Source organism: Acinetobacter sp. ABJ_C4_1 (genome assembly GCF_044538495.1).
Taxonomy (GTDB): Bacteria; Pseudomonadota; Gammaproteobacteria; order Pseudomonadales; family Moraxellaceae; genus Acinetobacter; species Acinetobacter nosocomialis_A.
The window spans coordinates 173,015-230,685 of record NZ_JBIUCQ010000001.1 but is presented as its reverse complement, the minus strand read 5'-3'; the positions used below and the strand labels follow the sequence as shown (position 1 = coordinate 230,685).

General features: G+C 39.2%; 54 protein-coding genes, 1 tRNA gene and 1 pseudogene (2 of these 56 running past the window's edge). 31 read left to right on the top strand and 25 right to left on the bottom strand.

Features of this window, described 5'->3' with window-relative positions:
* Both ACIF8R_RS01035 and ACIF8R_RS01030 read right to left on the bottom strand, forming a co-directional pair.
* On the bottom strand, nucleotides 1–419 hold the start of the coding sequence (locus ACIF8R_RS01035; protein ID WP_017386519.1) for an acyl-CoA dehydrogenase family protein. It extends 727 nt beyond the left edge of the window; only the first 419 of its 1,146 coding nucleotides appear in the window; the start codon lies at nucleotides 417–419; its stop codon lies beyond the left edge, outside the window.
* Between the two features lie 159 nt (nucleotides 420–578).
* Complete coding sequence (locus ACIF8R_RS01030; protein WP_002049312.1) at nucleotides 579–1,934, bottom strand: dicarboxylate/amino acid:cation symporter; 1,356 nt, start codon at nucleotides 1,932–1,934, stop codon at nucleotides 579–581.
* Nucleotides 1,935–2,433: 499 nt separating this feature from the next.
* Here ACIF8R_RS01030 and ACIF8R_RS01025 point away from each other — a divergent pair, with 499 nt between their 5' ends.
* Nucleotides 2,434–3,447 (top strand): glycosyl transferase family protein, encoded by a 1,014-nt coding sequence (locus ACIF8R_RS01025; RefSeq protein WP_396478494.1) that lies wholly within the window; start codon nucleotides 2,434–2,436, stop codon nucleotides 3,445–3,447.
* A gap of 201 nt (nucleotides 3,448–3,648) precedes the next feature.
* On the opposite strand, the gene ACIF8R_RS01020 is transcribed toward ACIF8R_RS01025, so the two are convergent.
* Both ACIF8R_RS01020 and ACIF8R_RS01015 read right to left on the bottom strand, forming a co-directional pair.
* Nucleotides 3,649–3,921 (bottom strand): YeaC family protein, encoded by a 273-nt coding sequence (locus ACIF8R_RS01020; protein WP_004643467.1) that lies wholly within the window; start codon nucleotides 3,919–3,921, stop codon nucleotides 3,649–3,651.
* Nucleotides 3,918–4,826 (bottom strand): NAD(+) kinase, encoded by a 909-nt coding sequence (locus tag ACIF8R_RS01015; protein WP_002049094.1) that lies wholly within the window; start codon nucleotides 4,824–4,826, stop codon nucleotides 3,918–3,920. The genes ACIF8R_RS01020 and ACIF8R_RS01015 overlap by 4 nt, the downstream gene beginning before the upstream one ends.
* Before the next feature lie 185 nt (nucleotides 4,827–5,011).
* Between ACIF8R_RS01015 and mrcB the strand changes: the two genes are divergently transcribed.
* Entirely contained in the window at nucleotides 5,012–7,408 is a 2,397-nt protein-coding gene (gene mrcB, locus ACIF8R_RS01010) for a penicillin-binding protein 1B (protein ID WP_396478492.1), read from the top strand.
* 20 nt (nucleotides 7,409–7,428) lie between these two features.
* A complete protein-coding gene (locus ACIF8R_RS01005; protein WP_311086901.1) occupies nucleotides 7,429–7,980 on the top strand; it encodes a tetratricopeptide repeat protein in 552 nt (183 codons plus the stop codon).
* Between the two features lie 22 nt (nucleotides 7,981–8,002).
* On the opposite strand, the gene ACIF8R_RS01000 is transcribed toward ACIF8R_RS01005, so the two are convergent.
* On the bottom strand, nucleotides 8,003–8,905 hold the full coding sequence (locus ACIF8R_RS01000) for an NUDIX domain-containing protein (protein WP_396478490.1): 903 nt from the start codon (nucleotides 8,903–8,905) through the stop codon (nucleotides 8,003–8,005).
* 136 nt (nucleotides 8,906–9,041) lie between these two features.
* Between ACIF8R_RS01000 and hemP the strand changes: the two genes are divergently transcribed.
* Nucleotides 9,042–9,212 carry a hemin uptake protein HemP gene (hemP, locus tag ACIF8R_RS00995; protein WP_000993415.1) on the top strand — a complete coding sequence of 57 codons (171 nt, stop codon included), beginning with the start codon at nucleotides 9,042–9,044 and terminating at the stop codon, nucleotides 9,210–9,212.
* A gap of 65 nt (nucleotides 9,213–9,277) precedes the next feature.
* On the opposite strand, the gene ACIF8R_RS00990 is transcribed toward hemP, so the two are convergent.
* From ACIF8R_RS00990 to ACIF8R_RS00975, 4 genes are all read right to left on the bottom strand, one after another.
* Nucleotides 9,278–10,636 carry a sensor histidine kinase gene (locus ACIF8R_RS00990; RefSeq protein WP_396478488.1) on the bottom strand — a complete coding sequence of 453 codons (1,359 nt, stop codon included), beginning with the start codon at nucleotides 10,634–10,636 and terminating at the stop codon, nucleotides 9,278–9,280.
* Nucleotides 10,633–11,295 carry a response regulator transcription factor gene (locus tag ACIF8R_RS00985; RefSeq protein ID WP_396478487.1) on the bottom strand — a complete coding sequence of 221 codons (663 nt, stop codon included), beginning with the start codon at nucleotides 11,293–11,295 and terminating at the stop codon, nucleotides 10,633–10,635. The genes ACIF8R_RS00990 and ACIF8R_RS00985 overlap by 4 nt, the downstream gene beginning before the upstream one ends.
* 103 nt (nucleotides 11,296–11,398) lie before the next feature.
* The gene (locus ACIF8R_RS00980) at nucleotides 11,399–11,758 is read right to left on the bottom strand and encodes a NirD/YgiW/YdeI family stress tolerance protein (RefSeq protein WP_396478485.1); all 360 of its coding nucleotides are present in this window, start codon (nucleotides 11,756–11,758) and stop codon (nucleotides 11,399–11,401) included.
* A 75-nt stretch (nucleotides 11,759–11,833) separates the two neighbouring features.
* Nucleotides 11,834–13,591 carry a GspE/PulE family protein gene (locus ACIF8R_RS00975; RefSeq protein ID WP_396478483.1) on the bottom strand — a complete coding sequence of 586 codons (1,758 nt, stop codon included), beginning with the start codon at nucleotides 13,589–13,591 and terminating at the stop codon, nucleotides 11,834–11,836.
* 288 nt (nucleotides 13,592–13,879) lie between these two features.
* Between ACIF8R_RS00975 and ACIF8R_RS00970 the strand changes: the two genes are divergently transcribed.
* Nucleotides 13,880–15,148, top strand: a complete 1,269-nt coding sequence (locus ACIF8R_RS00970) for an MgtC/SapB family protein (RefSeq protein WP_396478481.1) — start codon at nucleotides 13,880–13,882, stop codon at nucleotides 15,146–15,148.
* Nucleotides 15,149–15,157: 9 nt separating this feature from the next.
* Here ACIF8R_RS00970 and tsaA read toward each other — a convergent pair whose 3' ends face one another.
* On the bottom strand, nucleotides 15,158–15,886 hold the full coding sequence (gene tsaA, locus ACIF8R_RS00965; RefSeq protein WP_396478957.1) for a tRNA (N6-threonylcarbamoyladenosine(37)-N6)-methyltransferase TrmO: 729 nt from the start codon (nucleotides 15,884–15,886) through the stop codon (nucleotides 15,158–15,160).
* A gap of 104 nt (nucleotides 15,887–15,990) precedes the next feature.
* Here tsaA and ACIF8R_RS00960 point away from each other — a divergent pair, with 104 nt between their 5' ends.
* Nucleotides 15,991–16,770, top strand: coding sequence for a ferredoxin--NADP reductase (locus ACIF8R_RS00960; protein ID WP_002118187.1), 780 nt, complete (start codon nucleotides 15,991–15,993; stop codon nucleotides 16,768–16,770).
* Between the two features lie 53 nt (nucleotides 16,771–16,823).
* Here the strand turns inward: ACIF8R_RS00960 and ACIF8R_RS00955 are convergent, their stop codons facing one another.
* A complete protein-coding gene (locus ACIF8R_RS00955) occupies nucleotides 16,824–17,693 on the bottom strand; it encodes a PhzF family phenazine biosynthesis protein (RefSeq protein ID WP_396478479.1) in 870 nt (289 codons plus the stop codon).
* 230 nt (nucleotides 17,694–17,923) lie between these two features.
* Here ACIF8R_RS00955 and ACIF8R_RS00950 point away from each other — a divergent pair, with 230 nt between their 5' ends.
* From ACIF8R_RS00950 to abeS, 4 genes are all read left to right on the top strand, one after another.
* Nucleotides 17,924–19,390: a PLP-dependent aminotransferase family protein gene (locus ACIF8R_RS00950; RefSeq protein ID WP_396478955.1), complete on the top strand. Its 1,467-nt coding sequence runs from the start codon at nucleotides 17,924–17,926 to the stop codon at nucleotides 19,388–19,390.
* Nucleotides 19,391–19,446: 56 nt separating this feature from the next.
* Nucleotides 19,447–20,817 carry a tRNA 5-hydroxyuridine modification protein YegQ gene (yegQ, locus tag ACIF8R_RS00945; RefSeq protein ID WP_396478477.1) on the top strand — a complete coding sequence of 457 codons (1,371 nt, stop codon included), beginning with the start codon at nucleotides 19,447–19,449 and terminating at the stop codon, nucleotides 20,815–20,817.
* Between the two features lie 2 nt (nucleotides 20,818–20,819).
* The gene (locus ACIF8R_RS00940) at nucleotides 20,820–21,083 is read left to right on the top strand and encodes a YfhL family 4Fe-4S dicluster ferredoxin (protein WP_396478475.1); all 264 of its coding nucleotides are present in this window, start codon (nucleotides 20,820–20,822) and stop codon (nucleotides 21,081–21,083) included.
* Between the two features lie 235 nt (nucleotides 21,084–21,318).
* A complete protein-coding gene (gene abeS, locus ACIF8R_RS00935; RefSeq protein WP_003650669.1) occupies nucleotides 21,319–21,648 on the top strand; it encodes a multidrug efflux SMR transporter AbeS in 330 nt (109 codons plus the stop codon).
* A 74-nt stretch (nucleotides 21,649–21,722) separates the two neighbouring features.
* Here the strand turns inward: abeS and ACIF8R_RS00930 are convergent, their stop codons facing one another.
* The 5 genes from ACIF8R_RS00930 to ACIF8R_RS00910 all read right to left on the bottom strand — a co-directional run bounded on the left by ACIF8R_RS00930 (nucleotide 21,723) and on the right by ACIF8R_RS00910 (nucleotide 25,991).
* Nucleotides 21,723–22,499 carry an ABC transporter ATP-binding protein gene (locus tag ACIF8R_RS00930; RefSeq protein ID WP_005307066.1) on the bottom strand — a complete coding sequence of 259 codons (777 nt, stop codon included), beginning with the start codon at nucleotides 22,497–22,499 and terminating at the stop codon, nucleotides 21,723–21,725.
* Nucleotides 22,500–22,508: 9 nt separating this feature from the next.
* On the bottom strand, nucleotides 22,509–23,222 hold the full coding sequence (locus ACIF8R_RS00925; RefSeq protein WP_396478472.1) for an ABC transporter permease: 714 nt from the start codon (nucleotides 23,220–23,222) through the stop codon (nucleotides 22,509–22,511).
* Entirely contained in the window at nucleotides 23,219–23,908 is a 690-nt protein-coding gene (locus ACIF8R_RS00920; RefSeq protein ID WP_087399935.1) for an ABC transporter permease, read from the bottom strand. Before ACIF8R_RS00920 ends, ACIF8R_RS00925 begins: the two co-directional genes overlap by 4 nt.
* A gap of 91 nt (nucleotides 23,909–23,999) precedes the next feature.
* On the bottom strand, nucleotides 24,000–24,785 hold the full coding sequence (locus ACIF8R_RS00915; RefSeq protein WP_396478470.1) for an ABC transporter substrate-binding protein: 786 nt from the start codon (nucleotides 24,783–24,785) through the stop codon (nucleotides 24,000–24,002).
* Between the two features lie 177 nt (nucleotides 24,786–24,962).
* Complete coding sequence (locus tag ACIF8R_RS00910; protein WP_191001352.1) at nucleotides 24,963–25,991, bottom strand: LysR family transcriptional regulator; 1,029 nt, start codon at nucleotides 25,989–25,991, stop codon at nucleotides 24,963–24,965.
* Nucleotides 25,992–26,188: 197 nt separating this feature from the next.
* On the opposite strand from ACIF8R_RS00910, the gene adeF reads away from it, so the two are divergent.
* Genes adeF through adeH form a run of 3 tightly spaced genes read left to right on the top strand, consistent with a single transcriptional unit; the run spans nucleotide 26,189 to nucleotide 32,056 of the window.
* Nucleotides 26,189–27,409, top strand: a complete 1,221-nt coding sequence (adeF, locus tag ACIF8R_RS00905; protein WP_396478467.1) for a multidrug efflux RND transporter periplasmic adaptor subunit AdeF — start codon at nucleotides 26,189–26,191, stop codon at nucleotides 27,407–27,409.
* Between the two features lie 6 nt (nucleotides 27,410–27,415).
* Nucleotides 27,416–30,595 (top strand): multidrug efflux RND transporter permease subunit AdeG, encoded by a 3,180-nt coding sequence (adeG, locus tag ACIF8R_RS00900; protein WP_396478465.1) that lies wholly within the window; start codon nucleotides 27,416–27,418, stop codon nucleotides 30,593–30,595.
* A 12-nt stretch (nucleotides 30,596–30,607) separates the two neighbouring features.
* Nucleotides 30,608–32,056 (top strand): multidrug efflux RND transporter outer membrane subunit AdeH, encoded by a 1,449-nt coding sequence (adeH, locus tag ACIF8R_RS00895; RefSeq protein ID WP_396478463.1) that lies wholly within the window; start codon nucleotides 30,608–30,610, stop codon nucleotides 32,054–32,056.
* Between the two features lie 41 nt (nucleotides 32,057–32,097).
* On the opposite strand, the gene glyA is transcribed toward adeH, so the two are convergent.
* Complete coding sequence (gene glyA, locus ACIF8R_RS00890) at nucleotides 32,098–33,351, bottom strand: serine hydroxymethyltransferase (protein ID WP_086496113.1); 1,254 nt, start codon at nucleotides 33,349–33,351, stop codon at nucleotides 32,098–32,100.
* Nucleotides 33,352–33,411: 60 nt separating this feature from the next.
* Between glyA and ACIF8R_RS00885 the strand changes: the two are divergent.
* Nucleotides 33,412–33,489, top strand: a pseudogene (locus ACIF8R_RS00885) (hypothetical protein); the annotation flags it as partial.
* Nucleotides 33,490–33,597: 108 nt separating this feature from the next.
* Here the strand turns inward: ACIF8R_RS00885 and ACIF8R_RS00880 are convergent.
* Complete coding sequence (locus ACIF8R_RS00880) at nucleotides 33,598–34,827, bottom strand: alpha/beta fold hydrolase (protein ID WP_396478461.1); 1,230 nt, start codon at nucleotides 34,825–34,827, stop codon at nucleotides 33,598–33,600.
* A gap of 247 nt (nucleotides 34,828–35,074) precedes the next feature.
* Here ACIF8R_RS00880 and ACIF8R_RS00875 point away from each other — a divergent pair, with 247 nt between their 5' ends.
* The 11 genes from ACIF8R_RS00875 (at nucleotide 35,075) to ACIF8R_RS00825 (ending at nucleotide 44,248) form a co-directional block, all read left to right on the top strand.
* Nucleotides 35,075–35,761: a 3'-5' exonuclease gene (locus ACIF8R_RS00875; protein WP_396478459.1), complete on the top strand. Its 687-nt coding sequence runs from the start codon at nucleotides 35,075–35,077 to the stop codon at nucleotides 35,759–35,761.
* Nucleotides 35,762–35,914: 153 nt separating this feature from the next.
* Nucleotides 35,915–36,538, top strand: coding sequence for a hypothetical protein (locus tag ACIF8R_RS00870; RefSeq protein WP_396478457.1), 624 nt, complete (start codon nucleotides 35,915–35,917; stop codon nucleotides 36,536–36,538).
* 101 nt (nucleotides 36,539–36,639) lie between these two features.
* Nucleotides 36,640–36,716, top strand: a tRNA-Arg gene (locus ACIF8R_RS00865).
* Nucleotides 36,717–36,833: 117 nt separating this feature from the next.
* Nucleotides 36,834–37,769, top strand: a complete 936-nt coding sequence (locus ACIF8R_RS00860; protein ID WP_004700452.1) for an ABC transporter ATP-binding protein — start codon at nucleotides 36,834–36,836, stop codon at nucleotides 37,767–37,769.
* The gene (locus ACIF8R_RS00855; protein WP_077165428.1) at nucleotides 37,766–38,539 is read left to right on the top strand and encodes an ABC transporter permease; all 774 of its coding nucleotides are present in this window, start codon (nucleotides 37,766–37,768) and stop codon (nucleotides 38,537–38,539) included. The genes ACIF8R_RS00860 and ACIF8R_RS00855 overlap by 4 nt, the downstream gene beginning before the upstream one ends.
* Nucleotides 38,536–39,348, top strand: coding sequence for an NADPH-dependent 7-cyano-7-deazaguanine reductase QueF (queF, locus tag ACIF8R_RS00850; protein WP_396478454.1), 813 nt, complete (start codon nucleotides 38,536–38,538; stop codon nucleotides 39,346–39,348). The genes ACIF8R_RS00855 and queF overlap by 4 nt, the downstream gene beginning before the upstream one ends.
* A gap of 23 nt (nucleotides 39,349–39,371) precedes the next feature.
* Nucleotides 39,372–40,022, top strand: a complete 651-nt coding sequence (locus tag ACIF8R_RS00845) for a hypothetical protein (RefSeq protein WP_191028963.1) — start codon at nucleotides 39,372–39,374, stop codon at nucleotides 40,020–40,022.
* A 126-nt stretch (nucleotides 40,023–40,148) separates the two neighbouring features.
* Nucleotides 40,149–41,291 (top strand): rod shape-determining protein RodA, encoded by a 1,143-nt coding sequence (gene rodA, locus ACIF8R_RS00840; RefSeq protein WP_019457155.1) that lies wholly within the window; start codon nucleotides 40,149–40,151, stop codon nucleotides 41,289–41,291.
* A 19-nt stretch (nucleotides 41,292–41,310) separates the two neighbouring features.
* Nucleotides 41,311–42,312, top strand: coding sequence for a lytic murein transglycosylase B (gene mltB / locus ACIF8R_RS00835; protein ID WP_343568381.1), 1,002 nt, complete (start codon nucleotides 41,311–41,313; stop codon nucleotides 42,310–42,312).
* A gap of 290 nt (nucleotides 42,313–42,602) precedes the next feature.
* Nucleotides 42,603–43,220, top strand: coding sequence for a septal ring lytic transglycosylase RlpA family protein (locus tag ACIF8R_RS00830; RefSeq protein WP_002052473.1), 618 nt, complete (start codon nucleotides 42,603–42,605; stop codon nucleotides 43,218–43,220).
* A gap of 575 nt (nucleotides 43,221–43,795) precedes the next feature.
* Nucleotides 43,796–44,248, top strand: a complete 453-nt coding sequence (locus ACIF8R_RS00825; protein WP_396478452.1) for a DUF962 domain-containing protein — start codon at nucleotides 43,796–43,798, stop codon at nucleotides 44,246–44,248.
* 39 nt (nucleotides 44,249–44,287) lie between these two features.
* Here ACIF8R_RS00825 and ACIF8R_RS00820 read toward each other — a convergent pair whose 3' ends face one another.
* From ACIF8R_RS00820 to rpsB, 6 genes are all read right to left on the bottom strand, one after another.
* Nucleotides 44,288–44,605, bottom strand: coding sequence for an AzlD domain-containing protein (locus ACIF8R_RS00820; RefSeq protein ID WP_396478450.1), 318 nt, complete (start codon nucleotides 44,603–44,605; stop codon nucleotides 44,288–44,290).
* 1 nt (nucleotide 44,606) lies between these two features.
* The gene (locus ACIF8R_RS00815) at nucleotides 44,607–45,323 is read right to left on the bottom strand and encodes an AzlC family ABC transporter permease (protein ID WP_396478448.1); all 717 of its coding nucleotides are present in this window, start codon (nucleotides 45,321–45,323) and stop codon (nucleotides 44,607–44,609) included.
* 94 nt (nucleotides 45,324–45,417) lie between these two features.
* A complete protein-coding gene (locus tag ACIF8R_RS00810; RefSeq protein ID WP_396478446.1) occupies nucleotides 45,418–46,242 on the bottom strand; it encodes an AraC family transcriptional regulator in 825 nt (274 codons plus the stop codon).
* A gap of 97 nt (nucleotides 46,243–46,339) precedes the next feature.
* Nucleotides 46,340–46,822: a DUF3465 domain-containing protein gene (locus tag ACIF8R_RS00805; RefSeq protein WP_396478444.1), complete on the bottom strand. Its 483-nt coding sequence runs from the start codon at nucleotides 46,820–46,822 to the stop codon at nucleotides 46,340–46,342.
* Nucleotides 46,823–46,888: 66 nt separating this feature from the next.
* A complete protein-coding gene (gene tsf, locus ACIF8R_RS00800; protein WP_396478442.1) occupies nucleotides 46,889–47,764 on the bottom strand; it encodes a translation elongation factor Ts in 876 nt (291 codons plus the stop codon).
* 139 nt (nucleotides 47,765–47,903) lie between these two features.
* The gene (rpsB, locus tag ACIF8R_RS00795) at nucleotides 47,904–48,656 is read right to left on the bottom strand and encodes a 30S ribosomal protein S2 (protein WP_001982118.1); all 753 of its coding nucleotides are present in this window, start codon (nucleotides 48,654–48,656) and stop codon (nucleotides 47,904–47,906) included.
* Between the two features lie 210 nt (nucleotides 48,657–48,866).
* On the opposite strand from rpsB, the gene map reads away from it, so the two are divergent.
* From map to ACIF8R_RS00775, 4 genes are all read left to right on the top strand, one after another.
* A complete protein-coding gene (gene map / locus ACIF8R_RS00790; protein WP_004707758.1) occupies nucleotides 48,867–49,691 on the top strand; it encodes a type I methionyl aminopeptidase in 825 nt (274 codons plus the stop codon).
* A gap of 199 nt (nucleotides 49,692–49,890) precedes the next feature.
* Nucleotides 49,891–51,009, top strand: a complete 1,119-nt coding sequence (locus ACIF8R_RS00785; protein WP_396478440.1) for an OmpW family protein — start codon at nucleotides 49,891–49,893, stop codon at nucleotides 51,007–51,009.
* A gap of 412 nt (nucleotides 51,010–51,421) precedes the next feature.
* Nucleotides 51,422–52,768 (top strand): MFS transporter, encoded by a 1,347-nt coding sequence (locus ACIF8R_RS00780; protein ID WP_396478438.1) that lies wholly within the window; start codon nucleotides 51,422–51,424, stop codon nucleotides 52,766–52,768.
* A 170-nt stretch (nucleotides 52,769–52,938) separates the two neighbouring features.
* Complete coding sequence (locus ACIF8R_RS00775; RefSeq protein ID WP_396478436.1) at nucleotides 52,939–54,153, top strand: MFS transporter; 1,215 nt, start codon at nucleotides 52,939–52,941, stop codon at nucleotides 54,151–54,153.
* A 243-nt stretch (nucleotides 54,154–54,396) separates the two neighbouring features.
* Here the strand turns inward: ACIF8R_RS00775 and sthA are convergent, their stop codons facing one another.
* Nucleotides 54,397–55,809 carry a Si-specific NAD(P)(+) transhydrogenase gene (gene sthA / locus ACIF8R_RS00770; RefSeq protein ID WP_004700414.1) on the bottom strand — a complete coding sequence of 471 codons (1,413 nt, stop codon included), beginning with the start codon at nucleotides 55,807–55,809 and terminating at the stop codon, nucleotides 54,397–54,399.
* Nucleotides 55,810–56,005: 196 nt separating this feature from the next.
* Here sthA and lipA point away from each other — a divergent pair, with 196 nt between their 5' ends.
* A complete protein-coding gene (gene lipA / locus ACIF8R_RS00765; RefSeq protein ID WP_396478434.1) occupies nucleotides 56,006–57,019 on the top strand; it encodes a lipoyl synthase in 1,014 nt (337 codons plus the stop codon).
* Nucleotides 57,020–57,301: 282 nt separating this feature from the next.
* Nucleotides 57,302–57,671 carry the 5' portion of an acyl-CoA dehydrogenase gene (locus ACIF8R_RS00760; protein ID WP_396478432.1) on the top strand. 2,096 nt of this gene lie beyond the right edge of the window, so 370 of the gene's 2,466 nt are visible here — the first part of the coding sequence; it begins with the start codon at nucleotides 57,302–57,304; its stop codon lies off the right edge, out of view.

Below are 57,671 nucleotides of genomic sequence, written 5' to 3'. Positions count from 1 at the left end.
CTGGTACGCATTGATTGTAAGTCTGAACCAGCACCCGGTTCCGTCATACCAATTGCTCCAACTACTTCACCAGTTACCATTTTCGGCAACCAGTATTGTTTTTGCTCTTCTGTCCCAATATGTAAAATATAAGGTGCAGCAATTTCAGAGTGACAAGAAATAGCCGTTGATAATGCACAAAAACCGGCTCGAGCAGACTCTTCAACTAACATTAATGAATAGTAAGTTGGAACCCCATAACCGCCATATTCTTCTGGGACATCCACACACAAAAAGCCATTTTCGCCCAGTTGATTCCAAACTGAACGCGGCATAATTCCTTCACGTTCCCATTGGTCGTAATGTGGAGCAATATGCTCATTCATAAAACGTTTAAAATTATCACGGAATAATTCTAAATCTGCATCATATGCCAACATAATATTTTCCTTCGGCTTTATTGTTTTATCGAATCTCATTGCTGTGCATGCTAATCATTTTTTTAGTTACTGTCATGGCATAGCTGCTCATTTACACTGTACTTTTCAGTCAGCCAATAAAAAAGGAAGCTTAGCCTCCTTTTTTATTACGATAAATGATTAGTGAGATGCCTCAGCAATTACACTTTTTTGCTCAAGCATTTTTCTATCTACTTCATCTGGATTATTCAGTGCATCATTTAGTTTATCTTTATCTAATGCACCGACCCATTTCGCAACCACAATCGTTGCTAGAGAGTTACCAACTAAGTTCGTTAAAGCACGTGCTTCTGACATGAAACGGTCAATACCTAAAATCAATGCCAAACCTGCAACTGGAATATGACCAACAGCAGATAAAGTTGCCGCCATAACAATAAAGCCAGAGCCCGTTACACCTGCCGCACCTTTAGATGAAATTAAAAGTACCAAAAGCAAAGTAATTTGATGTTGGATATCAAGCTGCGTATTTGTTGCCTGAGCAATAAAGATTGCAGCCATCGTCAAATAAATTGAAGTACCATCAAGGTTAAATGAATAACCTGTTGGGATGACTAAACCAACTACAGACTTTTCACAACCTGCGATTTCAAGCTTACGTAGCATACGTGGCAAGACCGACTCAGAAGAAGATGTACCGAGTACAATTAAGAGTTCTTCACGAATCAAACGCACCATCTTAAGAATGCTAAATCCACTTAAACGGCTGATCGTTCCTAATACCAAGAAAATAAATAATAAACAGGTAATGTAGAAACAGAGGATGAGCTGACCTAGCTGTACCAGTGAACCCACACCATATTTACCAATGGTAAACGCCATTGCCCCGAATGCACCTAGTGGAGCAAGCTTCATGATCATATTTACAATGTTAAAGAACACATGTGCAATTTGATCAATTAACTTTAATACTGGACGTCCTGCATCACCTAACTTATGCAGTGCAAAACCAAATAGAATTGCAAAAAGAAGGACCTGTAAGATTTCACCATTTGCAAATGCACCCACCACTGTATCTGGGATGATATGCATTAAGAAATCAACGGTAGATTGTGACTCACCAGAAGTGACGTATTTTTGGATACCTGAAGTGTCCAGAGTCGCAGGATCAATATTCATTCCTACGCCTGGCTTTGCAATGTTAATCACCACAAGGCCAATCAGAAGTGCGATTGTTGAAACGATCTCGAAGTATAACAACGCAACACCGCCAGTTTTACCAACTGACTTCATACTTTCCATACCAGCAATACCACTGACCACTGTACAGAAAATAACAGGTGCGATGATCATTTTAATCAAACGAATAAAAGCATCACCTAATGGCTTGAGTTGCTCACCTAAACCTGGAATATGATGTTCGACACCATTAACAATTTGCGTTGTACTTGGTGAGAAATGCCCTACCAAAACACCCGCAATAATCGCAATAATCACTTGAAAATAAAGTGATTTATAAATCGGTTTTTTAGCCATAACTTTACTTCAATCTATATTTCCAAGTCCGTTGGAAATATCAAAATGAAACGTCTATTCTTTACGAATACACAGCCCTAACCTTTCACATGAACACCGCAAAAGGGAAACGGTTTTTTAATAACAAAAAACCTTCCTACTACCTCAACGAAAACAAAAAAGCTGTTTTCTAAAACAGGAGAATACCTGAAGTTTCCAACCACTTTGAGTAGCCAGAAATAACCTCTTACTTTTTCAATAAAAAGCTGAAGATATAGGAGAATCACAGAAAATTATGATATGAGTGCTCAAAAAAGCACATGAAAGTTTACTCGAATTAAATCACGATTCGGTTAAAATTTTGGCTAATACGCACAAAAAACACTCATGCAGCCTTAAGACTTTAGTATGAGAAACACTTTTGATATTTTTTCAGCAGATTTTTATGTCATATTGATAAGTCCTTGTAGACATTTCATTTTGAGCTGCCTACCCCTTATTTTTACTGTTTTGAATTGACATGAATACTAAACGTAATATCTATAAAGATGCTGAACATCCCTTTGCTCAATATGTCCGTATTTTAGGTAAGGGGAAAACCGGATCTCGATCACTGAGTTATGAAGAAGCCTATCAAGCTTTTACCATGATTTTAAAAGGCGAAGTTCTTGATGTTCAGTTGGGTGCTTTTTTAATGCTACTACGTGTTAAAGAAGAGTCCATTGATGAGCTTGCGGGCTTTGTACAAGCCACCAAAGACCAACTTAATTTTCAACCTTTAGACGTTGACCTAGACTGGTCATCTTATGCAGGCAAGCGTAAACATTATCCTTGGTTTTTATTGGCTGCCCTGACACTTGCTCATCATGGCTACAAAATCATTATGCACGGCGCTTCTGGCCATACAATTAACCGAGTCTATACCGAACAAGTTTTAGAATATTTAGATTATAAAATTTGCCATTCTGAACAAGAAGTCCGTACACAATTGGCCGAACATAATTTTGCTTACTTACCTTTAGAAGTAATTTCACCTGTTTTAAGTGATTTAATTTCTTTAAGAAATGTCATGGGTTTACGCTCTCCTATTCATACTTTAGCCCGTCTCATTAACCCATTTAACGCGAAAGCCACCTTACAAGCGATATTCCATCCGGCTTATAGAACTTCTCATCAGCATAGTGCGCTTCGCTTAGGCTATCAAAATAGTGCAGTCATTAAAGGTGAAGGCGGTGAATTTGAGCGAAACCCAGATGCTAAAACACTCATTTGCGGTATTAAAAATGGTGAACTCTATGAACATGAGTTACCAAAGCTTACGCCTGAACGTAGCCCAATTGAAGAAGAGTTAGATTTAGCGACGTTTAAAGCTGTCTGGCTTGGTCAGCAGCATCATGAATATGGTGAAATGGCCGTAACAGAAACCATGGGTATTGCGTTATATACGATGGGCGTTGTTGCTAGCTTTGAAGAAGCGATGCAAAAAGCAAAAGTGCTATGGGAAACACGAAATTTAAGCAATCTTAATTCGTAGTTAACAGATGCTATCGTGAAAGTCGACATGGATGTCGACCGTATCACTGCGATACAGGAAGTATCGTCAGTGATACAGAGGATTTTTGGTTACTTTTGATCCTTCAAAAGTAATAAAAGCCTATATGCTATAAGTTATGAAAAACATGCTATATAAGGCTGTATGGAATAACCAAAAATAATTTTTCTGTCTTATTAAGTTTTAAACAAAACGAATCGGTTTAAACTCAGGCTCATGCTTGTGATGATCATCATCACACTCTTCACCCTCTTCTTTCGTTCCGCGGTCAATATAACCACTACGCTGTTCTTCCGGTAAGTTCTTTAACTCCCAAGCAATCACAGCTTGCATACATGTTTCGCGCTGTTCTTTCGTTAAAACAACACCATTTGGCCATTTACCAATTTCTACTGCTGTTTTTAAACGCTCTACAATTTCAGGGTTTAAAACAGATAGCATTTGTTCAATATTCATGATTCATCTCTTTGAAAAGATTCAAAATCTTGGTTCCAACCCAGTTTGGTACGACAAGCCATATAGAAATCATAACCTGGTGGGTGTAATAAACTTAATTTAAATGGGTGTTTACGGATGTGCAAACTGTCGCCAACATTGAGCGATACGCTATGTTGTCCGTCTGCACTCACCATCGGTAACACTCGATTTTCGCGAATAACAATTTTAATTTCACTTTGCCCACCAACTACGATTGGGCGTGAAGATAATGTATGGGGGTGCATAGGAACTAATGCAATCGCATCCATACTCGGATGTAAAATTGGACCACCACCCGACAGTGCATAAGCAGTCGAACCAGTTGGCGTCGACACAATTAAACCATCACTATGCTGACGGTAAACATATTGACCATCAATATTGAGTTCAAAGTCGATCATATGTACCGACTTACCTGAGTGTAGTACGACGTCATTTAAAGCAATTGCATCATAAATAACTTCACCATTGGTACGTACTTCCATTTCAAGCAAGAAACGGCGATCAAGTTGGAAATGACCTTGTAGAACCTGATCAAGCTTAAAAATAGCTTCCGCAGGCTTAATATCGGTTAAAAACCCTAAACGCCCACGGTTAATACCAATAACAGGTGTATTGTAGCGAACTAAAGCTCTAGCTGCATGAAGCAAAGAACCATCTCCACCGACTACAATCACCAGATCAGCAACTTCACCTAATAAGTGACGACTAACAACTTGTGCATGATCATAGGGCACTAATTCGGCAGTTTCCTGATCAAAAATGGGGTTTAGGCCTAAACTTAGCAAATGGTCATGAATTAAACATAGTGTTTCTACAACTGATGATTTATCCGGTCGACCAATTAACCCGACGTTTCTGAAGGACTTATGTGAAATTTGCACGAATGAGTAAGCTCCGCTGCGATTCTACGCTATCATAACATTAACCTGATTAATTTAAAAAAACATAACAACAAGATGCTGTAAAATTCAATCTAAGTTTTCCATTTATTCACAGTTTTATCATTGCAAATTGATGACAAGCTATCGCATCATTAACGTATTGTTTAGGGTTTTATCTCATTTATATGAAGTTTGAACGTGGTATCGGTTTCTTCGCACTAATTTTTTCCATATTGGTGATTGGTGCTTTTATTGCTCTTAGTATCTATCTGATTCGTTTAGATAATATTATCCGTGAAAAATTTGAAGGACAGCGCTGGGACATTCCTGCCAAAGTGTTCGCTCGGCCTTTGGAAATTTATAATAATGCACCTATTACTCAAGCAAATTTTACTCAAGAATTAAAATTATTAGGTTACAAAACTTCAAGTAATTATGACAAGTCTGGAACCTTTGTTGCTCAAGGTAGCAACATGTATGTACATACTCGCGGTTTCGACTATGGTGATAGTGTAGAACCTGAACAAGTTTTAGAACTTAGCTTTGCAAACGACCAAGTTGCGGAGGTACGCAGTACCAAACCTTCTTCGACAGGTGTGGCTCGTTTAGAACCTATGCTGATTGGGGGAATTTATCCTCAGCATAATGAAGACCGCGTTCTAATCAAACTCAATAATGTTCCTAAACCACTTATTGAAGCTTTAATTTCTACAGAAGACCGTAATTTCTACCACCATCACGGTATTTCAATTCGTGGTACGGCCCGTGCTTTGGTGAGTAATGTAACTGGAGGACGTCGCCAAGGTGGTTCAACCCTGACACAACAGTTAGTTAAGAACTTCTATCTAACCCCTGAACGCACACTTAAACGTAAAGTGAATGAAGCCCTAATGGCTTTACTCATTGAGTTGCATTACAGCAAAGATGAAATTTTAGAAGCTTATTTAAATGAAGTAAATTTAGGCCAAAACGGTAACTATTCAATCAATGGTTATGGCTTGGCTTCACAGTTTTATTTTGGTTTACCACTTCGTGAACTGAATGTCGCGCAACAAGCTTATTTAGTCGGTTTGGTTCAAGGTCCATCTTTATATAACCCTTGGAAAAATCCTGAAGGAGCAAAAAATCGTCGTGATACAGTTTTAAATAACATGCGTGTAATGGGTTATTTAACTCAAGCAGAATATGAAACTGAAATTGCACGTCCTTTAAATGTGCTAAGCAAACCAAGCTTAGGTCCTGCAAAATTCCCTGACTTCTTAGATATTGTGCGTCGTCAGTTACGTACCGAATATCAAGAAAGCGATTTAACCAATCAAGGATTACGTATTTTTACGACCCTGGACCCTATTGCTCAAACTCAGGTTCAAGATGCATTTAAAGCTTCTGTAGAACGTCTGACTCAAAGTAACCCTGCCCGCTTGAAAAACTTACAAGGTGCAGTACTGATTGCACATCCTGAAAATGGCGAGTTAATTGCAGCCGTTGGCTCAACTCAAGATTTTACTGGCTTTAACCGCGCCTTAGATGCAAAACGTCAAGTCGGTTCTTTATTGAAGCCAGTTATCTATTTAAGTGCAATTGAGTCTGGACGTTATAACTGGGCTAGTAAAATTGAAGACGCACCAATCAGTATTCCTGTAGATGGTGGTAAAAGCTGGACACCGAAAAACTATAGTGGCGGTGGTCATGGCATTGTAAGTTTAAGTGAAGCCTTAGCAAACTCTTATAACCTTTCTGCTGTTCGTATAGGTCAAGAATTTGGGTTATCTACATTTACCAATAACTTAAGAAAATTTGGCGTTGAATCACCAATTCCTGCCTACCCTTCTATTTTCCTTGGTGCAGTTAATATGTCACCAATGGAAGTACTCGGTATCTATGAAAACTTCGCTACAGGTGGTTTCAAATATCCAACTCGTGCGATTCGTTCTGTGGTAGATGCAAATGGCCGTTTACTTGATCGTTATGGCCTAAACGTACAACAAACCATTGACCCGTCGGTTGGCTATATCATGAACTATGGCCTACAACAGGTCATGTCATCAGGTACGGGCCGCGCAGCGTATAACAGCTTACCTCCTACTTTAAAATTGGCTGGTAAATCAGGTACGACTAACGATACACGTGACTCATGGTTTGCCGGCTATTCGGGTAACCATGTCGCTGTAGTATGGTTAGGTCTAGATGACAACAAAGTGACTGGCTTAACAGGTTCATCTGGTGCATTGCCGGTGTGGATTAATGTGATGAAACAATTACGTCAAACACCGGTAAATTTACGTCAGCCAGACACTGTACAGTGGCAATGGATTGACCATGCAACAGGTGATTTATCAGCACAGGCGTGTGCTGGTGCAATGTATATCCCTATGCTGACACATACAGTTCCACATCGTGCTACGCCATGTGGAGCACCGTATTATCAAGTTGATCCAACATACGCACCACAAAGTGATAACACAGCACCAGCTTCTCAACCGGATAATAGCGATAGCTATATTCGTGAGAGTGAAAACCAGATGGAACAAGATCTGTCGAATAACTCACATGTGATTTCTAGTGGTAGTTATAACAACTAAGCGTTGACAGGAAACAGGATATGTTAAAGAAAGGTGTTTTTTATATTGGTGCTGTACTTATGGTCGGCTGTACAACTTTACCGGATCATTCAGCCCCAAAAGAGAAAACACCGCCTGTTACCGAGAAAAAGAATACTGAGACGCCATCTGGTGTAAAAATTACACCTTATGATCATCCAGATATTCAACGTAAAAGTTTACAAGTGATTGTTCCTCAGCAGAAAAAGTCCCAACGCTTTAATGATGATGGAAGCCAGTTACCTGCTTTTAAAACATTAATGCAAAAAACTGAGCAAGCTTACAAAAACCAGCAATGGTCGGAGGCTGAGCGCTATGCTCTTCAAGCGCAGCGTTTAGCACCACAGGCGGCTGAGACTTATTTATTTCTTGCACTCACGGCAAATCATAAACAGCAATATGCTAATGCTGAATCTCTTGCTAGACGCGGTTTAAGCTTTGCTCAGAGCCAAGCAATGAAAAAACAGCTTTGGCTAACCATTTTAAAAGCTGGGCAACAGCGTAATAATCCAAAAACTGTTCAGGAAGCACAGCAAGCATTAAAAGCGCTCTAGCTTTTAATGCTTTTATGTCTTATTAAAAATTACGAATACCCGCCAAGCCATACGCACCATGTTGCTGTGCTGTGGCTAAATCATCAGGACTCATGCCTCCCAAAGCAAACACGGGAATCTGGCATTTCTCAATCAAGTCAGTTAAACGATCCCATCCTAATGCATTCGCATCTGGATGAGTTTCTGTTACTTTGACAGGACTTATAAAAACAGCATCACAGCCAATTTGCTGAGCATGCTGTAAAGAAACTGCATCGTGGCAAGCAGCAATAAAACGTACTCCCACCTCTAAGTCGCCTTTATGCAAACTCATTAATTGAGACTGCTTAAGATGTACAGTTTTTATATGACTTTTTAACTCAGGTTTTAGCTTGTGCCAAACATCGATATTCAAGATTAATTTTGAAAGCTGATCTGTATCTAAAAGAGCTAATTTTTCTAGATCTGCCTGATCAAAGCTATCTTTTTCACTACGCCAATACACTAAAGTTTCATCATTTTCGGCTGGTGTCAGCGTAGAGCTAATTTTAATAAAATGCGGCCAATACAATCTTTTAATAATGTCTTTATTGGCTTTCGGGAAGTTTAATTGAAGTAGCTGTTCACGTGTGTACCATGTCCAAGGCTGATGAATAAGATTTAATAATTCATCAGGTACATAGCTATGGAACAAATGAAGGTTGACGATAAGGTCATCATACTCATGGTGAATATAATCAAATTGATGCCATTCTTTTAAACCAATACCGACTTCTTCATAAATTTCACGGCGGCAAGCTTCTTCTGGTGTTTCACCCTGCTCAACCTTTCCTCCAGGAAACTCATGCTTTCCACCTTGATGCTGCTGTTCTCCACGCCATCCAACTAATATTTTTCCGCGATGAATTAAGATAGCTATTGCAACATCGACGATCGGTTTAGGCATTGTTCTACTCACTCAAATTTTTCTCAAGTGTAAGCAAATTTTATCAATTTATAAATTCTTTAAAATCTCATTGACAGATCTATTCGATAATGATTATCATTTAAATCGTTCAAGAATATACCACGGAGCACAACAAATGAACGCACCTTTTAGCTTATTTACTCGTAACACTGACTCAGCTCATGCCTTACCAATGCTACATTCTAACAACCTATTTGCATTAGGTCGTGAAATTCGAATTATGCATGCTGGCGAGGAATACCGCTTACGCCTTACTCGCAATAACCGTCTCATTTTAACTAAATAAGAACGATCCTCGCGTTTCAATAATATTCGTGGGAAAACAAAAAATGGATAGCATGGGCAACCATGCTATTTTTGTATTTCATAATTAAAAGGCAATGTCACTTCAACTTTTAAACCACCTTGGCTTGCATGCATAAATTGCAGTTCACCACCATGGAGTTGAATAATTTTTTTAGTAATTGACAGCCCTAACCCTGAACCTTGTTGCTGTGTACCTAATACACGAAAAAAACGCTGCCCTAGACGTCTTAAAACTTCATCATCTACGCCATTTCCAGTGTCTTCTATAGAAATTTTCAGTTGTTGCTGAAACTGACTGAGTTCAACATGAATAAATCCCAAAGTAGGACTATAGCGAATAGCATTATCAAATAGATTTCTAAAGGCAATGAACAGTAATTCTTCGTTCGCAAACATTTTGGTTTCATTTGACAAAACATTGGTCTCAATCACCATTTGTTTGGCTTGTGCATCAATATTTACGGTTTCAACTACTCGAGCCAATACATGGTTTAAATCAATGACACTCTTAAAGAGTTCTGGTTGCTCTGTTTCATTAGGCTCCAAACGTGCCAGAAGGAGTAAATTTTCAAGAATTTTTGTACTTCTTGAAACGTCTTCTTGGATCCGCTCAAAGTCTTGGTCAAGTTCTGGAACATGCTGATATTTGCGTTGTAAAACCTGAAGGCGCATTTGTATGGCAGATAACGGAGAACGTAACTCATGTGAAGCATCTGCGGTAAAGCGCTGTTCGGCAACGAGTGCTCTTTGAAGTCTTGCAAGTAACTGATTTAAAGCATCTATGACTGGTTGAATTTCTGTAATGACATCTGGGTCTTGAATTGGTTCTAAATTTGATGCAGTTTTTTGAGCGATACGTTTAGAGAGTAGATTGAGAGCCGCCAATTGTTGTTCGGTACGCCAACTTACAATCACCCATTGTAATAACCAAAACAAAACCATAAGACCGCTATATCCAGCGAGTGCTTTGAGTACCTCTTCTACACGAGTACTCATGGGCTGAAAGACTTCAACTTGCAGCTCTGAATCTTTTTGTTGTGTGGCCAGACTACGCCATAACTGGCCATCAAACCAAAAGTATGAAAAACCTTTTGATAAGTTGCCTTGTTCAAAAAGTTCGTGTTGATAGGTGTGAGAATGGGTAAGTAATTGACCAGAGTTTAATAATTCATATTGAATATCAAATTCATCACTGAGCTCGTCAAACTGTTTCATAGAATGTTTAGAGAGATCAGAAACCAGCAAGGTATCTGAAATTTCATCCATGATTTCATCTTGCACTGACATGTTGTGATAAATCGAAAATATGGTGAGTAAGCTTAAAGCGAGCAGCCCCACCACGATACTGCTCCACATGGTGGTTTTAACCAGTTGGGACTGCAAAGAAGAACGATTCGATTTCATTTTAAATCTCCCATACGGTAGCCTAGTCCCCGTATGGTTTTAATACTGCTACTTCCGATTTTTTTTCGAAGTTGATAAATAAAAACTTCTATTGCATTACTTTCAATCTCGTCACCCCATGCGTAGAGCGCTTCTTCTAATTGATCACGAGTAATAATATGTTCAGGATGAACCATCAGCTTGCGTAAGATTTGAAACTCTTTTGCTGTTAAATCGATAGTGTTTCCCGCCAATAATACAACCTTCGCTTGAGTATCAAGGTGTAAATCTCCCCATATTAAAACCGATTGCTGACCCAAGGTTTGTTTGCGTAATTGAGCTCGGATACGGGCTGATAACTCTTCTAAGCTAAAAGGTTTAACCAAATAATCATTTGCACCTAAATCTAGCCCCTCTACTCGGTCCTGAATGCTGTCACGTGCTGTAATAAAAATGACAGGTACATTTTTTTGTTTATAACGGATTGTTGTTAAGACTTTTTCACCCGCGAGTTGTGGTAGACCCCGATCAAGCAAAATACAGTCATAGTCATGCTGCTCAATTGCTGTAAGGGCATAATCGCCTCTTTCAACCCAATCGACTTGATAACCGTCTAACTCTAACCAAGATTGAATACTTTCCGCTTGAGAGCGATCATCTTCTGCAAGCAAAATTCTCATCTATTTTTCCTGTTATATTCTGACCTGATCTTGCCAAGCCTTTATTAAAAAAGCAAAGCCGCATCATTTGTGCGGCTATAAATCGTATAAGTAAAATCCAATGTTAGAACTGGACTTGTTCTACATCAATTTCTACACGTTTTAACGGCTTAAGGTCTATATCGACTTCACCCACTAGACCAATATTAGTCGTTGGGGAAATAGGATGACCTTGCCAAAGTTCATCATCTACATCAATGGTAATAGTGCCCGTTTTATCACGGAACTGATATTTTTCATCCCCTAAAGATTTCACCACTTGGCCATGCAGTTTTACAGGCGTATTGTCTTTTGCTGTTAAAGCTTGCTTAACAGTCGTTACGGTTGCTGGAGTAATTGCTGCATGGTTCAAAGGTATATTTGCCATAACCATGCCAGCAGTTGCCAAACCAGCAGTCATCAAGATCGCTTTAAATATTTTCATAAAATCACCTATTTGATTACATCTTGGAATGACATAAGTACAACAAGCATAGATGAGGTGAATCTTAAGAAAAATTTAATTTAAAGGTACAACGCGTAACACCTCTTCTAAAGTGGTAAGCCCTTCTATGACTTTGTGCGCTCCAGCAATTCTCAAAGGCTCTACACTTTCTTTTTTAGTTTGGCTTCTTAATTCATTTAATGTCGCATGACTACCAACCAGATGCTTAAGCTCAAGACTAACAGGCATAAACTCATAAATACCGACTCGACCTTTATAACCAGTATGTCGACACTGTTCACACCCTACTGCTTGATAAACTTTTTCTGGCATTTCCATAATGTAGTCAAATGTTAGGTGTTGCCATTCATCTTCATTAATATGAGTCTGTTGCTTACAGTGCGGACAAAGCTGTCGCACTAAACGCTGTGCCAATACACCTAAAATAGTCGCTGCTGTTAAAAAGGGTTGCACACCTAAATCGTGTAAACGGGTCAAACTAGACGGTGCATCATTGGTATGTAAAGTTGATAATACCAAATGCCCTGTGAGTGCAGCCTGAATAGCCATATTTGCAGTGTCTTGGTCACGAATTTCCCCAATCATAATAATGTCGGGGTCTTGTCGCATTAAAGCACGTACACCATCGGCAAAACCTAGATCAATTGCATTATTGACCTGCATTTGGTTAAAACTAGGCTCTAGCATTTCAATCGGGTCTTCAATGGTACAGACATTGACTTGGTCAGTTGCGAGCTGCTTTAAAGAAGAATATAGCGTGGTGGTTTTACCCGAACCTGTTGGCCCCGTGACTAAGATAATGCCGTGACTATTTTGTGTAATGCGCTGCCATTGCTGTAATAAAGACTGATCAAAACCCAGTTGCTGAAAAGAACGTACCAATACATCTGGATCGAAAATACGCATCACCAGTTTTTCGCCAAATGCAGTTGGCAAGGTCGATAAACGTAGCTCGGTTTCTTGTCCTTTCGGTGTCCGTGTTTTTAAACGACCATCTTGTGGTTTACGCTTTTCCGCAACATTTAGCCGCCCTAAAATTTTAATTCGGGAAATCACGGCGGTCAGTGTATTTGAAGGCATGTTATAAATAGTGTGTAAAACACCATCAATACGGAACCGAACTTTACCATTGTCTTTACGCGGTTCCATATGAATGTCACTGGCGCTTTGTTCAAACGCAAACTGTAAAATCCAGTCGACCAATTTCACAATGTGTTGATCATTGGCATCAGGGTTTTGGCTATCTCCAAGTTGTAAAAGTGCTTCTACCCCTTTATTGTCACGATCATGAGCTACGTCTTTCTGAGCTGAGTTTACTGCCCGACTAACCTGATAATATTCTCGCAAGTAACGTTGTAACTGCTCAGGATTAAGAAATACCCGTTCAATTTTTTTCGGTGCCAGACTCCGTTCCAAATTGTTTAACCAGTCTGTTTGAAAAGGCTGGTCTGTTCCTATCACAATTCGGTCCGCATGGACTTCTACAGCTAAAATGTGGTTTCGAATCGCAAACTCTTGTGACATGACTTGAGTTAAAGCGCTGACATCCGCCTTTAAAGGATCAATCACAAATAAAGGTAATTGTGCTCGATCGGCAAACCATTGGCACAGACGGTTTAAACTTAAATGCGCTTGTACGTGGTGTTGGTCTTTTAAATTAAAATGTGCAATCCACTGTAATGGATGCCATTTCAGTTGATCTTTTTGTCTATTTGTCGTTTGTACTAGTAATTTGTCACGCTCAGTAATACGACCTTCTTGTAATAATTGTTCTAGACACCAATGTGCGTCTATTTCTACATGTGCATTCATGTGTTATCCCCAATATATTTTTATAATATAGCAGAGATGTTTTAGATTTAACTGGCCTTAAAATCTTCAAATTTAGCTTTTAAATATCTTTTAACTTCAATTATTTAAACCAATTCTCAACTTGGTATTTTTTTGTGTCGTAGATCATATTTATAAAAATATTTATTGTGAGAGTTTGATTAAAAAAGAGACTAGGCTCAATACAATAAAAAGCATAAACTGGACATGAATATATGATTTAAAAATGATTAACTTCTGTATATAACAATAAACCAAAGAGGAAGTATTATGAATCTTCCAATGACAATGTCATTACAAACTGCATCATTTGAAGAATTTATTACTATCATTGCTGCCGCATTAGGCTGCGGGTTATTAATTGGTCTGGAACGTGAACGAAGTAAGCTTAAACATGAATACAAAACGTTTGCAGGTTTTCGTTCTTTTGCAATTAGTTCGCTACTCGGTGCAATCTGTTTTTTATTTGGTACTGAAATTGGAATAGTTGGCGCTCTACTTATTGGCGCCATCAGTATTGTCTCTCTTAAAAATCAGCCGAATGACCCCGGCGTGACTACCGAACTCGCCTTTATTATGACTTACTTCATCGGGGCGCTTTGTATTTGGAATATCTCGTTAGCTGCGGGACTCGCCGTCATCATGACGATTATTTTATTAGCAAAACAATCTATGCATGGTATTGCCAGTCAATGGATTACCGAATCGGAATTGCGTGACGGGATTTTTTTACTTGCTCTACTTCTAATCGCCTTACCGTTAGTCCCCAATAAACCTTTTTGGGGGCCAGTTCTAAACCCACATGTGATTTTAAAATTACTGACTTTAATTTTATTTGTGCAAGCGCTCGCACATATTGCAAAGCGGCTTTTATCTTCTAAAAATGCTTTATTACTCTCTTCCTTAGCCTCTGGTTTCGTTTCAAGTACAGCCACTATCGCAAGTCTAGGTTTAGAAGTCCGTTCTGGTCGTGCAAATGCAAAGACAAATGCAGGTGCAGCATTGATGTCATGCGTTTCCACACTCATTCAGATCTTAATTATTGTGGTTGGAATTAGCTTAGCATGGTTCAAATTCATTATATTTCCTACACTCATTGCATTGGCTTTTTTAGCAGTGTGGGCTTTTATTTTATTACGTAAAGCAGAACCAAGTACGACTTCACCCGAGCTAGACTCCAGAATGTTCAGCTTAAAAGAAGCGGTCATTATTGCCGGCACACTCACCCTCATTCAGGTAAGTGTCTATGGTCTAAGTCTATATTTAGGAGATGCTGGCTTAATTGCAGGGACCTTACTTGCCTCTTTATTCGAAATACATGCAGCAATTGCAGCAGTGATTGTACAAGGAGAACCGAATAACGCTCATACCTCACTACTCATTGCTTTTATGGGCGGTTTTGCTGTGCATGCGATTGCTAAGAGCATTAACTCAGCTATTTCAGGTGGAATACACTACGCCCTTGCTTTTGTTCCTGCCCAACTGATTCACATGGCAATATTGATTAGCCTGCTATGGATGAACATACATTGGTTTTAAATCTTACTTTTAAACACACGAAGTATCTTCCACCATATCAACAACTGTAATGACATTATCATTCACTTTAAAATGAATATCAAAATTAGAAAACTTCATTTTATAGACTCGTTCAGGGTCTTCTTGATAGGCAGGTCTAGGGTCTAAAGCTAGAACTTGCTCTAATTCATCCAGATATTGCCCGTTAATTTTTTTATTTTTTAGAAGATTTTGCTGGATATTCACTGCACTTTCCGACCAGATGACTTGCTTTCGTTCTGGTTCAGCTTGTGCATAGCCACTTTGAGCATCAATAATGGCATCTGAATATTGTATATAAGGTTTAATATCTAAAATTGGCGTGCCATTTAATAAATCACTGCCAGTAACATAAACTCTTAATGATTTACCGACTTTTTCAACCTTGTTTAAACGTACTACAGATAAGCCTATAGGTGCTGGACGATACATACTACGTGTTGCAAACACACCAATTTTTTCATTGCCCCCTAAACGTGGTGGGCGAACTTGAGGCCGAAACTTAGTTGCAGTCTCCTGATTTTTATTGTCATGAAACTGCCAGATGAGCCAGAGATGGGTAAATTGTTCAATTCCTTCAAAAGCCAATAAGTCATTATAAGGTTCTACCATTTCAATATAAGACTCGATATTGACCAAATTAGGTTGGCGTGGAATACCAAATTTTTCTCGAAAAGGTGAGCACATGTGCCCGACTATTGGGAGGGTGACAGAATTCATCATCACTTTTTCTTATAAACACAATTAAATATATTCAGTTTATCGGGAATGAAATTATATTAGAATAGCTATCTGTTTTCTTTTAATCGTGATCGAGACCTTTAATGGCTGCTTTTAACGTTGAACGCATTACTCATGTGCACCACTGGAATGACACCCTTTTCAGTTTTAAAACTACACGCGATACCAGCTTACGTTTTAAAAATGGTCAGTTCGTAATGATCGGACTAGAAGTGAATGGCAAACCGTTAATGCGTGCATATTCGATTGCAAGTGCGAACTACGAAGAAGAGTTAGAGTTCTTCTCAATTAAAGTACAAGACGGTCCTTTAACTTCGATTTTGCAAAAAGTACAAGTTGGTGACGAAATTTTAGTTTCTAAAAAACCAACAGGTACATTGGTTCATGATGACCTTTTACCAGGTAAAAACTTGTACCTTTTATCTTCTGGTACTGGTCTTGCGCCATTCTTATCAATTATTCGTGACCCAGAAACTTACGAACGCTTTGAAAAAGTAATCGTTGTTCATGGTACACGCTATATTTCTGAATTAGCGTATCAAGACCTAATCTTGAACGAATTACCAAACCATGAATTCTTTGAAGAATTAGGTATTAAAGACAAACTTGTTTACTACCCTACTGTTACTCGTGAGCCTTTCCACACTCAAGGCCGTGTAACAACTGCAATTGAAACTGGCGCTTTATTTGAAAAAATTGGTTTGCCACGTTTCAACCGTGAAACTGACCGTGCAATGCTTTGCGGTAGCCCTGCATTCTTAAAAGATGTTGCTGCATTACTTGACCAACATGGTTTAGTTGAATCACCTCGTATGGGTGAAATGGGTGACTACGTGATTGAACGTGCGTTCGTAGAAAAATAAGCTTTTTCTAAATAAAAAACCGAGGCTAAGTCCTCGGTTTTTTAATAGCTTTTTTATAAGGTAATACTGCCATCGATACAGGTAACAGCGGTTCCACCCACTAAAATTTTATCTTGATGCAATTCAAGTTGAAGCTGTCCGTCACGACCTAAAGCCTGCCCCTGTGAAGAAAGAACGACATCATTTTGTGCTGGTAAAATACCATAGTGACGAATGAAAGATGCCACACTGCCATTACCACTACCACAAACTGGATCTTCATTTATTCCACAAGCAGGTCCAAATGAACGAACTTCTATGTGTTTTTGCTCATCATTATTTTCATAAAAACCAAAAACAGTCGCGCCCGTAACTTTCATTTCTAAATCATGTTGTTTTAAGGCTGCAAAGTCTGGTTGAGTCGCTAAAACAGCTTCGGCATTCACCGCTTGTAATACAATCCAACGTGCACCTACATCAACCAATGTGGCATTCCATTGAGTGTTAATTTTACATTTTAAAATTTCTGCTAATTTCTCAGTGTGCATTGCATCTAATGGTGTAATTTTAGGTTTAGGGAGTTCAAATGATATATGCCCTGACTCACTTACGGTAAGCGTTACCAAGCCCGCAGCACATTGCTGTACCAGCTTACCTTCTTTAGCTGTCACGAGGCCCGCTTCAAGCAAAGCATAGGCAGTACCAATTGTAGGATGTCCTGCAAATGGCAACTCACTTTGCGGAGTAAAAATTCGAACCTGATAATCAGCTTGAGAATCGGTCGCAGGGAGCACAAATGTCGTTTCAGAAAGATTCGTCCAATTCGCAATTTCCTGCATCTGTTCAGATGTTAAGGTACTGGCGTCCATAATAACTGCGACAGGATTACCTTTAAATGCTTGTGAAGTAAAAACATCAACTTGTTTAAATGCAACAACAGACATAGACCACTCCTACTGATTTTAAAATTAAAAAATATGGCTTTTAAGTCCTTACCATTTTTTGATCTTACTGATTTATTTTTAATGGTCACAGTATCAGTTAATATGAAAAATAATAGACACAGTTTTTAAGTTTAGATTTGTGTTAAATGAACCAATCAAAAGCGATCACAATATTTGAGTTAAATAAAAGATCACGATAAAGTGTATCCATTGCTATGGATTTTTCATGAATTGACATGTACAAATATAAAAAAGTGAGTGATGACCTAACCCTTCAAATTCAAAATGGAAGGCAGCCTATTGGTTCACGCTTACCATCAATTCGCGACTGCGCAAATCATTATCAGGTCAGCATTAACACCGTAAAAGAAGCTTATCGTCAGCTTGAAGACCAAGGTTTAATTTCAGTTCGTCCACAGTCTGGTTACTATGTTTGCCATGCACCTTCAAACTTACTAGAACTCGAAGAACGTTATGTCAGTGAAGAAAAAGTATCTCTTTCAGGAATTAGCTGTTTTCTAGCACAAATTGTTAAAAAGCAGATGGATCCCGACTATGTCAATTTGGCCTTAGCTTGCCCTACAGGTGAAAACTTCTATCCAATTGAACGCTTAAAACGCTTAACTGCTCAAGTTTTACGGACACAACCAGATATTTTTAAAAACTATACTTTACCGCCCGGCTCTATACGTTTACGTACTCAAATTGCGAGGCGAAGTTTACAGCTTGGTATGTTTCTTTCAGCAGATGATATTGTACTCACTCACGGCACGATGGAGGCTTTAAGTCTCGCGATTATGGCAACAACTCAAGCGGGTGACAGCATTGCTCTTGAGATCCCTACTTTTCATAACTTGTACCCACTCCTTCATAATTTAGGCCGAAAAATTGTAGAAGTGCCGACTTCGCCGCATACAGGTATGTGCCTAGATGCTCTTGAAGAACTCTTAAAATCTAAAAGTGTACAAGCCATATTAACCATTCCAACTGGACATAACCCTCTCGGTTTTAGCATGCCTGAAAACAACCGCCGTCGCGTGGCAGAGCTAGCCAATCAATTTCAAGTTCCCGTCATTGAAGATGCAATGTACGCCGAACTGCAACTCACTGAACCGCTCTTACCCAACATTAAGGCATTTGACCAAAATGGATGGGTTTTGGTGTGTGGTAGCTATACCAAGACTGTAGCACCAGACTATCGAATTGGTTGGTTAGAAGCTGGGCGCTTTCGTAATATTGTGCAGCAGCTTAAATTTACAACCACTGTTGCCGAACCAGCTTTACTCACAGAAACGTTGGGACTTTTTTTAGAAAATGGCGGATATGATCTGCACTTAAGGCATCTTAAAAAACGCTATCAACAACAAATTGACACCATCAAATCTTATATATGCCGTTATTTTCCAGTCGGTACTCGAGTCAGTCGACCGCAAGCAGGATTTATTTTATGGTTAGAGCTACCCGAGTCTATTGATGCATTAGAACTTTTTCATCAGGCAATGGATGAAAAAATCTTATGCATGCCGGGAATTTTATGTTCAGCTGATAAACGATTTAGTCACTGCTTACGTATAGCAGCTTGTTTTGAATTAAATCCCAAAATGTTAAATGCTTTGATGCGCTTAGGAGAGCTAGCAAAAAATATGCTGCCCGTACAAAAGGATAATGATCAAATCCCTACTAATTCAGTAGGTTGAATCCCAAATGTGGAGTTAATAAAATAAAACCATATATTTTTTATGCCTTTTATTTTATGAAAACTGAACTCCTCTCTCCCGCAGGTTCACTAAAAAACATGCGCTATGCATTTGCCTATGGAGCGGATGCCGTATATGCAGGCCAACCACGTTACAGTTTACGTGTGCGTAATAATGCTTTTGATCATGACAACTTAAAAATTGGAATTGATGAAGCGCATGCTTTGGGTAAAAAGTTTTATGTTGTGGTGAATATTCAGCCTCATAACAGCAAATTAAAGAACTTTATTCGTGATCTTGAGCCGATTGTAGCAATGCAGCCAGATGCGCTCATTATGTCTGACCCAGGTTTAATTATGATGGTACGTGAACATTTCCCAGAAGTACAAATTCATTTATCTGTTCAAGCCAATGCCATTAACTGGGCCACTGTTAAATTTTGGAAAGATTACGGTTTAAGCCGTGTGATTTTATCGCGCGAGTTGTCATTAGAAGAAATCGAAGAAATCCAGCAACACGTACCAGACATTGAACTCGAAGTTTTTGTACATGGCGCACTATGTATGGCCTACTCAGGTCGCTGTTTACTTTCTGGATATATGAACAAACGTGATGCCAACCAAGGTGCTTGTACCAATGCTTGTCGTTGGGACTATAAGTTGCATGAAGCCCAAGAAGATGCAAACGGCGACGTGATTCCAGTTACTCAGCTCAACACGTCAGAGAAGTCTTGCTGTTCATCAGCACAATCAGAGACAACTTCATCTCAAACTTTGCTTGTACAACGTAATGATGAAGAAATGTTTGCTGCCGAAGAAGATGAACACGGTACTTATTTTATGAACTCCAAAGATTTACGTGCGGTACAGCATGTAGATCGTTTAACCAAAATGGGCATTGCTTCACTGAAAATTGAAGGCCGTACTAAATCGTATTTTTACTGTGCGCGTACTGCTCAAATTTATCGAAAAGCCATTGATGATGCTTTATCAGGTAAACCCTTTGACCCAAGCTTAATGACTCAACTCGAAGGGTTGGCAAATCGTGGTTATACCGAAGGTTTTTTAAGACGTCATGTACATAGCGAATATCAAAACTATGCTGATGGTTCATCATATTTTGACTACCAACAATTTTGCGGCGAAGTATTAGAACGTCACGGCGATTATATTCGCATTGAGGTGAAAAACCGTTTTGTGGTTGGCGACTCACTTGAACTCATGACGCCTCAAGGCAACATCACATTTACCTTAGCCGCAATGCGTGATTTAAAAGGTAACCCGATTACAGATGCTAAAGGTTCGGGGTATTTTGTTGAAATTCCACTCTCACAAAATGTTGATATCAGTTATGCCCTACTCGTACGCAATTTGCCTCATGCGAAAGAAAGTATTACCGCATCTAGATTGACTTATTCAGCGAGTTAAACATGGCTCTTTTGATTACCAGTGACTGCATCAACTGTGATATGTGCTTACCTGAATGCCCCAACATCGCTATTTTTGAAGGGAGCAAAGTTTATGAAATTGATCCACACCGTTGTACCGAGTGTGTAGGCTTTTACGATGCGCCAACATGTAAGGCGGTTTGCCCTATCGATTGCATAAAACCAGACCCTGCGCATATTGAGAATAAAGAGCAACTTTTAGAGAAATTTAAAGGGTTAAATTTACTCAGCGAATCTATTTCTTAAAAAGACTATCGAGGATCAGGATAAAGTTACTGATCCTCTTAAATGACTATGCAGATCAATGATTAAATAAATGAATAAATAGCTGAGAACACTTTGCTAGTGATAAAATCAATTTATCAGTTCAGTTTGATTTACTGGTCATTTTGTACCAAAAAAATTAAACAATCGTTAAAACTGCCAAACCATTTCAACATTTCATGTAGATTGATTAAAACTCATTCTGGCGCAGCTCCCCATGTCTTATCTTTATTTAGCAATTGCGATTGCTTGTGAAGTCATTGCAACTTCAGCTTTAAAAGCATCTCAAGGTTTTACTGTTCCTATTCCATCCATTATTACAGTTGTGGGTTATGCAATTGCTTTTTATTTATTGTCTCTTACGCTAAAAACGATTCCGATTGGAATTGCATACGCCATTTGGTCGGGCGCGGGTATTATTTTAATTTCTGCAATTGGCTGGATATTTTACAAACAGCATTTAGACTTGGCGGCCTGTATTGGTCTTACTTTGATGATTGCAGGTATTATCATTATTAATGTGTTTTCTAAAAACACTCATCTATAAAATATAATTTAAAAGCAACCGAGTAAGATGTGAATCCTTTTTTAAAAAGTTTCACCTTACTCGGTATAAACAGCTTATTTCAAACTGCCCGTCAAAAATTGCTTTAAACGCTCACTTTTCGGATTATTGAGTACTTCATCAGGATGGCCCTGTTCCTCAATTTTCCCTTGATGCAAGAAAATCACTTGATTAGACACATGACGTGCAAAGCCCATTTCATGTGTCACCACAATCATGGTACGGCCTTCTTCAGCCAAACTCTGCATAACCTTGAGTACTTCACCCACCAACTCCGGATCAAGTGCACTTGTTGGTTCATCAAATAGCATCACTTCTGGTTCCATCGCCAAAGCACGAGCAATTGCTACCCGCTGCTGCTGACCACCAGATAAAAATGCCGGATATTTACTCTCAACGCTTTCAGGCAATCCAACTTTGCGCAGATATTTCCGCGCACACTCTTCTGCTTCAGCACGCTTTACTCCAAGCACATGAATTGGCCCTTCAATGACATTTTCAAGCACTGTCATATGTGACCATAAATTAAAGTGCTGGAACACCATCATCAGTTGAGTACGCATTTTTTGTAGTTGCTTTGGATCAACCACTTTTAAATTGCCTTTTTTATCAAAGACTGTGCGTAATTTTTCACCATTGAGTTTAATGGTGCCATTGCTCGGTTGTTCTAAAAAGTTGATACAACGCAGCAAGGTACTTTTACCTGAACCGGATGAACCAATAATACTAATCACATCGCCAGCATTTGCATCAAGTGATATCCCTTTCAGTACTTCATGATCGCCAAATGTTTTGTGTAAATCACGAATCACTAGTTTTGCAACGTGTTCCATTTATGTCTCCTAATGATTCGATGGCTTTAAAAATGCCAACCAACGTTTTTCCAACTTACGAAATATCCAAATCAAAATAAATGCCAACATCGCATATAACACCGCGGCAATCCCAAAAGCATTGAAAGTGTCATAAGTTGCCGCATTTACATCACGCGCAATTTTTAAAATGTCAGGAACAGTTGCTGTAAACGCAATGGTTGTCGCATGCAACATCAAAATGACTTCATTGCTGTAAAATGGCAAAGCACGGCGTAACATCGACGGAATGATAATACGTGTGTAGAGTTTCCATTTTGACATTCCAAAAGCTTGGGCAGCTTCAATCTCGCCATGTGGAATAGAACGAATCGCTCCAGCGAAGATTTCAGTCGTATATGCACCAGTATTGAGCGCGAACGCCAAAATGGTGCAATTTATGCCCTCTCGAAAAAATGCATCAAGCGTCTGATGTTCATGGACGTAATCAAAGCTGTAAATACCTGAATAAATAATTAACAGTTGGATATACAGTGGTGTGCCACGAAAAACGTAGGTAAACAACCAAACAGGACCACGCAACCAAAGATTTTCTGATACTCGTGCAAGTGATAAAGGCACAGCAAGCACAAAGCCAATACCAATAGAAAGCACCAATAACCAAGCAGTCATCGCGACACCGGTCATCTGTAGGCCATCGGTCCAAAGGTATGCCTGCCAATATTGTTGAAGGATTTCAATCATAATTGTCCCTTCCTCACACCAGCAGAATAACGACGTTCAAGCCACATTAAGATCAAGTTCGACACGGTGGTAATTGCCAAATAAATCGCAGCAGCCACGATGCTGAAAAAGAACAGTTGCATGGTACTTCTACCCGCATCTTGCGTAATTTTTACAATATCAGTCAGGCCAATAATGGAAACTAGTGCGGTTGCCTTAATCAAAACCTGCCAATTATTACCAATACCCGGCAATGCAAAACGCATCATTTGAGGGAATAATACACGTCGGAAAACCTGCCAAGGAGTCATCCCATAGGCCTTTGCTGCTTCAATTTGACCCGTTGGAACCGATTGAAATGCACCACGAAAGGTCTCGGTAAAATATGCACCATAAATGAACGCTAAAGTAATCACACCAGCCACGAATGGGTTGATATCAATCTGGTCCATTTGCAATGCTTCAGTAATTTGGTTTAAACCTAACTGCAAGCTATAAAATAACAGCAGCATAATTACCAAATCAGGCACACTACGGATGAGTGTGGTATATGCGGTCGCAATATAGCGTAAAGCTTTAATATTAGAGAGTTTTGAACTCGCACCAATTAAGCCAATAATGACAGAAAGCAAAAGTGACAACAGCGCAAGCTGTATGGTCATCCATGTTCCGCTGAGAAGGAGTGGCCCATAGCCAGATAAAAACATGACTCATCTTCTCCTTAAAAACAATATCTAATATTGATGAGATGAGAATAGATTTTAAAATGTCGGCACTAAGCCGACATTTTTCACATCATTAGTAAATGTTAAAGGAGAAATATTTTTTCTCGAGTTTCTTGTATGTGCCATCCGCAATGATTGCTGCGAGAGCTTTGTCAATATTCGCTTTCAAATCTGCATCTTCTTTGCGTAAACCGATCGCTGCACCTACACCCAGTGTTTTTGCATCAACCACATTGCTGCCGACAAAAGTAAAGTTTTTGCCTTTTGGTTGTTTTAAGAAAGCACCATCAACCATGATTGCATCTTGTAAAGTTGCATCTAAACGACCTGACATCATGTCTTGATAAATCAAATCTTGGACTGGATAAGGTACAACAGTTACACCTTTTGTTGCCCAATAGGTTTTAGCATAAGTTTCTTGAATTGTGCCCTGTTGTACCCCTACACGCTTACCTTTTAATGAAGTAGGTGTTGGCAATAACGGTGAGCCTTTTTTTGCAACCATACGCGTTGGCGTATTGTAGATTTTGCTACTAAATAAAATTTGTTTTGCACGTTCATCAGTCACAGTCATTGATGAAAGAATGCCATCAAATTTTTTCGCTTTAAGTGCCGGAATCATTCCGTCAAAAGAGTTTTCAACCCAAACACATTTAGCTTTGAGTTTTGCACAAATGGCATTACCCAAATCAACATCAAAACCAGTTAACTTGCCATCTGGTGTTTTATATTCAAATGGAGCATAAGACGACTCAGTACCAAAACGAATCACCTTCCAATCCTTTGCTTGAACATTCGTTGCAACAGCAGCCAAAACCAAGGTTGTTGAAACGAACATTTTTTTCATAAAGCTTGCCATCTTGAAGCTTCTCCTTAAAATCCAAATAAGGTGATAAAAAAACTTGAGCAATTTCTAAATTACTCTTCTACCGAAATAATTGCAATTTCTATACCAGTAAATTAAGGATTTATGAAACTATCAAAACAGCTGATCGCCTTACCCCATTAAATATTGAAAAATCACTCAAATTTTAATTTAGTTTTTGAGTGTGTAAGCCTCTGCCATATTTTCATTTTCAACCAATGTCCGAATGGTGTATTCATGGTTATGTTCTTTGGCACTGGCAAATTCACATTTTTGATCTAATGACATTGAACAACCACTCAGCAATGGACAACCTGCAAATAATTCGGCTACCCAATCTACAAATACACGGACTTTAGGCGATAAATGACGGTTTTGTAGATAAACGACTGATATTGGCATAGGCGCAGGTAACCATTCAGTCAACACCTCTCTAAGAGCACCAGACTCTAAATGTTTTGCCACCATATAATATGGACATTGAATTAGGCCAAAACCTTGTACTGCCAAATCAATATATGAATCGCCATCGTTAACAGAAACACGTCCCTTCACACCGACACTATGAATTTCACCGTTCACCATGAAATCCCAATCGATATTGCGTCCGGTACGGCTGTTAAAATAATGTACCACTTGATGTTTTTGTAAGTCTTCAATGGTTCTTGGTTCGCCATGTTCCATCAAGTAACGTGGCGCAGCTACTGTCACACACTGAATTGTTCCGATACGGCGTGCAACTAAACTTGAATCTTTCAATTGACCAATACGAATGACACAGTCCACCGCATCTTGAACTAAATCGACTGGACGATCACTCATGCCAATCACCAAATCAATATCGGGGTACTTGGCATGAAAATCACACAGCATCGGAATCAGAATCAACCGCCCGATTGAAGCTTTAACATCAATGCGCAGTCGTCCTCGAGGTCCACGTTCAGAATCATGAAAAGTTGATTCTACGTCTTCGACATCGGCCAAAATTCGCGCGGTCCGTTCATAATAAACCGCGCCATCTGGTGTCAAACTGAGTTTACGGGTGGTACGGTTTAATAAGCGAACTTGTAAATGCTTCTCTAAAGCCTGAATGGTTGTCGTTACAGAAGCACGCGGTAGGCCTAAACTGTCAGCCGCTAAACTGAAACTATTTGTTTCGACAACTTTGTTAAAGACTTTCATCGCATGAAATAGATCCACACGCACACTCCTATCAATGCATTTATTTAATCAAACACATCAATTGTTATAAAAATACGAATAGTGTTATCGAATTTAATATATTTATTCGTGATTGACAAACTTTTATGCTCCGTCCATCCCATAAACCCTGTTTCTCCCATACGGACCAAAACTAAAAGTCTGAAAACAGGTATCCAAATAACTAGGAGCACCTCATGTCATTTTCTCGCAAACAGTTCGCACTGTCTGCCATCTTTGTCGCCATTTTGGCTACAGGGGGCAGTTTTATGTTTTTACATGAAAATGCCGATGCAAAAGCTGCACCGACCAGTGCCCAACAAGCTGCAACTGTTGATATTTCTAATGTCATCAGCAAAACCATTACCGATTGGCAAGAATATTCCGGTCGCTTAGAAGCAATCGATCAAGTCGATATTCGGCCACAGGTTTCAGGTAAACTCATTTCCGTACACTTCAAAGATGGCAGTCTTGTTAAAAAAGGCGATTTACTATTTACCATTGACCCGCGTCCTTTCGAAGCAGAACTCAATCGAGCCAAAGCTCAACTTGCTTCGGCTGAGGCACAAGTAACATATACGGGTTCTAACCTTTCTCGTATTCAACGTTTAATTCAGAGTAATGCTGTTTCTCGCCAAGAGTTAGATTTGGCAGAAAATGATGCACGATCAGCCAATGCTAACCTTCAAGCCGCTAGAGCAGCCGTTCAATCTGCACGTTTAAATCTGGAATACACTCGTATTACTGCACCAGTCAGCGGCCGAATTTCCCGCGCCGAAGTAACCGTTGGTAATGTGGTTTCTGCAGGTAACGGCGCACAGGTTTTAACAAGTTTAGTATCAGTATCACGCCTATACGCATCTTTCGATGTTGATGAACAAACTTACCTAAAATACATCAGCAACCAGCGTAACTCAGCACAAGTTCCTGTCTACATGGGACTTGCCAATGAAACAGGTTTTACTCGCGAAGGTACGATCAATTCAATCGACAATAACTTAAATACCACCTCAGGTACGATTCGTGTCCGCGCAACCTTTGACAATCCAAACGGAGTTTTATTGCCGGGTTTATATGCACGCATCCGTTTAGGTGGTGGTCAACCTCGTTCAGCAATTTTGATTAGCCCAACCGCAGTTGGAGTCGATCAAGATAAACGTTTTGTCGTAGTAGTTGATGCGAAAAATCAAACTGCTTACCGCGAAGTAGAACTCGGTGCCCAACAAGATGGCTTGCAAATCGTGAATAGCGGATTACAAGCGGGTGATCGTATTGTGGTAAATGGTTTACAGCGAATTCGTCCGGGTGACCCTGTTACACCTCATCTTGTTCCTATGCCAAATGCGCAAATCACTGCGAGCAGCACTACTCCTCAACCTCAGCCAACAGATAAAACATCAACTCCGGCAAAAGGTTAATCACATATGAATATTTCTAAATTCTTTATTGATCGGCCGATCTTTGCTGGTGTGTTATCAGTACTGATTTTACTTGCTGGTTTACTGTCGGTATTTAAATTACCGATTTCGGAATACCCCGAAGTTGTTCCACCATCTGTGGTGGTACGTGCTCAATATCCGGGTGCAAACCCGAAAGTCATTGCTGAAACTGTTGCTTCTCCGCTTGAAGAATCCATCAACGGCGTTGAAGACATGCTGTATATGCAGTCTCAGGCAAACAGTGACGGTAACTTAACCATTACAGTGAACTTTAAGCTCGGTATTGACCCAGACAAAGCTCAGCAATTGGTTCAAAACCGTGTGTCTCAGGCCATGCCTCGTTTACCTGAAGACGTACAGCGTTTAGGTGTCACTACCTTAAAAAGCTCGCCTACTTTAACCATGGTTGTGCATCTGACTTCACCAGATAATCGCTATGACATGACCTACTTGCGTAACTACGCGGTGCTCAACGTAAAAGACCGTTTGGCTCGTTTACAAGGTGTAGGTGAAGTCGGTTTATTTGGTTCTGGTGACTACGCAATGCGTGTGTGGCTCGACCCACAAAAGGTAGCGCAACGTAATCTCACAGCAACTGAAATTGTGAGTGCAATCCGCGAACAAAACATTCAGGTAGCTGCTGGTACCATTGGTGCTTCGCCAAGTAATTCACCTTTGCAGCTTTCGGTCAATGCTCAAGGTCGTTTAACCACTGAACAAGAATTTGCAGATATTATTTTAAAAACTGCCCCTGATGGCGCGGTTACCCGATTGGGTGATGTTGCTCGTGTTGAACTTGCAGCTTCACAATACGGCTTACGTTCGTTACTCGATAATAAACAAGCGGTTGCCATTCCAATTTTCCAAGCACCGGGTGCTAATGCTTTACAAGTTTCTGATCAAGTGCGTAGCACAATGAAAGAACTTTCAAAAGATTTCCCATCTTCGATTAAATACGACATTGTGTACGACCCGACTCAGTTCGTACGTGCCAGTATTAAAGCGGTTGTTCATACCTTACTTGAAGCGATTGCACTGGTTGTTGTGGTTGTTATTTTATTCTTGCAAACATGGCGTGCTTCAATCATTCCATTGCTTGCCGTACCAGTTTCAATTATTGGTACATTCGCGCTCATGCTTGCTTTTGGTTACTCGATCAATGCGCTTTCTCTGTTTGGGATGGTACTTGCTATCGGGATTGTGGTCGATGATGCCATTGTCGTCGTCGAAAATGTCGAGAGGAATATTGAAGCAGGCTTAAGCCCAAGAGATGCAACTTATCGCGCGATGAGAGAAGTGAGCGGACCAATTATTGCGATTGCCTTAACGCTGGTTGCCGTGTTCGTTCCACTTGCCTTTATGACAGGCTTAACAGGGCAATTTTATAAACAATTTGCCATGACCATTGCCATTTCAACTGTTATTTCGGCATTTAACTCCCTTACTCTATCTCCTGCTTTAGCAGCCATGCTACTAAAAGGACATGATGCTAAACCTGATGCATTAACACGCATTATGAACCGTGTATTTGGACGTTTCTTTGCGCTGTTTAACCGCGTATTTACACGTGCATCAGACAACTATGGTAAAGGCGTAAGTCGCGTTATCTCTCATAAAGCATCGGCAATGGGTGTCTATGCAGCTCTTCTAGGCTTAACAGTTGGTATTTCTTATATTGTTCCGGGTGGCTTTGTTCCAGCTCAAGACAAACAATATTTGATTAGCTTTGCGCAGCTACCAAATGGCGCATCATTAGATCGTACCGAAGCAGTCATTCGTAAAATGAGTGACACTGCACTTAAACAGCCTGGTGTAGAAAGTGCGGTTGCCTTCCCTGGCCTATCAATTAATGGTTTCACCAATAGCTCAAGTGCAGGTATTGTCTTTGTGACCTTAAAGCCATTCGATGAACGTAAGGCCAAAGACTTATCTGCAAATGCTATTGCAGGTGCACTCAACCAGAAATATTCAGCTATTCAAGATGCTTATATTGCGGTTTTTCCACCGCCACCAGTGATGGGCTTAGGGACCATGGGCGGCTTTAAACTCCAACTTGAAGACCGAGGTGCCTTAGGCTATTCAGCCTTGAATGATGCTGCTCAAAACTTTATGAAAGCAGCAAAATCAGCTCCTGAACTGGGTCCAATGTTCTCAAGTTATCAAATTAACGTACCTCAACTAAACGTAGATCTGGACCGTGTAAAAGCCAAGCAACAAGGTGTTGCAGTGACAGATGTTTTCAACACCATGCAGATTTATTTAGGTTCTCAGTACGTTAACGACTTTAACCGCTTTGGACGTGTTTATCAGGTTCGTGCACAAGCCGATGCGCCTTTCCGTGCTAATCCTGAAGATATTTTGCAGCTTAAAACCCGTAACAGTGCCGGGCAAATGGTACCGTTATCTTCATTGGTAAATGTAACTCAAACTTATGGTCCAGAAATGGTAGTTCGTTATAACGGCTATACCTCAGCAGATATTAACGGTGGACCTGCACCGGGTTATTCATCTAGCCAAGCAGAAGCTGCGGTTGAACGTATTGCTGCTCAAACTCTACCGCGTGGTATCAAGTTTGAATGGACAGATTTAACTTACCAAAAAATCTTGGCTGGTAATGCAGGACTCTGGGTATTCCCAATTAGCGTATTACTGGTGTTCTTGGTGCTAGCTGCTCAATATGAAAGTCTAACCTTACCTTTAGCTGTAATTCTAATTGTGCCGATGGGAATTTTGGCTGCCCTCACTGGGGTTTGGCTCACCAGTGGAGATAACAACATCTTTACCCAAATCGGTCTGATGGTACTGGTCGGGCTGGCCTGTAAAAATGCCATTTTGATTGTTGAATTTGCGCGGGAGCTCGAAATGCAAGGTGCAACTGCTTTTAAAGCAGCAGTTGAAGCAAGTCGTCTTCGTTTACGTCCAATTTTAATGACCTCTATTGCATTCATTATGGGTGTCGTCCCACTGGTTACTTCAACTGGTGCAGGTTCTGAAATGCGTCATGCGATGGGTGTTGCAGTGTTCTTCGGAATGATCGGGGTAACTTTCTTTGGTTTATTCCTGACTCCTGCCTTTTATGTCCTGATTCGTACACTGAACAGCAAACATAAATTGCATTCGGCGGCAGTTCATGAAGCGCCATTAGCTAGCCCACATGATCATTAAGGAGGACATTTGATGACTACAGCAAAACAAAGCTTGTTATTGTCCTCACTCATAGGGAGCCTGCTTCTTGCAGGCTGCTCTTTGGCTCCGGAATATCAACCTGCAAAAGTTATAGTTCCAGTCAAATTTAAAGAGTCAGACCCTAAACTTGAAGATAATAACTGGAAGATTGCCCAACCTGCCGACCAACAAGTTCGAGGTGAATGGTGGCGTGTTTTTAATGATGCTCAATTGAATGAGCTAGAACAACAAGCGATTGCTGGCAACCAAAATCTTAAAGCGGTGGCAGCCAACATTCAGGCTTCACGTGCAATACGTTCAGCAGCACAAGCCGAACGCCTGCCAAGTATTGGTGCTGGCTTTGGCCCAACTCGTCAAAAACCCTCTCCTGCTTCATTGGGTTTAGATGACAATGCCCATACATCTGCACAAACCTTATGGCGTGCTCAAGCCAATGTTTCATATGAGCTCGATTTATTTGGTCGTGTCGCCAGTAGTGTTAATGCAGCAACAGCGGATCTACAACAGCAAGAAGCTTTATATCAGTCGGCACTTTTAGCCTTACAAGCAGATGTTGCACAAGGTTATTTTCTGATACGTCAACTTGATACCGAACAAGCAATTTATAACCGTACAATCAAATTATTAGGTGAAACACGAGATTTAATGCAGCTTCGTTTTAAAAATGGACTGGTCAGTGAATTAGATGTTTCTCGTGCAGAAACTGAACTTTCAACAGCTCAAACCAATGCACTGAACATTGCTCGTAGTAGAGCCAATGCAGAGCATGCACTTGCAGTATTGTTAGGCAAAACACCAGCTGACTTTAGCTTGGCTGTTCAACCTTTAACTGCAAATAGTATCCGTCTCCCTGCCGGTTTGCCGTCAACTTTACTTGAAAGACGACCCGATATTGCGGCTGCAGAGCGTGCAATGGCAGCAGATAATGCGCGTATTGGAATTGCACGTACTGCTTTCTTCCCGAAAGTTAATCTAACGGGTACCTTAGGTTATGAATCTTCAAGTTTAAGCGAGTTGGGTAAATGGTCGAGCCGTACATTCTTGCTTGGTCCAGTCGCAGGCACTATTTTATCTTTACCATTATTTGATGGCGGACAACGTAAAGCAGGTGTTGCTCAAGCACGCGCAGCTTATGAAGAAAGCGTTGCCAACTATAGACAAACTGTACTAAACGCCTTTCGTGAAGTTGAAAATGGTTTGTCCGATCAACGTATTCTTGATCAGCAAATTCAAGCTCAAAACCAAGCACTCTCATCGTCTCGCCATGCAAATCAATTGTCTCATCTACGCTATCGAGAAGGTGCGATTAGCTATCTTGATGTGATTGACTCCGACCGGACTATTTTACAGCAAGAACAATTGGCAGCTCAGCTTAAAGGTGGCCAAATCATTGCAAGTGTAAACTTAATCCGTGCTTTAGGTGGGGGTTGGAGTAATTGATATAAAAAAAGCGCCTTACGGCGCTTTTTTATACACACAAATTATTTTGCATATACAGGGAATTTTGCACAAACAGCTTCAACTTTCGCTTTTACATCAGCAATAACTTTTTCGTCACCTTTGCTGTCAATCACGTCAGCGATCCAACCAGCAAGTTCACGAACTTCAGTTTCACCAAAACCACGAGTTGTTACTGCTGGAGTACCAATACGGATACCAGAAGTTACAAATGGAGAACGTGGGTCATTTGGAACTGAGTTTTTGTTCACAGTAATGTGAGCAGCACCTAACCAAGCGTCAGCATCTTTACCAGTTACGTCTTGTTTGATTAAAGATAACAAGAATAAGTGGTTGTCTGTACCGCCAGAAACAACGTCATAACCACGTGCGATTAATACTTCAGCCATTGCTTGAGCATTTTTCACAACTTGTTGTTGGTAAGCTTTAAAGTCATCAGACATTGCTTCTTTGAAGCAGATTGCTTTAGCAGCAATCGCATGCATTAATGGGCCACCTTGGTTACCAGGGAATACAGCTGATTGAAGTTTTTTCTCAATTTCTTCATTCGCTTTCGCAAGGATTAAACCAGAACGTGGACCACGAAGTGTTTTGTGAGTCGTTGTTGTTGTTACATCAGCAATTTGAACTGGGTTTGGATATACGCCAGCAGCTACAAGACCTGCAACGTGAGCCATATCAACAAAAAGATAAGCGCCAACTTTGTCCGCGATGTCACGGAAACGTTGCCAATCTACAACACGGCTATAAGCAGAGAAACCAGCAACGATCATACGTGGCTTGTGTTCTAATGCTAAACGTTCAACTTCTTCGTAATCGATCTCACCAGTTTCAGAGTTTAAACCATACTGAACAGCGTTATACGTTTTACCAGAGAAGCTTACTTTTGCACCGTGAGTCAAGTGACCACCGTGAGCCAAGCTCATACCCAAAACTGTATCGCCTGGGTTAAGAAGTGCTAAATAAACAGCAGAGTTAGCTTGTGAACCAGCATGTGGTTGAACGTTTGCGTAATCGGCACCAAAAAGTTCTTTAGCACGGTCAATCGCCATTTGCTCAATAACGTCTACATACTCGCAACCGCCATAATAGCGTTTGCCTGGATAACCTTCTGCGTATTTGTTAGTAAGTTTTGATCCTTGCGCTTCCATCACAGCAGGAGAGCAATAGTTTTCAGATGCAATTAACTCGATATGTGCTTCTTGACGCTCACCTTCAGAAGCAATAGCTTGAGCTAATTCTGGATCAAATTCAGAAATGGAAATATTGGCAAACATTAGCGGGGGTCCTATAAATTAGGGCTTTTAAGCCGTGCTAAGATTGCGGCATATTGTAGCATGAACTTTATAATTAAACAGAATCAAGTTAGCTCAGTTTTAAATAAAAATGGCTCAATTTTTATAAAAAATGAGCCATCAAATCTAAAATAATTTATAAACACTTAAAAAACTTTTATTTAATAATTTTCTAAAGTTAAATTTAGCTTCTCAAAACAACAAAAAAACTTTAAATATCAACTACTCTTATTGAGCTGACAACAAGTTTTGCACATTCCCAACAATGTTATCTACATTATTGCTCATAGCCGTCTCATGGTCCCAGTTACCCGTTACATAGCTATTAATTTTTGTGCCCACGACAGTGGCATTAGATATCAAAATATCAGTCGCTACTTTAGGAACCGTTGTATCAGCTAACCCCTGATAAATAATAATTGGGGTAGATACTTTTGTCTGCAGAGGTTGAGAATCTTTATCTAAGAATGTTTTTACGGTTGGCACAGCCATAAAGTTAGGTTGTGTACGCGTAAAACCATCTAGTGTGCCGCCATGTGTTGCTGCGTAGGTTTGCATATTAACTGCCAAGGCTTGGCCCAATGGCCCTGCACAAATCGTTTCTGCCTGCTGTGCAGTACTTGCTGTTTGTGAAGTAAATACCTGTGAGTAATCAAAGCTTGGCTGTGTATTTCGAATACCCGCTGTAACTAAAGCAGTATATGTATCAAGCTGTGCATACATCGGAATCTTTTTATCCAAAGTTGCATTGGCAACAGCTTGTTCTCCTGCAGTTAAAATGAATCCCAAATTAGAAGCTGGAGCTACCACTACCGTACCTTTATAGTTTAGCTGTGCACGGCTTGCATATTGTGCAGCGCCCAATGCAGCATGCCCACCCTGGGAGTGACCTACGGTGACCCATTTGTTCGAAGTCAATAAATTACGCTGAGATAAATAATTGCGTGTTGCAACCACGGCGTCAGTAATTGAATAAGCTTCACTTTTAACATTTAAGAATGGATGTATGCCTGCGGTTCCTAAGCCCTCATAATCTGGAGCAACCACTACATAACCTGCCGCAAGAAGTTTACTAATTAAATCTTTAGTACTGTCTGTTAATGCCGATTTACTCGGTGCACATGCATCTGCAACCCCCGTCGTGCCATGTGCCCAAACCACAATTGGCCAACCGCCTGCTGGTGGTGGTGTCGTTGGTGTAAATACTAAACTGGTTGCCTGAACCTCTTGCCCACTTTGACCTAACATTTTATAAGTTAAAATACTACTTTCAGCAGCAACTGATCCTAAGTTAGTACTTGTATAAGCATCTACCTTAACCACTGGGTTTTGAATATTATTGGCTGGTGCACCAGATGGATCAGTAGTTGCCGGACTGTCATCACTACTTCCATCTCCACATGCCGTCAACAATAAACTTGTACTAAGAACACTGGTCATGAACAGTTTCATTTTCATTGATATATCCCTTAAATTCGATTTTTGTTGTGCTTTACTTTTTAATGAACATTTTAAATGTCTTACAAACAATTACGCCTAATCTTCATTTTTCGCAAGTGATATTTAATCAAAATGAGCAGCTAAATTTTCTACTTTTTTAACATAAATTGCATTTGATAGCTCATCTAGCCTTACTCCATGTTTTAAAGTAGATAGCCAACTGTTAACATTGATGGTTACTTGTAATTGTTTAAAGGTTCAAAAGATGCAAGCCATTATTTTAGATACAGAAACTCATACACTAAATGGTTTGCCTATTGAAATTGCATACGCTCCCATTGAACTTAATGTGGGTAAACTCACTTTAGATAAAAGCAAATTGTTTGATCAACTCTATCAGGTGGGAGCTCCGATCTCTTATGCTGCAATGGCGGTCCACCACATCTTGGAGTCTGACCTAGAAAACCAGCCTCACTATAAAACCTTTAAATTACCTGATAGCACGACTTATATTATTGGTCATAACATTGATTATGATATTGCTGCCATTGCTCGTTGTGGCGTTGATGTATCTCATATCAAACCGATTTGTACTCTAGCTTTAGCACGTAAAGCTTGGCCAGATGCTGAAGCTCATAATATTTCGGCTCTCATTTATATGATTTCTCAAGGCAGCAGTAAAGCGCGAGAATTACTCAAAGGTGCACACCGTGCCGATGCGGACATTATTTTAACTGCCAATATTTTGATGCATATTATCTATCATTTAAATATTCAAGATATTGAAGAGCTTTACCAAGTTTCTGAAGAAGCCCGTATCCCCACGACTATTAATTTTGGCAAGCATAAAGGTACGGCAATTTCTGAACTGCCAAAAGACTATATTCAATGGCTTCTACGTCAAGACGAGCTAGATGTCTATTTACGTAAGGCTCTAGAAAGCGCATTTTAAAGACTTAACTTAAATAGATGATATTCATAAATTCTTCATCATATTGTCATTTTTGAGTTTTATCGTTAACCCCATTTATATTTTATTAAGAACAGTACTGTTTGATAGAAAAATTCAAACAGGCTGCTTCATTTTTTATATTGGGGAAATACAATGTCTGGTTTTTATAGAACCAATTTGGGAAGAGTTGCGCTTCAACAACGTAATATCACGTTAAATGCAAAACAAAGACGTTTACTTCTATTAATAGACCATGAAGATTTTCAAAGCCTCGATCCCGAGTTTAAGAAACGGATTGCCCCACCAGAGCTAATTCAACAGCTCATTGATTTAAAACTCATTGCTACTTCTAACGAAAGTTATTTAGAGTTGACCGAACAAATATCTCCCCCAGAGTCATCTGTAACGACTAAAGAAGTACATCAGAAAAATATTGATGAGAATAAAAATAATGATTTAGTTGGAGAAATTCAGATTCCTCACTCAACATCTGAGACGTCTTCAAATATAGAAAATGGCCAGCCATCTATTCCAGTTCAACAACTGTCTTTTGAAGAAATACAACTATTAATGAAACAAAGCTTGAGCCAGTACTGTGGCCTTATGGCAAAACCACTTATTCACAAAATAGAGCAAATAAAAACGCTTCAAGAACTTAAAATGTGCCAAATGCAATGGATTACCAGTTTACAGGAGTCACGTATTCCTCCTCGTGAGCTAGCACATACGCTTCATTCTATTAATTATTCAATTCAGCTTATTCAACAACGCGTCTAAAATAGGACAAGCTGCTGTTTAATTAAGCATTAAACTCACTTGGTACGTATTTCGTGCTTTACCTACCAGTGTTTTTTTCCTATGATGTGCCCCACACATGTGCGCTCGTAGCTCAGTTGGATAGAGTACAGGTTTCCGAAGCCTGGGGTCGTGGGTTCGATCCCCGCCGGGCGCACCAATTTATATATAATAACTTCATAAATTTATCCCAATTTCATAAAATTCCGACTATTTTACTTGGTTTATTAATCATTATCGCTCAAAATATACCCCTCTTTCATAATGTGAGAATTTCATGACTGATGCTTTGGTATTAAAAGATTTGTCCAAAACATATCGTAATGGTTTTCAGGCGTTAAAAGGTATTAACCTCACTGTGCCTGAAGGTGAATTTTATGCGTTGTTAGGCCCAAATGGTGCCGGCAAATCAACAACCATTGGTATTATCAGCTCCCTCACAAAAAAGACCTCAGGAACAGTTGAGATTTTTGGGCATAATCTCGACACACATCCATCCTTAGCAAAACAACAGCTTGGCGTCGTTCCTCAAGAATTTAATTTTGGCCAGTTCGAAAAAGCATTTGATATTTTAGTCACTCAAGCTGGCTATTACGGTATTCACAAAAAGATTGCCGAAAAACGTGCCGAACATTATTTAGAAAAACTTGGCTTGTGGGAAAAACGCAATATACAAGCACGTATGCTGTCTGGTGGTATGAAGCGCCGTCTAATGATTGCCCGCGCCATGATGCATGAGCCTAAACTTCTTATTTTAGATGAACCTACTGCTGGTGTAGATATTGAATTACGCCGTTCTATGTGGGATTTTCTGACCGAAATGAACGAAAGTGGCACTTCTATTATTTTAACGACACACTATTTAGAAGAAGCGGAAATGCTCTGTCGTCAAATTGCCATCATTGACCGTGGTGTTATCAAAGAAGATACCAGCATGAAAAGTTTCTTAAACCAGCTGAGTGAAGAATCTTTTATTTTCGATTTGGCAGAACCGATTGCCCCACTCCAGTTAAATATTATTGGTGTGAAGTTCAACTTAATTGATAGCAGCACTTTAGAAGTAACAATGGATAAGGCACATACATTAAATGACTTATTCCAACTTTTAGAGTCACAAGGCATTCGTGTTCGTAGTATGCGTAACAAATCAAATCGCCTTGAAGAGCTATTTGTCAAAATGGTTGAGAAAAATCTTGAAGGAGAGGCAAAATGAACTTTAACCAACTGCAAATTGCCCTCTGGACTTTAGTTCGTAAAGAAGTACGCCGATTTCTTCGCATTTGGCCCCAAACCTTATTACCACCTGCGATTACCATGAGCTTGTATTTTGTCATTTTTGGTAATTTGGTTGGCTCACGTATTGGACAAATGGGCGGCGTAAGCTACATGCAGTTTATTGTGCCTGGCCTAATCATGATGGCTGTTATTACCAACAGTTATGCGAACGTTTCTTCCAGTTTCTTTAGTGTGAAATTCCAAAAAAGCATTGAAGAGCTCATTATGAGCCCTGTGCCATTACATATTATTTTATGGGGCTATGTCATTGGTGGTATTTGTCGTGGTGTTCTAGTTGGGGCCATTGTTACCGCGATGAGTATGTTCTTTACTGACCTTTTTATACATAACTGGTTCGTAACTATATATACAGTCTTAATTACATCTGTTTTATTTTCCTTAGGCGGCTTTATTAATGCGGTCTATGCAAAATCTTTTGATGATATTTCTATTATTCCAACATTTGTACTTACTCCACTCACCTACTTAGGTGGTGTGTTTTATGCCATTAGTGCACTTGGTCCTTTTTGGCAAAAACTTTCTTTAATTAATCCTATTGTGTATATGGTTAATGCTTTCCGTTTTGGCATTTTAGGTCATAGCGACGTGAACGTTACGTTCTCTTTAATCGTTGTGACATTATGTTGTGTTGTACTTTACGGAGTTGCTTACTATTTACTTGCTCGTGGTTCAGGAATGCGTGAATGAGTGTAGAACAGTCTTTATTGGGTAAAGAAACCCAGTATCCAACCAGCTATCAACCCGATGTGTTATTTCCAATCGCACGTGCTCAATCTCGTGAAAACTATTCACATATTGAAGGCATTACCCAAGGTAAAGATTGGTGGCATGTTTTTGAAATATCTTGGTTAAACTCGGACGGTATTCCGCAGGTTGCTATTGGTAGAATTACCCTGCCAGCTTCTTCACCAAATTTGATTGAATCAAAGTCATTAAAACTTTACTTCAATAGTCTTAACTTCACTCAGTTTGACTCTAAAGCGTTATTCATTGAAACAGTTGAAAAAGATTTATCGGCTGCGGCAGGCGCAAAAGTTGAGCTAACGCTATTTCAAGTAGATGATCTCGATATTTCCAAGCCACAAGGTATTTGTATTGATGATCTAACACCTGAACGTTTAGAACAACATCCCGATGCATCGCTTTTAAAATTAGATGAGTCTGGTGAAGAAGTTGAAATTGAACTGTATTCTCATCTTTTGAGAAGTAACTGTCCAGTCACGGGACAACCTGATTGGGGTACAGTTTTTATCCGTTTTAAGGGCAAAAAACCTTGTTATCGTAGTCTTTTAGCTTATATTATCTCGTACCGTCAGCATAACGGTTTCCACGAACAGTGTGTTGAGCAAATCTTTGCAGATGTTTGGCAAAATTTGCAACCTGAAAAGCTGATGGTTTATGCAACTTATACTCGCCGCGGTGGACTTGATATCAATCCTTGCCGAGTATCGGATCTATCATGGATGCCAAAACCGATTCGATTGGCACGACAATAAAACGAATAATTTGAGGATACACCATGCCGTTTTTTGGTTTTACCCCTTCTGAAGGCTTATTGAACGATATGCAGACTGGAATTGCGAATAAAAATTCTAGTGAACCGCTATATCCACTTCGAGACAAAATTGCTTTACAACTCAATGAAGAAATTATTGATAATGTACTGATTCAGTTAGTACAACATTTCCCAGCGAGTGAAAAAAGAGATACTGCCGAGAAACTTGCTGGTTATGTCAAATCTACAGTTGCCGTACTTTTAAAGCAATTACTCAGTAAAGCACCAAATGACGTTGTTAAACAGTCAGTTGAGTTTTCAGAGAAAAGCTTATTTAAAGATCCACAAGGTCAATATAAAGTTGGCGTAGCTTTAGATGCTGGCTTAGTGACTAATTTGAAGCATAATTTTACTGAGCTTCAAGCAGGTAATGACATTAATAAAGCAGCATTAGCGGAACTCTATAAACAGTTTGGTGATGCTATGGTTAGACACTTTATGTCTGATTTTAACAAGACATTAGATTTAGGCATGATTAAACGTAAAGCTGCTGATATTGGCGCTGCTGCTGTGACTAAAGCGGTTCATATCGCGATTGATAAACTGATCCCAAGTCTAAATCGTACCGAACTAAAAGCGATGGCTGAATACCATGATGGGCTATTCTTTAATTAATAAAAAATAGTCTATCGGAAACCTGGCGAGAGCCAGGTTTTTTTATTGCAAAATATTGATATACATTGCCATAAATCAGGTTTATGTTAGCATGCGCCAAGCACTGATTGACCTAGTTAAAGCCGCATGTCTCCTAGTCCACAATATAAATTTTTACGCCAAGCTCCTCGAGATGGTCTTAGTACTGCCATGCAACCATCACGCTGGCAGCAACTTCATATTGACCCTTGGTTATGTCTATTTTTATTCCTAAATGCCCTGTTAGGTTTAACGGTACTATATAGTGCTTCCGCACAAGATGTCGGCTTAGTCAGTAAACAGGCTATGAGCTTTGGTATTGGCTTTTTAGTCATGATTGGTCTTGCTCAAATTCCCCCTAAGGTTTATCAAGCTTTTTCACCCTACTTTTATTTATTTGCACTATTTTCCTTAATTGGAGTTATGGTCTTTGGTGAAGTTCGTATGGGGGCTAAACGTTGGATCGATATTCCGGGTTTCGGAAGTGTGCAACCCAGTGAATTCATGAAAATTGGCATGCCAATGATGATTTCATGGTTTTTAGCACGCAAACCACTTCCTCCCAGCTTTTCTCAAGTTGTTTTATCATTAATGTTAATTGGTGTTCCTTTTTTACTCATTGCAGAACAACCTGACTTAGGAACATCCCTACTCGTATTAGCGAGTGGTATTTTCGTACTATTTTTAAGTGGACTATCTTGGCGCATGATCGGTGCAGCAGCAGCCTGTGCCGCTATTGTTATTCCAATTGCGTGGGAATTTCTTTTACACGACTATCAACGTCAACGGGTTCTAACACTACTTGACCCAGAAGCAGATGCATTAGGAACAGGCTGGAACATTATTCAATCTAAAACAGCTATCGGTTCTGGTGGTTTCTCAGGTAAAGGCTTTCTTGAAGGGACACAGTCACATTTACACTTTTTACCCGAAGGTCATACTGACTTTATTATTGCGGCTTATTCCGAAGAATTTGGCCTGATTGGCGTACTTATATTAGTTATTCTTTATTCAGCTATTATTTTTAGAACATTCCAAATTGGTTTACAGAGCTTTCATAATTATGGCCGCTTGGTTGCTGGCGCCTTTGGTTTGTCTTTTTTTGTTTATGTATTTGTAAACGCAGGAATGGTCAGTGGTATTTTACCTGTAGTGGGTGTTCCTTTGCCTTTTATGAGTTATGGCGGTACCGCTATTATTACTTTAATGGCCACTTTTGGTTTAGTTATGTCTATTCATACACATCGATAATTTGGAATTTTAAAAAGATATGTTGTCTCAATTTGTTAATAAAACTTTAAAAGTACTCGCCTTGTGTACTGGTCTAGTGAGCACTAGTCATTTTGCTCAGGCCAATGATTTTGTAAATGATCCTAATTATTTAAATTTTAAACAAAAAGCCATGAACACTTATGGTCTAAGTAGTGTACAAGTCGATGCCGCAATGAGCGGTGCAAAAAATTTACCAAACATTATAAATATTATGACTCGCCCAGGTGAAAGTAAGCCTTGGTACGACTATCGCTCTATGTTTTTGGTTGAAGGTACTATTCAGCGTGGTGTCCGTTTTAAAAACCAATATGCAGATGCACTTAACCGAGCTGAACAGCAATTTGGTGTCTCTCAAGCTGTCATTTTGGGCATTTTAGGTGTTGAAACAGGATATGGAGCAAATAAAGGTTCTTTTATTACTCGTGACGCGCTTGCGACATTAGCGTTTGGCTACCCGCGCCGTGCTGATTATTTCAGTGATGAATTAGCTGCTCTGATTGCATGGACGTATAAAGAAGGCTACCCAACTAGTAGTATTGTTGGCTCTTATGCTGGAGCAATTGGCTATCCACAGTTTATGCCAAGCAATATTAGTAAATATGGAGTCGATTTTGATGGTAACGGCCACATTGATTTACGAAACTCTGCGGAAGATGCGATTGGATCAATCGCAAATTACTTAGCAAAACAAGGATGGCAGCGCGATCAGCCGATTGGTTTTATGGCACGTTACACAGGTTCAAATCCAGAAAGTATTATTGCTAAAGACCTGACCCAACCTTCTCCATATGGCGTACTTAAAAATCAGGGGATTTCTCCATTAAACCCATTAGTTAAAATTGATGACCTAGATATGGTAAATGTTATTCAATTACAAGACTATAATGGTCCAATTTATTATTTAACCTATCCGAATTTTCAAGTAATTACGACTTATAACAAAAGCCGAATGTATGCGACTGCTGTATGGTTGTTAGGCACAGAAGTAGCTAGCCGATAGGCTAGCTTTTTGATGAGTTTATGTAAAAGTCAATAAATATTTTTGTTAAATCGATCACAATACACACATTTTAAATATCTTGTTACATATTTGGTTATTTTTTAATCTAAAACTGTAAGTTTTTGCCCTTTTTGTAACTATTTCTCGTTAAAGACTAGACACTCTCCGTAAGCGATGAATATTATCCACCCCAATCAAGCAATTGCAAAAGTGAATAATTAGGCATGTTCACTTCAATTTTTAGCCTGCCGGCTAAAAGAAAAAGAGCATGTTCTCAGGAGTTTATATAAATGCAGTTATCGCTGAAATACATTCTTGCACTGACGGCTAGTTTAAGTATGGCCCCGCTGCACGCTGAAATGATGCAGTCATCATCATTAAACAGTGATGTAGATGGTCCAAATGCTAATTTAGCTGCCCGTGTGTTGAGTAAAGATACTCAAAGCTTTAATTCTCGTTTTTCTAACATTAACAGTCTTTCAATCACTGAACGTTCTGGCGATCAAATTCGTCGTCAAGCTATCGCAGCTAAAATTGAAATCCCTGAAGATGAGCCTTCAGTGATTGAAAAACTTAACACAGTAGCTTCAAATACTGTTCGTAAGTTTAGCCAAACTGGCATGGCATCTTGGTATGGTCGTCAATTTCACGGTCGTAAAACTGCAAGTGGTGAAACATTCGACATGAATGCACTTACTGCTGCTCACCGTAGTCTGCCATTGAACTGTTATATCCGTGTTACAAACAAAGACAATGGTAAAAGTGTGGTTGTAAAAGTAAACGACCGTGGTCCATTCCATGCAAATCGTGTACTTGATTTATCATACGGTGCAGCAAAACGCCTTGGTATTACCAATGCAGGCACTGCTAAAGTAAGTATTGAACGTGTAGACGGTCCTACTTCATAAGCGATTACTCCTAGAGTTCATGAAAAAGCCACAATTTAATTTGTGGCTTTTTTAATTTTTGGAGTTCACGATAAAAAAATTATGTTCAAAAATTTTATGTTTCTACTCATTTTCCAATTACAAAATTGATTATTTTTTAACCCAAAAACACATCATTTTCTTACCCATCTTTTTTTGCTTATATTTTTTGATTACAGCTATTTTAAAAAAATTACGCTACCCTAGTACCACTTTAGTCTAAAAAGAGCTATTTATCGCGTTTTAAGACAAGTTGAGTTGAGTCTTTTTCTATTATTTTCCCACTTCTCATAAAAAAGTGCTTTTCTGGGTCATTTCCTCACTTCAAAATCCAAAAATAACTAACCTGATTTTCCTTAAATAAATCTCGCTCTTTTTTAAGTCCAACTTTGAACTTTTTTCCTCCTGTTTTTCCAAACAATGAGTCATTAAATTTTTAAAGATACATAAATGAACGAGAAGGAAGATTTGCGACTTTCTTGTCTACCCACCTAACAACAGGATAAAATATAGACATAAAAAGAATGACTCAAAATTAGACACGGAGAACAAGGTCTATGAAATCTATTGGTGAATGGTTTGATGAATATAGTGAAAGTCATCAAAATCCAACAAATAAAAAAATCCACTGGGTATGCGTTCCCGCTATTTTATTTTCTATTATCGGAATCATTGCCCACTTTAGCGCCTTACTCACTGCTTTACTCATTGTACTGACTCTAATTTTCTATGCTCGACTCGATCTTGTACTTGCAGTAGCAATGGCTGCACTTCTCGTCGTGATGGCTTGGCTTATTTATGTCTTACCTGTAGGGGGGGGATTTTATATTGCTCTTTTTGTAATTGCTTGGATTGGACAATTTTACGGACATAAAGTTGAAGGGAAAAAACCTTCCTTCTTTAAAGATTTACAATTTTTATTGATTGGTCCAGTCTGGTGTATGGATGCCTATCTTGCAAAAATATTACCTAAGTGGAAAAGTCGCCAAAATAAATTGATTACTCAATAATTTTTAAAAAGCTGAATCTTTTTTAGATTCAGCTTAAATTTACTGATTTATTAGAAAATTTATAAAATAGAAAAATGCTAGGCTGAGCAGAACACTGGGCAAAACTTTTTTTAAATAGAAAGCAACTACAATACAAAATACTGTCGCATATAAATATGGATTATCTAAAGTCCCTCTCAATTCATTTCTTTCAAAAAAGATTACCGGTATACAAATAGCACTCAATAAACAAGGCGCTGAATAATTCAGCATTTTATTCATAAGTACTGGTAATTTTACTTTTACATTAGGTTCTAAAAAATAATAACGATTAAAAAAGACAATTACTGCCACACCTAAAATCATGAACCATGACATTTCATTTCTCTCCCACTCTATTTTCTACAACAACGGCAATAAGCATTCCCAATAAACCAGAAATCAGAATGGCGCCTTCAATGTGAAAAAATTTGAGAACAAAACCACTAACACAAGTTGTTAAAACTCCTGCTATGACAGGTTTTCCTTTACACATAGGAACAATCATGGCCACAAAAATAGCAACAATCGAAAAGTCTAAGTGATAAGACAATAAATTAGGAATCGCCGTAGCTAATAAAATTCCAACTAGACTAAAAATTACCCAGAATAAATAAAAATTTATACCGGCCCCTAATAAATAGTGGGGGTGTCTTTTTTCGTTCGGAGCACTTAGCGCAAATAATTCATCTGTTAATAGAAAGCCTAAACTTAATCGTTTGGGTAAAGACAAAATAGAAATATCATTTCTTAAAGTTAATGCATAAATAAAATGCTGTGCAGTAAGAAAGAAAATCGTGATATAGATCGTTAATAATGATGCACCTTCCATCACCATACTCAAACTGACCAATTGTGCAGCACCAGCAAACACAATTCCTGACATTGCTAATGCTTTATAAAATGATAAACCTGCATGAATTGCCATTGAACCAGCCAAAATAGCCCACGGAATAACCGAAATAGACAATGGCAATATATCTACCGCCCCTCGAAAAAAAAGATACGAAGGTTGGTTTTTAGAAAATCTAATAGATTGATTTAAACGAGTATTCATCTCTAGACATCTATAACATTAAATATTTATAGATTTTCTTCTATGCAGGTTAGCTTCTCTTGAACAAAATTGCGTTTAGAAATGAAAATAAATCTTAGAGATTAAGACTAGCTACATACTGGGTAGGTGTAACGCCCATCGCCTTTTTAAAGTGGCGGTTAAAATGACTTTGATCAGAAAATCCGCATTGCTGTGCAACCATTACAATTTGAATACCCTGTTTTAATAACTGCCTCGCCTTTTGCAAACGTGCCTGCACTAGCCAAGCATGTGGTGGTAAACCCACATGTTTTTTAAATTGTCTTAAAAAATGCCAAGCACTTAATCCAACCATGTCAGCCAATTCCTGCAAAGAAAAATTATTTTCAGGCATATCTGCCAACAAATCTTTAACTTTTAAGATTTTCGAATAAGCTTCTGGTAGCTCGCAAAAGGCGTGCCGTGATTTACCATGACGCATCATCAAACATGCTAATGTTGATAAATACATGGTTTCTTTAAGCAGAAAATTATCTTTTTGTTCTAATAAATCAAATAATAAGCAAAGTTGTTGAGATAATCCCAAATCTTGAATAACTGCTTGAGGGAACCAAGGCGCACCATGAAAATTTTCAAAAAAATCCTGACTCACTTCAGCGAGCATTTCAGGTGTAGGATAAATTGCCCGATAGCGCCAACCCGATTCGACAGCAGATGAACCTGTGTGAATTTCATCTGCGTTCACCAAAATAATGTCACCTTTAGGAGCAACGTGTAGTTGACCCGTCCTAAAAAAAGACTGCGCACCTTCTTCAATCACACCAATACAATACCCTTCATGGGTATGCTTTGAAAATTGCGTTTGGTGATAATGTGCTTTTAATAATTCTAAACCGCCTAACTCTCGCAAATGCAAGTAGTCAGCCTGTTCCCGGTGCATATATACATCTCATCTATTTATCTGAAAAAAACATAACATGTTTTAAAAAGATGCATAGAACAAAATTGCTGTTAGGTCGAAATGAATATCCCTTTTTCTATTGGTAAATACGTCCATTATGTTTCAACCAACCATTCTCATGACGGTTTTGTGGGTCATGATGCGTCCAATGCAATACACCACCTTTCTCGTTATATTCATATTCACCATTAAATTCGACAATATCCCCTTTATGCAAATCGTCAATTTTTGGTGCTAAATCAATATTATGAGCCACTAAAATTGAAAGGCCATTTTTTAATACAAGAATAAATTTTTGATGTTTTGCCCCATCATTATCTTCTCTTAAAATTGCTTTTACTCGACCACTTCCCTGCACTTGAACATTACTTTGTCTGCGGTCATAGGCAGCTTTTATAGTATCTATCCCATCATTTGAAAACGTAGTTTCAGTATGCTGAGTTACAGGACTTGATGATGGCGATTGATTTTTCTTATGCCCAGATAAATCTAGACCGAAATATGCAGCAATCAATAAAACAATAATGCCGCCAATACTCAGATTTTTTTTATTTGTCATCTTTATATTCCGATTTCAATAGGGATAAAAAAAGCCCCATAGGGGCTTTTTTTATTGTGATACGAATTACTTCGCAGCAGCTTGAGCAGCAGCAACTTCTTCAGCGAAGCTCATTTCTGCTTTTTTCTCGATACCTTCACCAACTTCGAAACGTACGAAGTTAGCAACAGTTGTACCAGTTGCCTTTAATACGTCAGCAACTTTTTTGTCGTTGTCGATAACGTACATTTGACGGTCAAGAGCAACTTCGTTTAAGTATTTCTCAACAGAACCAGTTACCATTTTCTCAACGATGTTCGCTGGCTTACCAGATTCTAACGCTTTCGCTTCAGCAATTTCTTTCTCTTTAGCGATAAGGTCAGCTGGAACAGCTTCAGCACTTACTGCTACTGGGTTGAATGCAGCAACGTGCATTGCAATACCTTTACCAGTCTCAGCATCACCTGTGTAAGAAACTACAACACCGATTTTTAAACCGTGTTTGTAGATCGCCAAGTTTTCGCCTTCAACGATTTTCGCGCGACGAACTTGGATGTTTTCACCGATTTTTTGAACAAGCGCAATACGAGCTTCTTCAACTGATTGGCCATCAGCCAATTTTAATTCAGCGATTTTAGCAGCATCAGTTTCGCCAACAGCTAAAGCAGCAGCAGCAACTGCGTGTGCAAAGTTAGAGAAGTTTTCGTCTTTAGCAACGAAGTCAGTTTGACAGTTTACTTCAACTAAGATCGCTTTATTACCGTCTTGAACGATAGTGATTGCACCGTCAGCAGCAATGTTGCCAGCTTTTTTAGCAGCTTTAGCTTGACCAGATTTACGAAGGTTATCAATAGCAAGTTCGATGTCACCGTTCGCTTCTGTTAATGCTTTTTTGCATTCCATCATTGCAAGACCAGTACGGTCACGTAATTCTTTTACCATGCTTGCAGTAATTGCAGTCATGTTGATCTCCTAAAATCGGTAGAAAATAAATCTGTTCAACAAAAACGGCCCAAAGAAACTCTGGGCCGTTTGCACTCTCGACGCTTAATTTGCCACCATTACATGTCGCAAAAATGACAAGCCTGCGTCAAAAAACGCATTAAGCCTCAGAAGCGTCTTTCGCAGCGTCATCGCCTTTTGCTTGAGCGTTCGCTTGAGATTGAGCGTATTCTTTACCAGCAAGAATTGCGTCAGCCATAGCTGAAGCATATAAAGTTACTGCACGGATCGCATCATCGTTACCAGGAATAACGTAATCAACGTTGTCTGGGTTAGAGTTTGTATCAACGATACCGATAACTGGAATACCTAAGTTCTTAGCTTCTTTAATTGCAATCGCTTCGTGATCAACGTCGATTACAAATAATGCGTCAGGTAAACCACCCATGTTTTTAACGCCGCCTAAAGAGCGCTCAAGTTTTTCCATCTCACGAGTACGTTCTAAAGCTTCACGTTTAGTAAGCTTAGCAAAAGTACCGTCTTGAGATTGAGTTTGAAGATCTTTTAAACGGTTGATAGATTGGCGAAGTGTTTTCCAGTTCGTCAACATACCACCTAACCAACGGTGGTCTACATATGGTTGACCAGCGCGTTGAGCTTGTTCACGGATGATGTTAGAAGCAGCACGTTTTGTACCAACGAACAAAACTTTGTTCTTTTTGCTTGCTAATTGGTTAGCGAAGTTCAAAGCATCATTTAACGCAGGAACAGTGTGCTCAAGGTTGATGATGTGAATTTTGTTGCGCGCGCCAAAAATGTATTGACGCATTTTTGGGTTCCAGAAACGAGTTTGGTGACCAAAGTGCGCACCTGCTTGAAGAAGGTCGCGCATGCTTACGTTGTAATCTGCCATTTTCTTTACCTTAAAAGTTGGGTTAGGCCTCCATATATCCGCATTCTCCACCTTTTTACGGGCACCCAGAGTAATGTGACGATATATGTGCGGATTTTTTACTCCATCTATCAATATTCTTCGTAAAAGATATTCACGAAAAGCATTTGATAAAATGGGCGGCTATTTATACCATATACACTTATAAATTACCAAAAGTTTTTAGAGATCATGAACAGTACTTATACAGCTCCACGTCGATTAATCAAAACTCCAGATGAAATTGAAAAAATGCGCATTGCAGGACGACTGGCGGCTGAAGTTCTAGAGATGATCAAGCCGTATATTAAGGCCGGTGTAAGCACACTCGAGCTTGATACGATTTGTCGTAATCATATTGAAAATGTACAGCATGCTATTCCGGCCTGCGTAGGTTACGGTGGTGCTCCAGGACGCCCTGCTTTTCAACACTCTATCTGTACTTCGGTTAACCATGTCGTATGTCATGGTATTCCATCTGAAAATAAAATCTTAAAAAACGGCGACATCCTTAATATTGATGTAACCGTCATTAAAGACGGCTATCATGGCGACACGAACATGATGTACATCGTGGGTGGTGAGACTTCTATTTTGGCAAACCGTTTATGTAAAGTTGCTCAAGAAGCGATGTATCGTGGAATGGCAACAGTTAGAGATGGTTCATATTTAGGTGACATTGGTCACGCAATCCAAAAATATGTTGAGTCAGAACGTTTTAGCGTAGTACGTGAATATTGCGGTCACGGTATTGGTACTGTGTTCCATGACGAACCTCAAGTATTGCACTATGGACAACCTGGTACAGGCATGCGCTTAGAAGCTGGGATGACTTTTACGATTGAACCAATGGTCAATGCTGGTGTATGGCAAACTAAATTGCTTGGTGACAAATGGACTGTTGTAACCAAAGACCATAAACTCTCAGCTCAATATGAACATACTATTTTGGTCACTCAAACAGGTATTGAAGTGTTAACAGCTCGTCCTGAAGAAGACCTTTCGCGCTTTAATTAATAATTTAATCAAATTTAATAAAAGGCTACTTTATGTAGTCTTTTATTTTGTACTTTTTATTAATAAATCTTTCTAAATATAAACAAATATTTCAAAAACATTACAATTATTAATTTTTATTACACAATCATTTTAATAAAACGCGTTATGGTGGGCTCAATAAAAATCAGTAAACAAATGTCTGGACATGGAGTCCTTTATGATGAAAAAGTCATTATTTTGTATGACAGCTGCCTTTTTTGCTCTGCCTACAGTCACTTTCGCTGCTTCACCGTATTTTAGTTTAAAAGATGGTGATGGTTTCAAACGTTTTTCGGTCTCGGCTGGTTGGCTCCATGCTATGCCTCAAGGCTCAGGAAATCCTGTTAATATCAATACTAGCGTTGCAGAAGGTACAACATCTAAAGTTGGAGATGTATCTACAAAAGCCGTTTTAGATGCAATCGATCAAAGTAAAACTTCAGGAAAATTCTGGTATAGCACTATTAGCCTTCTTGATAAGCTTACAGACACTCTTCCCTCATCACTTGCAGGTACAGCAGAAGTTAATGGTCTTTCTCAATGGCAACAACAGGGTTCTGGCTTAGAAGCTTCTGATGTTGATACTGTTGGCCTTATGTTTAACTACAACTTTACGGACAATTTATCTTTAGAAATTAAAGGTGGTATTCCTCCTAAAGTAGATATTAATGGAAAAGGTAATATTTACGCTCCCCTTTCTGGAAAAGCGACTCCACTAAAAGATGGATCTTCAATTGGAGAAATCATAGGAGGTGGAATTTCCGGGGCGGGTGGAGATATTCCTTTAAAACAAGATCTTCATATTACTGATCTTTCTCAAGGGGGTAAGGCTGCGACTGCACGTGCATGGTTACCAGCAGTTGAACTACACTATCAATTTGGTAAATCTGGGGTAAATAAATTCCGCCCATATGTAGGTGCTGGGGTCATGTATGCCTATTTTAATGATTTAAAAATGAATTCTGGTATTGAAGCCGATTTAATTCAAGCGGGACACATGATCCAGAATATCCATGATAATAAGGCAGGTGCAGCATTAGATCGCAAAACATCTTCAGCAAATCCTATTGTGAAACTAGAAGCAACCGATACTTTTGCACCTATTATTACTGTCGGTGCAACTTATGACTTTAACCCAAACTGGTTTGCTGTCGGTTCCGTTTCTTATTCAAAAATGAATAGTGAAGCAAAAATTTATGTTACTGACCAAAATACAGGTAAAGAGCTTATTAAAGCGAATACCAAAATTGATATTGATCCACTCATTACCTATGTAGGTGTAGGTTACCGCTTCTAATTTTTAAAAGAACCTAAGCTATAAAAGCTTTACTGAAGCTTTTATAGCTTTTTTATTAGGCAGATTAAGCCTGCTTCTTTTTAAACCAATATGCTAAAAAAATGAGCACTTTTTATGGAAGCTCTAGCAATATTTAGCTTCTATCATTCTTATTAGCATTTTTCGTTTCATGCTTATTTTATGATTCATTTTCTTAACCTCTAACTAATTTAATAAAATTAAAAACTAAGGTTTTCCTTTTAGTAAAAATTATTTTTTGGCACGTCCTTTGCTTTATTTACAGCATGATGAATCAATGGCGATTCAATGGATAAACCAAGACGGCCAATGACGTCCGCTCTGATCGGTATGCAGATAGACAATTCATTTTGTCATGCAAATTAAAATTTCGTTCAGTTCAGGGGGACGGCGTATGTCTTCAAATATCAATCTAGATGCCAAAAAAGCAACTGAGATTAAATTATTTAGTTTCTCAACTCCAGCCATGCGTGCCTTTCACATGTCTTGGCTCGCGTTCTTTGTCTGCTTCTTCGCATGGTTTGCCTGCGCTCCATTAATGCCTGTTATTAAAGGTGAATTTGGCTTAACAAAAGATCAAATTGCCAATATTAATATTGCCGCCGTTGCGATTACGATCTTAGTACGACTCGCTGTTGGACCACTTTGTGATAAATATGGTCCACGAATTACCTATACAGCCCTACTCTTACTCGGCAGTATTCCGGTATTTGGTGTCGCTGCTGCTAACAGTTATGAATCTTTTCTATTCTTCCGCTTGCTGATTGGTGCAATTGGCGCGAGCTTTGTCATTACGCAATATCATACAAGTATTATGTTTGCACCTAACGTTGTAGGCACAGCAAATGCAGCAGCGGCTGGTTGGGGCAATGCTGGTGGCGGTGCAACTCAAGCGTTAATGCCTTTATTACTCGGTGCAATTGTCATGTTTGGTGTTGAACAGACTATGGGCTGGCGCATTGCACTCATCGTACCTGGTGTAATGATGGTGATTGTTGGAGCCCTTTACTGGAAACTTACCCAAGATTGTCCTCAAGGAAATTTTAAAGAAGCTCGCGCACAAGGCATTGAAGTTGGCAGTGGTAAAAAAGGCGGTATGGCAATTTTAATGCAGGCTGCTCGTAACTACCGTGTCTGGATTTTATTTGTAGCTTATGGCGCATGCTTTGGTATCGAAATTTTCATCCATAATGTAGCAGCCATGTACTATGTTGATCAGTTTAAAATGGATTTAAAAACTGCTGGTTTAACTGCCGGAATATTTGGTCTTCTCGCATTATTTGCTCGTGCACTTGGCGGCATTATTTCCGATAAAGTCGCACTTACAAAAGGTCTAGATGGACGTACTAAAGTACTTGTACTCATGATTTTGGGCGAAGGTTTATTCTTAATTCTTTTCTCTCAAATGAACGGCGTCACTCTCGCTATTCTTTCAATGACGATTTTTGCACTATTTACCCACATGGCCTGCGGAGCAACATATGCTCTGGTACCATTTATTGACCGCAATGCATTAGGCGGTGTTGCTGGAATTATTGGTGCAGGTGGTAATGCAGGTGCAGTTGCAGCAGGTTTCTTGTTAAAAGGTGTACTTGATGTTCAAACTTGTCTATTTATTTTAGGTGGACTGGTTATGGTTGCAGGTTGTAGCGTAATTTTGATTCGCTTCACAACCGAACACAAAGAAAAGGAAAAAGTACTTTTTGAACAGGCTTTACTTGAACGTAATTCTGCAGCTTAACTTTTATAACAAGCAGGAATCAAAATGATTTCTGCTTGTTTATTTTTTTATAACGCCACACACCTTTTCTGAACTTTTTAATTCTTCTTAAATATTTTTATAGATATATCGATATTATTCGATATATCTTCTACAATGATTCATCACATTCTTATAACTTTCTATTCACAATGACCAAAACAAGCAATCAGTTTTCTCAATCACTTATTTATATGCTCATTGGTAGTGCCATTATTTTGGCTCTTTCATTAGGGGTACGTCATGGTTTTGGACTTTATTTAGTCCCAATGAGTCATGAATTTGGTTGGGGACAGCATGTTTTTAGTCTCGCAATTGCGATGCAAAACTTAATCTGGGGAGCCGTGCAGCCTTTTACCGGTGCAATCGCAGATAAATATGGCAGTAAAGTTGTGGTTGCTGTTGGGGGGTTACTTTATGCCCTTGGTTTACTGTTAATGGCTTTTAGCTCAAGTGTACTCATTTTGAATTTAAGCTTAGGATTGATTATTGGTTTAGCTTTATCAGCAACTTCTTTCACAGTTTTACTTAGTGCAGTAGGCAGAGCTGCTCCACCAGAAAAAAGAAGTATGGCAATGGGTATTGCCAGTGCAGCTGGTTCTTTTGGCCAATTTATTATGCTGCCTTCCACCCTTCTCTTACTCAAGAATGTTGGATGGTCAGCAGCCCTAATGGTTAGTGCGCTGTTAATTGCTCTTATTATTCCCCTTGCATGGATGTTAAAAGGACCAAGCAATCAAACACCAAAAGCAATTGCACAACCTCAGCTTACATTTAAACAAGTACTGAATATAGCCAGAAAACATAAACCCTTTTGGTGGTTAGCTTTAGGTTTCTTAGTATGTGGATTCCAAGTTGTTTTCTTAGGTGTACATTTACCCGGCTATTTAATTGACCACGGCTTTGATGCAGCTACAGGAACTGTGTTTCTGGCCCTAGTTGGACTATTTAATATTGTGGGGACTTATGGTGCTGGCTGGTTAGGAGATCGCTTCTCAAAACCTAAATTATTAATGGCGCTTTACGGAAGCCGTGGCATTGCGATCATTGCCTTTTTGTTATTACCGTTAAGCACTTATACGGTATATGCTTTTGGTGTCATTATGGGCCTTTTATGGCTCTCCACTGTTCCGCTCACCAACGGTATTGTGGCAAATATGTTTGGCGTTAAATATCTTTCAATGCTGAGCGGCATTGTGTTTTTCACTCATCAAGTCGGTTCTTTCTTTGGCGGTTGGCTTGGCGGTGTTAACCATGATTTAACAGGTAATTACAATGCGATTTGGCTATGTTCAATAGCTTTGAGTATATTAGGGGTAATTGTACATTTCTTTGTAAATGAGGAGGCTGTTATTCATGACGCATAATGCCTTACTTTTGAAAACAATTATGACTTTCTTTATTGTAGCTCTTCTGGTTCTCTCTATCGTTTTATGGAAACAGACACCTGATTTATTTGAATATTTTAATCAAGCATTTTGTGCACACTAGAGAGATAAGACGCTAAAATCGCTCTGTACGTTGTCATAAAAATATAAAAATCTTATGGTCTAATGAAAATAAAAAAGCCCGCAAGTTTGCGGGCTTTTTTATGAAAAACTTATTTAAAATCAAAACAAGCGATTCATACCGTTAAGTGCAGCTACACGGTAAGCTTCAGCCATGGTTGGATAGTTAAACGTTGTTTCAACAAAATATTTCAAGGTATTGTTTGGGCTGTGCATAACTGCTTGCCCAATGTGGATAATTTCGGCAGCGTTATTACCAAAACAGTGAATACCTAAAATTTCTAAAGTGTCGCGGTGGAAAAGAATCTTCAATTCACCCACTGTATCACCCGTAATTTGTGCACGAGCCAAATGACGGAAAGAAGCTTGACCTACTTCATACGGAATTTTCTCTTCCGTTAATTCCTGTTCATTTTTACCAATTGATGAGATTTCCGGAATGGTATAAATACCCGTTGGGATATCACGTACTGGCTTCGCATCTTCACCACTCATGTTTGCGCCAGCACAGCGCCCTTGGTCATAAGCAGCAGAAGCAAGGGATGGCCAACCAATCACGTCACCAGCAGCATAGATGTTTTCAACTTCAGTTTGGTATTGATCATTTACTGAAAGTTGACCACGGTTATTTGGTACTAACCCAACGTTCTCAAGACCTAAGCCTTCTGTATTACCTGAACGGCCATTACACCAAAGGATCGCATCGGCTTTGATTTTTTTACCACTTTGTAAGTGTAATACAACGTGGTCATCAAATGTTTCAAGATGATCCATTTGTTCGTTGTGACGAATTAACACACCTTGTTCACGTAAGTGATAAGACAAAGCATCAGCAATTTCATCATCTAAATAGCTTAAGAGTTTTTGCTGAGTATTAATCAAGTCAACTTTATGATCTAAACCAATAAAGATCGAAGCATATTCACAACCAATAACGCCTGCGCCGTAAATAATGATTTTTTGAATTGAGTAATCAAGATCAAGAATTTTGTCTGAATCAAATACACGTGGATGGTCAAAGTCGAGACCTTGTGGATGATAAGGACGACTACCTGTCGCAATCACGATTTGCTTACAGATGATTGTTTCTTTAATGCCTTCATGGCTAAAAACTAAAACTGTATTTTTATCTTGAATATATGCACGGCCATGAAATACGCCGATTTTGTTGCGGTCATAAAAGCGTGTATGCGTATCAACCTGTTGTTGAATCACTTTGTGTGCGTTGCGCAAAACCTGTTTCATGGTGAACTGTTTCCATTCACCTACTTTTTGAAACATTGGATCACGTTGATAGCGAATAATACTAGAAACTGTTTGACGCAATGCTTTACTTGGAATCGTTCCTACGTGGGCACAGTTACCACCGAGTTGATCACGTACATCTACAATTGCAACACGCTTACCCGCTTTTGCAAGCTTCATTGCCGCGCCTTCACCTGCAGGTCCAGAACCGAGAACTACCGCATCGTACTTAACGAAATTCCCACTAACGACCTCTTTTTTACGTGGCATTGAAAGCTCCTTCCTCTCTTGAATGACCATATTTTATAATAGATTATGACTAATATGCGGTGAATTTATGTATTTCTCAACCCTATATTTCTGAATAACCACATTTATTATATGAATAGTTATTTTCCGCTATTAACCAAAGAACTCCGCTATAATACAATGTCAATGTCTCTATAAACGAGTGGAAAAGTTAAATATGTCAGAACACCGTAAACCTGAACAGGGTGTAAAACTTCGTGGCGCAGAAAAAGTCGCAAGAATTCCTGTAAAAGTTGTACCTACGGTTGAAGTGCCGCGTAAACCTGACTGGATTCGTGTCAAGATGACGGCACCAGAAGAAGTTCAGCGTATTAAAACCACTTTACGTGCTCAAAAACTCCATACCGTTTGTGAAGAAGCAGCTTGCCCTAACCTACCAGAATGTTTTGGTGGTGGTACAGCAACATTTATGATTATGGGTGATATTTGTACACGTCGTTGCCCGTTCTGTGATGTAGCACATGGTCGTCCAAATGCGTTAGACCCTGACGAACCTCGTCACATGGCCGAAACCATTTCTAACCTAAAACTCAAGTATGCAGTAATTACTTCAGTTGACCGTGATGACTTACTTGACGGCGGTGCACAACACTTTGTGGACTGTATTAAAGAAGCTCGCGCACTTAGCCCGACGACATTGCTTGAGATTTTAGTACCAGACTTCCGTGGACGTATGGATATTGCTTTACGCATTATGACTGAATGTCCGCCAGACGTATTTAACCACAACATTGAGACTGTGCCTCGCTTATATAAAGCAATGCGTCCAGGTTCAGACTATCAACATTCTTTAACTTTATTAAAAATGTTTAAAGAATACTGCCCAGATATCCCAACAAAATGTGGTTTGATGGTCGGTATTGGTGAAACTGAAGAAGAAGTTATCGCATTGCTTGATGACTTACGTGCTCACGATGTTGACTATGTGACTATTGGTCAATATTTACAGCCTTCTAAACAACATGCACCAATCGACCGTTTTGTAACGCCAGAAGAGTTTGAACGTTATGCAGAGCATGGCCGTAAACTTGGCTTTAGAAATATCTGGTCTGCGCCAATGGTTCGTTCAAGTTACTTTGCTGATCGTCAATATCATGGTGAGCCAGTTCCAGAAGTTCGTCGTAAAGTAGATCCTGCTAAAAAAATCGCGGTTCAGGTCGTCGAAGCTTAATAAATTGAATATCTCTAAAAAGCCCTCTAATACTGAGGGCTTTTTATTTGTATAAGAAAATCAATAACATTTCTTGACAAATCGATAAAACAAGCCATTACACATTCATTGAAAAATATCTTATATCTAAAAGCACGATATATCCCTGCTCTAGCATATACATCAATTGCGACATAAAAAATTAAATTTAAACAGCATTAAAAAATTAGCTAGTTAAGCCTTAAATCTCTCCTCGCTTTTTTGTAACTTCCAACTTGAGGGCTTATCTAGCAAGGAGCAAGTATGATTTTCCTACTCTTTGTTTTAAGTATTGTGATTCAGCTCGCTGCAATATGGGCAATTTTCTTTTTTAACCTAAACAGAGTCATTGGTAGCATTCTGATGATTGCGGTAGCCATACTTACCGCAATCATTTTAACGCCATGGTCACTGCTTTTAGGGATTCCTCTTATTGCTCTTAGCATTATTATTTTGTTTAAGCCTTTACGGTTTAGCTTAATTACAAAACCTGCTTATAAAACTCTGGCAAACTCAATGCCAAGCATCAGTACAACCGAACAAGAAGCATTGGAAGCAGGAACAAGCTGGTGGGAAAAAGAATTATTTATGGGTGTACCAGATTGGTCGCAATTTGAAAAATATCCTTATCCTA

Bases quoted from the DNA above. Each gene is read 5' to 3' on its own strand.
- ACIF8R_RS01030 (WP_002049312.1), bottom strand. From the start codon at position 1,934: ATGGCTAAAAAACCGATTTATAAATCACTTTATTTTCAAGTGATTATT.
- ACIF8R_RS01025 (WP_396478494.1), top strand. From the start codon at position 2,434: ATGAATACTAAACGTAATATCTATAAAGATGCTGAACATCCCTTTGCT.
- ACIF8R_RS01020 (WP_004643467.1), bottom strand. From the start codon at position 3,921: ATGAATATTGAACAAATGCTATCTGTTTTAAACCCTGAAATTGTAGAG.
- mrcB (WP_396478492.1), top strand. From the start codon at position 5,012: ATGAAGTTTGAACGTGGTATCGGTTTCTTCGCACTAATTTTTTCCATA.
- ACIF8R_RS01005 (WP_311086901.1), top strand. From the start codon at position 7,429: ATGTTAAAGAAAGGTGTTTTTTATATTGGTGCTGTACTTATGGTCGGC.
- ACIF8R_RS01000 (WP_396478490.1), bottom strand. From the start codon at position 8,905: ATGCCTAAACCGATCGTCGATGTTGCAATAGCTATCTTAATTCATCGC.
- hemP (WP_000993415.1), top strand. From the start codon at position 9,042: ATGAACGCACCTTTTAGCTTATTTACTCGTAACACTGACTCAGCTCAT.
- ACIF8R_RS00990 (WP_396478488.1), bottom strand. From the start codon at position 10,636: ATGAAATCGAATCGTTCTTCTTTGCAGTCCCAACTGGTTAAAACCACC.
- ACIF8R_RS00985 (WP_396478487.1), bottom strand. From the start codon at position 11,295: ATGAGAATTTTGCTTGCAGAAGATGATCGCTCTCAAGCGGAAAGTATT.
- ACIF8R_RS00980 (WP_396478485.1), bottom strand. From the start codon at position 11,758: ATGAAAATATTTAAAGCGATCTTGATGACTGCTGGTTTGGCAACTGCT.
- ACIF8R_RS00975 (WP_396478483.1), bottom strand. From the start codon at position 13,591: ATGAATGCACATGTAGAAATAGACGCACATTGGTGTCTAGAACAATTA.
- ACIF8R_RS00970 (WP_396478481.1), top strand. From the start codon at position 13,880: ATGAATCTTCCAATGACAATGTCATTACAAACTGCATCATTTGAAGAA.
- tsaA (WP_396478957.1), bottom strand. From the start codon at position 15,886: ATGAATTCTGTCACCCTCCCAATAGTCGGGCACATGTGCTCACCTTTT.
- ACIF8R_RS00960 (WP_002118187.1), top strand. From the start codon at position 15,991: ATGGCTGCTTTTAACGTTGAACGCATTACTCATGTGCACCACTGGAAT.
- ACIF8R_RS00955 (WP_396478479.1), bottom strand. From the start codon at position 17,693: ATGTCTGTTGTTGCATTTAAACAAGTTGATGTTTTTACTTCACAAGCA.
- yegQ (WP_396478477.1), top strand. From the start codon at position 19,447: ATGAAAACTGAACTCCTCTCTCCCGCAGGTTCACTAAAAAACATGCGC.
- ACIF8R_RS00940 (WP_396478475.1), top strand. From the start codon at position 20,820: ATGGCTCTTTTGATTACCAGTGACTGCATCAACTGTGATATGTGCTTA.
- abeS (WP_003650669.1), top strand. From the start codon at position 21,319: ATGTCTTATCTTTATTTAGCAATTGCGATTGCTTGTGAAGTCATTGCA.
- ACIF8R_RS00930 (WP_005307066.1), bottom strand. From the start codon at position 22,499: ATGGAACACGTTGCAAAACTAGTGATTCGTGATTTACACAAAACATTT.
- ACIF8R_RS00925 (WP_396478472.1), bottom strand. From the start codon at position 23,222: ATGATTGAAATCCTTCAACAATATTGGCAGGCATACCTTTGGACCGAT.
- ACIF8R_RS00920 (WP_087399935.1), bottom strand. From the start codon at position 23,908: ATGTTTTTATCTGGCTATGGGCCACTCCTTCTCAGCGGAACATGGATG.
- ACIF8R_RS00915 (WP_396478470.1), bottom strand. From the start codon at position 24,785: ATGGCAAGCTTTATGAAAAAAATGTTCGTTTCAACAACCTTGGTTTTG.
- adeF (WP_396478467.1), top strand. From the start codon at position 26,189: ATGTCATTTTCTCGCAAACAGTTCGCACTGTCTGCCATCTTTGTCGCC.
- adeG (WP_396478465.1), top strand. From the start codon at position 27,416: ATGAATATTTCTAAATTCTTTATTGATCGGCCGATCTTTGCTGGTGTG.
- adeH (WP_396478463.1), top strand. From the start codon at position 30,608: ATGACTACAGCAAAACAAAGCTTGTTATTGTCCTCACTCATAGGGAGC.
- glyA (WP_086496113.1), bottom strand. From the start codon at position 33,351: ATGTTTGCCAATATTTCCATTTCTGAATTTGATCCAGAATTAGCTCAA.
- ACIF8R_RS00880 (WP_396478461.1), bottom strand. From the start codon at position 34,827: ATGAAAATGAAACTGTTCATGACCAGTGTTCTTAGTACAAGTTTATTG.
- ACIF8R_RS00875 (WP_396478459.1), top strand. From the start codon at position 35,075: ATGCAAGCCATTATTTTAGATACAGAAACTCATACACTAAATGGTTTG.
- ACIF8R_RS00870 (WP_396478457.1), top strand. From the start codon at position 35,915: ATGTCTGGTTTTTATAGAACCAATTTGGGAAGAGTTGCGCTTCAACAA.
- ACIF8R_RS00860 (WP_004700452.1), top strand. From the start codon at position 36,834: ATGACTGATGCTTTGGTATTAAAAGATTTGTCCAAAACATATCGTAAT.
- ACIF8R_RS00855 (WP_077165428.1), top strand. From the start codon at position 37,766: ATGAACTTTAACCAACTGCAAATTGCCCTCTGGACTTTAGTTCGTAAA.
- queF (WP_396478454.1), top strand. From the start codon at position 38,536: ATGAGTGTAGAACAGTCTTTATTGGGTAAAGAAACCCAGTATCCAACC.
- ACIF8R_RS00845 (WP_191028963.1), top strand. From the start codon at position 39,372: ATGCCGTTTTTTGGTTTTACCCCTTCTGAAGGCTTATTGAACGATATG.
- rodA (WP_019457155.1), top strand. From the start codon at position 40,149: ATGTCTCCTAGTCCACAATATAAATTTTTACGCCAAGCTCCTCGAGAT.
- mltB (WP_343568381.1), top strand. From the start codon at position 41,311: ATGTTGTCTCAATTTGTTAATAAAACTTTAAAAGTACTCGCCTTGTGT.
- ACIF8R_RS00830 (WP_002052473.1), top strand. From the start codon at position 42,603: ATGCAGTTATCGCTGAAATACATTCTTGCACTGACGGCTAGTTTAAGT.
- ACIF8R_RS00825 (WP_396478452.1), top strand. From the start codon at position 43,796: ATGAAATCTATTGGTGAATGGTTTGATGAATATAGTGAAAGTCATCAA.
- ACIF8R_RS00820 (WP_396478450.1), bottom strand. From the start codon at position 44,605: ATGTCATGGTTCATGATTTTAGGTGTGGCAGTAATTGTCTTTTTTAAT.
- ACIF8R_RS00815 (WP_396478448.1), bottom strand. From the start codon at position 45,323: ATGAATACTCGTTTAAATCAATCTATTAGATTTTCTAAAAACCAACCT.
- ACIF8R_RS00810 (WP_396478446.1), bottom strand. From the start codon at position 46,242: ATGCACCGGGAACAGGCTGACTACTTGCATTTGCGAGAGTTAGGCGGT.
- ACIF8R_RS00805 (WP_396478444.1), bottom strand. From the start codon at position 46,822: ATGACAAATAAAAAAAATCTGAGTATTGGCGGCATTATTGTTTTATTG.
- tsf (WP_396478442.1), bottom strand. From the start codon at position 47,764: ATGACTGCAATTACTGCAAGCATGGTAAAAGAATTACGTGACCGTACT.
- rpsB (WP_001982118.1), bottom strand. From the start codon at position 48,656: ATGGCAGATTACAACGTAAGCATGCGCGACCTTCTTCAAGCAGGTGCG.
- map (WP_004707758.1), top strand. From the start codon at position 48,867: ATGAACAGTACTTATACAGCTCCACGTCGATTAATCAAAACTCCAGAT.
- ACIF8R_RS00785 (WP_396478440.1), top strand. From the start codon at position 49,891: ATGATGAAAAAGTCATTATTTTGTATGACAGCTGCCTTTTTTGCTCTG.
- ACIF8R_RS00780 (WP_396478438.1), top strand. From the start codon at position 51,422: ATGTCTTCAAATATCAATCTAGATGCCAAAAAAGCAACTGAGATTAAA.
- ACIF8R_RS00775 (WP_396478436.1), top strand. From the start codon at position 52,939: ATGACCAAAACAAGCAATCAGTTTTCTCAATCACTTATTTATATGCTC.
- sthA (WP_004700414.1), bottom strand. From the start codon at position 55,809: ATGCCACGTAAAAAAGAGGTCGTTAGTGGGAATTTCGTTAAGTACGAT.
- lipA (WP_396478434.1), top strand. From the start codon at position 56,006: ATGTCAGAACACCGTAAACCTGAACAGGGTGTAAAACTTCGTGGCGCA.